The sequence below is a fragment of the Enterobacter sp. B79-1 genome, assembly GCF_057444735.1.
Map to the genome: position 1 here is coordinate 345456 of NZ_JBYAZJ010000002.1, position 56332 is coordinate 401787.

The window sequence follows — 56332 nt, forward strand, 5'->3', positions numbered from 1 at the left end:
CGAAGCGTCCTGACGAGAGAACAGCAGCAGCAGACGGCTACGCACTTCAGGAAGATAATCGTTCAGACGAGAACGGGTAGCTTCGTCTTTCAGGCGCAGCGTAATGCCAACATAAAGCACACGATCCGCATCACCCAGGTTAACGGTGAAGGTGTCCAGCGGGAAGAACACGGGAGCCGGAGGCGGTGGCGCTTCAGCTTTGGCTGCAGCGGCAGTCGGTTCCTGCTGCATACGCCAGTAACTATAGCCCGCGGTAGCGCAGGCGGCGAGCGTGATCAACACCAGCAGCGGGATCCAGATGGAGCGCTTACTTTTTTTGGTGATAGCGGAGTCAGTCATCTGATACGAGCTTCCTGTTTCGGTACAGCTTAATAGGGTGATTATCCCGTGTCCGCCTTATCTCAAAGCGTGGAAAAGACGGGAATAATCACGCTACCTCTGGCGTTTAGGCGAAGATATCCACTGCGCCATTTCCCCGCGCGGCGGATTGCAGGGCGGCAGGGGTCGGCAATAACTCATCACTCTCTTCATTGAACGCACCGTGCTGGCCCGAGCGGGAAGCCTGCTGTTGCTGCTGTGATGAGGATTGCTGCTGTCCGGCGAAGCTCTCGCTGCTGACGCTGCTCTGCGAAAGCTGAATGCCGCTTTCCGCCAGAGAGGTGCGTAAGACCGGCAGAGCAGCCTCCAGCGCCGCGCGCACGTGGCTGTGCGGAGACACCATCTGCAGCTGCGCCTGGTTATCATCCAGTTTAAGCGAGATTTGCACCTGGCCCAGGTCTTCCGGGTGCAGACGCAGTTCAGCGGTCTGCTGGCCTTGCTTCGTGAACAGCGTGATGTGCTGGCTCAGCGTCTGCTGCCATTCGCTGGTGCCGAGCGGCTGGCTCAATACCGGCGCGGTGGCAACGGTTGCAGCAGGCAGTGAGGTCGCGTGGCTGCTGAGGATCGGTGCCAGGGTTGCGGTGGGCGAGGTTGTCGTCGCGCTGCTCGCGATGTCCTGTTTCTCAGCCGCCGCCGCGACCGCAGGCGTCACGGGTACGCTGGCAGGAAGGGCAGCGTCAGCCGTTTGTGCCACAGGCTGAGACGCCGCCTGAGGCTGGTTATTCTCTTTTCCCGGCAGCGCGTTTTTCAGCGTTTGCGGAAGAGCGGAGGTGAGGGACGTCTGAGCGGTAACGCCGTCGACGTGGGTTGCCTGCGTCGTTACCGGCGTTGCCGTCTGCTGGTGCGGCAGCATCGCCATCAGCGCGCTGAGCCCCGCGAGTTCGTCTTCGCTGAGGTCGGTTTTGCTGTCATCTTTTGCGGACGCGTGCGTCAGCGTCTTTAACTCATCACCGTGGGTCGTCGGCATCAGCCCGGACACCAGCGTTTGCAGCGCAGTGGTCTTCGCCGCGTCATCGTCGGCGGTCAGCGTCTCCTGGCGTGAGAGCAGGTCGGCAATTTTCGCCTGCAGGGTGGTCTCGCCTGCGTCCTGTTGCGCTACCCTGGACAGCTTGCTGCCAGCGGCTTTCAAATCAGCCAGGGTCAGCGGCGCATCTTTGCCCTGACCGGTCGCATCGGTCAACGCGCCCGCCAGCAGAGAAAGAAAGTCTTGCGCACCCTCGGCGCCTTTCCCCGTTTGCGTGCCGCCTGACAGGTCGCTGTCGGTCATCAGCAGTTGTTGCAGTGTGATCATTCCGGTTTCCTCATTGATGCGCGCTGGGCAAACTCATCCATTTTTTTCTGATCCAGGCGGTTTTCCGCCAGGGTTGACGCCGCGACCTGTCGGTCCTGTAGCGTTTGCCAGGCCTGCAGCCGCTGTTTTTTCTCGCGCCAGAAGTTGAGCGCGGTATCCACTTTTTCAGTCCACTGGTTAAGCTGCAGGCGGTGTTGTTCAATCGCCTTTTCCAGCGTCTGGATAAACTGCTGATAGTTGATCCAGCGCTGGCTGCCAATGCCCTGCGTCATATCGGTATTCAGGTTGGTGCGATATTCATGCTGATAGTCAATTAACATCTTCAACTGCTCTTCAGCCTGCTGGCACCCGCGTCGCATTGCGCCGAGCTGCAGTGCGGCATCATCAACTTCTTTTTCAGCCAGATCTTTTAGCGTTGATAACGCGCTGTTTTGCGCCATGACCTTCGCCCTCCACCTGTGTTACACCTGCGGGAAAATCAGATCCAGAGCCTGGATTGAGTCTTCCCAGTCGGCGCGTTCAAAAATACCTTGTTGCAAAAACGCCTCCAGCTGCGGCCAGAGCGCAATCGCTTTGTCGAGCATCGGGTCGCTGCCTTTGGCATATGCCCCAACGCTCACCAGATCGCGGTTGCGCTGGAAGCTGGAGAGCAGTTGTTTGAAGTTACGCACGCGGGCGTAGTGCTTCTCGGTTATCAGCGCCGTCATAGCGCGGCTGATGGATGCTTCAATATCAATCGCCGGATAATGCCCCGCTTCGGCCAGACGGCGCGACAGCACAATGTGACCGTCGAGGATCGCACGCGCGGAGTCGGCAATTGGATCCTGCTGGTCATCGCCCTCGGTCAGCACCGTATAGAATGCGGTGATCGAGCCGCCGCCGCTGATGCCGTTCCCCGCGCGTTCGACCAGCGCCGGGAGCTTGGCAAATACCGAAGGCGGATACCCTTTGGTGGCCGGAGGCTCACCGATGGCGAGCGCGATTTCACGCTGCGCCATCGCGTAACGGGTCAGGGAGTCCATGATCAGCAGGACGTGCTGGCCGCGGTCGCGAAAATCTTCGGCGATACGGGTCGCGTAGGCAGCACCCTGCATACGCAGTAAGGGGGATACATCCGCCGGGGCGGCAATAACCACCGAGCGGGCGCGGCCTTCCGCACCCAGAATGTTTTCGATGAAGTCTTTGACTTCGCGCCCACGCTCGCCAATCAGCCCCACGACGATCACATCGGCCTGGGTATAGCGTGCCATCATGCCGAGCAGGACGGATTTCCCCACGCCGGACCCGGCGAACAGGCCCATACGCTGTCCACGTCCCACGGTCAGCAGGGCGTTAATCGGGCGCACGCCGGTGTCCAGCACGTGCTCGATAGGGGTTCGCTGAAGGGGGTTAAAGGGCTGGGTGATCAGCGCGCCGGTTTCTGTGGTGTCCGGGGAGGGCAGTCCGTCGAGCGGTTTACCGCTGCCGTCCAGCACGCGCCCAAGGAGCGCTGGCCCAAGCGGTAACTGCTTGCCGCTTTGCAGACCGTCGCCTGAACTGTTTTTCGCATAGACGCGCGCGCCGGGCAGAATGCCTTCAACTTCTTCGAGCGGCATCAGGAACAGGCGCTGGCCGTTAAATCCGACCACCTCACTTTCGACCTCACGCATTTCCAGTCCGTCCTGACGCTCAATAACGCAGGTGGCACCCAGCGGAAGCTGCAGGCCCGTCGCTTCCAGCACCAGGCCGGTGGCGCGGGTCAGACGGCCATAACGACGAACAGATGGCAGCTGTGCCATCTTCGTTTCAAAGTTATCGAGCGTGTTGAGCCAGCGGGTAAGGCGTGCGGTCATCAGACGACTCCCGGTGCTGCCAGGCGGCACAATTCTTGCCAGCGGGTAGCCACGCTGGCATCCAGATCGCCCTCATCCGCAGAGACTTTGCACCCGCCGTGGTGTAACGAAGGATCGCCCCGCAGCCGCCAGCCGTGCAGGCTGAGCGTTGCACCAAGACTCTCTTCCACGCGCTGGAGATCGTCCGGGTGTACGCGCAGCTGCGGTTTGCCGCTGAACAGCGGCTCCTGCTGGAGCAAACCCTGAATCTGTTTAATCAGCGCCGAGTTATCGACGGTTGGCGTCTGGCCGATCACCTGGCGCGCGGCTTCCAGCGCCATCTGCATCAGGCGCGACGCAATCACGCTGTCGAGCGCGTCCAGCGTATGCTGGAACTCGCTCACCAGCTGCTGCATACGGGCATTGAGGGGCGCCTGCTGCTGACGCGCCTGTTCGATGCCTTGCTCCAGCCCTTTTGCCAGCCCTTCCTGATAACCCTGCTCCTGGCCTTTCTGCCGTCCTTCGTGCAGACCGGCGTTGAAGCCCTGTTCGTGCGCCTGCATTTGCATCTGCGCCAGCATCTGCGCACGCTGCTCTTCTTCGCTCAGCTCGGGCACCGCGGCATCGATATCGCCCTCATCGGACGGGAGTTCGGCCGGGATAAACTCGGAGAGGGGAGGCGCCAGATCGTCGGGCGTCCAGCGCGTCCACGGCAGCTCATTAGACATAGGTGTCGTCTCCGCTGCCAATCACCATCTCGCCGGTTTCGGCCAGTCGACGAACGATAAGCAGGATTGCCTTCTGTTCGTTTTCCACCTGAGACAGACGCACCGGACCACGGTTGGCCAGGTCGTCGCGCAGGATATCGGCTGCACGCTGGGACATGTTGCGCAGGAACTTCTCGCGCAGCGGCTGTTCGGCACCTTTGAGGGCGATAAGCAGCGATTCGGAGTCCACTTCCTGAAGCAGGCGCTGGATGCTGCGATCGTCCACTTCGACCAGGTTTTCGAACAGGAACATCTCGTCGATAATTTTCTGTGCCAGCTCGCCGTCGAACTCGCGCACCGCGGTGATGACCGCTTCTTCCTGCTGCGTTTTCATCAGGTTGATGATCTCGGCCGCCGTTCTCACGCCGCCCATTTTGCTGCGCTTGAGGTTCTGGCCGTCGAGCAGGTTGTTCAACACTTCGGTCAGCTCCGCCAGCGCGGCTGGCTGGACACCGCCAAACGTGGCGATACGCAGCATCACATCGTGACGCAGACGCTCTTCGAACAGCGCCAGAATATCGGCTGCCTGGCCCCGTTTGAGGTGAACCAGAATGGTCGCGATAATCTGCGGGTGCTCGTCGCGAATAAGATCGGCGGCGCTCTGCGGCTCCATAAAGTTGAGCGTTTCGATACCGCTGGCGGTATCGCGGGTTTCCAGAATATCTTCCAGCAGGCTGGCGGCACGCTCTTCGCCCAGCGCCTTGACCAGCACGGAGCGCAGGTATTCGTTGGCGTTGACGTTGAGTGCGGCAAACTGTTCGGCTTCCTGCTCAAATTCCGCCAGCACTTCGGTCAGCTGCTTGTTGGAGATCTGCCGCACGTTGGCCATGGCCGCAGAGAGGATTTGCACCTCTCTTTGCGAGAGGTGTTTGAACACCTCTGCCGCGCGGTCTTCGCCAATGGTCATCAGCAGGATGACGCTTTTATCGGTACCTGTAAGCGTATTACTCATGTTCGTTACCCATCCAGCTGCGGATGACCAGCGCGACGACGCGCGGATCGTTGTCTGACATTTCGCGAATGCGCTGGCTCATGACCTCAGCGCCCATGCGCTGGTTAGCGCGGCGCTGCTGCACCTGCTCGTCTTTGCTGAGGCGCACTTCAACCGCTTCTTCCACTTCCTGGCGATTATTCATCTGTTCCAGTGCGGCTTTCTCGGCTTCAGCACGGCGCTGGAGCTGAGGACGAATGCCCTTACGCCACAGCAGCCAGGCAACAATCAGCACCAGTAACCAGCGGCCTGCGGACATCAGCTGATCGATAAACGACTGCTGTTGCCAGAACGGGAGTTCGCCACCGCTTTCATCAACCGAGTTGAACGGTGAGTTCACCACGTTCAGCGTATCGCCACGTTTTTCGGAGTAGCCCATCGCTTCACGGGTCAGATCTTCAATCTGCTTCATCTGCTCGGCCGTCAGCGGCAGAGGCTTGCCGTCCGGCAGGGTTTTGTAGTTCACCACCACGGCAACAGACAGACGCTGAATATCCCCCACGTTCAGTTTGGTGTGGCGGATAGTACGGTCCACTTCGAAGTTCGTGGTTTCGTTACGGCTGCTGGTACGCGGTCCCGCGTTATTGGCCGTTGAGGTTGTCTGCTGTGCATTCTGCTGGTTGGCCGGAGGCGTTGAAATCGGTGCCGCGTTAGCCGGAGCAGGCTGGTTAGACAGCGCGCCCGGCACGCCGCCAGGGTAGGGGCCGCCCACCTGCTCGTTCGAGTTAATCTGACGAGAACGCATCACCGCCTGAGACGGATCGCCGTTCGGGCTGTATTGCTCTTCCGTTTGTTCTTTATTCGCAAAATCGATCTGCGCGGTAACCTGAGCATGCACGTTGCTGTTACCGACGACCGGGCCCAGGATCGCTTCGATACGGCGCTGAAGACGACCTTCCACATCGGCCGCGTATTTCAGCTGCGCGTCGTTCAGATCGCGACCGGCGCTGTTGTTTTGCGTCAGCAGATGACCGCCCTGATCCACCAGCGTCACGTTGCCCGGCGGTAAGCCTGCAACCGCGCTGGAGACCAGATGCGTGACCGCGCTGATTTGCCCTTCGTCCAGCGCGCGGCCAGGCTCAAGGTTGACGGTGACGGAGGCAGAAGGGGATTTCTGTTCACGAACAAACAAAGAGGGCTTAGGCATGGCAAGGTGCACGCGCGCACTCTTCACCGGGCCTAAGGTTTCAATGGTACGGGCCAGTTCACCTTCCAGCGCGCGCTGGTAGTTCACCTGTTCGCTGAACTGGCTGATACCGAATTTTTCCTGATCCAGCAGTTCGAAACCGACCGCGCCGCCTTTCGGCAGACCCTGCTGTGCCAGGCGCAGGCGAAGCTCGTGCACCTTGTCCGCTGGCACTTCAAGCGCGCCACCGTTATCGGCAAAGCGATAAGGGATGTTCATCTGGGTAAGCTGGGTGACGATGGCACCGCCATCCTGATCGGAAAGGTTACTGTAAAGCGTGCGGTAATCAGGGCTTTTCGCCCACAGGACCATCGCAACAAGGATCGCAATGGCGGCAGCGCCTGCCACGATCAACGGGATTTTAGGGTTCGCGCGAAGGCGGTTCATCCACTCGAGTGATTTATTCTGTGGCGCTGTCGATGCTGTTGCACTCATTGCGCACCTCTTAAATCCTGGTGGTTTACGTTATTCGTGTAGAGAAACAAAACTGACTCCCGGGTCGGCAAACACGACAAAAGTTCCATATTGATGGCCCTGCCATTATTTGATGATTCGTGATTTTCTATGCGTCAAATAACCTGGTTTTTTAACGCTATTTACCGCCATTATCTGATTGACAAGCTGTTAGTCTTGACCGCGTAAAAATCCATCCAGGGGAAAGTCATGGCTATACAGGGCATTGAAGGGGTAATCAGTCAGCTGCAGGCAACGGCAATGACGGCACGTAATCAGAACGTGATGGACGAACCTTCAACCATCAGCTTTGCGGGGCAACTGCACGCCGCGCTTGACCGTATCAGCGACAAGCAGAACGCTGCCCGCACGCAGGCGGAAAAATTTACGCTCGGTGAGCCGGGCGTGGCGCTCAATGATGTGATGGCCGATCTGCAAAAAGCGTCGGTGTCTCTGCAGATGGGCCTCCAGGTGCGTAATAAGCTGGTATCGGCCTATCAGGACGTGATGTCGATGCAGGTGTAAAACCTGCCGATCTTACGCTGGCACCCATACCGCTTTAATGCCACAATATTTTTTTCTTCCCACGCAGGAAAGATGATGAAAAAAATAGCAATTGTGGGTGCGCTTCTGGCGTTAACCGGCTGTGTTCAGGTTGATAATTATCAGGAAGTCATCAAGCACCCTGTGCCGTCGCATCTGGCAGGGTACTGGCAGTCAAAAGGGCCGCAAAGCAAGATGGTGAGCCCGGAGGCGATTGCCACGCTGGTGGTGACGGAAGAGGGCGATACGCTGGATTGCCGTCAATGGCAGCGCGTGGTGGCGGTGCCGGGCAAGATTATGCTGCGTTCGGATGATTACTATAACGTGACCCGCAAGCTGGATATCTATCCGCTGGAGCGTGATGGCGCAACGCTTGAGTATGATGGTATGGAGCTGCAAAAAGTGGATCGTCCAACGGTAGAGTGTGCGAATTACCTGAGTAAAAATCCGCTGGAGAGTAAGCTCCCGTAGCCGTTTTTTGCCGGGTGGCGGCTTCGCCTTACCCGGCCTACAAAACCGCCGCACCGTAGGCCGGGTAAGCGTTAGCGCCACCCGGCATTGTTTCTACAATGCATCCTCTATGACCCACACGCTGACGCTTCCCCCGTTACAGAAGAACGTTCCTTCACCATCCGCCGCCGTGGTCACGGTTTCCTCGCGGTTGCCCAGAAAATCACGCCAGGTTTTATTGCCGTAATTCTCTCCCAGACAAATCACTTTTTCCCCGTCATCACCATTGGAAAGGACCACCACGCAACCCGGCGCGTCGTCGGTCCCGCTGCGGCTGAACGCGATACAGTTAGGATGATCAAAAAACAGCGTCTGAATGCCGTGGGCAAAACGCTGGCGGGCGAGGATCAGTTCATGCAGTTGTTCAATCACGGGCATATCAATATGGTACGTGTTACCGTCTCCGCCCGTATCGTCGTAGCTGGCACCGAAGAGGTCCGGATAGAACACGCTCGGCACGCCGTTTTCGCGCAGCAGAATTAACGCATAGGCGAGCGGTTTAAACCAGGCTTCCACCGGGGCTTCCAGCGCCTGCAGGGGTTGGGTGTCGTGGTTGGCAACCAGCGTGACCGCATGGAACGGATCGGCTTCCACCAGCGTGCCGGTGAAGATCTGGCTCATGTCGTAGTCGCGCCCCTGACGCGACGCCTCGTGAAACTTCATCTGCAGCGGCGCATCGAACAGCATGGTTTTGCCGTCGACCTGATTGATGTAGTTCTGCAGTTTATCCACCTCGTGCGACCAGTATTCCGCGACAACAAACAGCGGCTGCGGCGCAACCTCCTGCACGTGCTCAATCCACTCCTTATAAAACCAGGCCGGAATATGTTTTACGGCATCCAGACGAAAACCGTCACACTGCGTTTGCTCCATCACCCAGCGCGCCCAGTATTTGATCTCCTCGGTCACGGCATGATTGCGAAAATCGATGTTCTCGCCCATCAGGTAGTCGAAATTGCCCATCTCGTCGTCGACCTGATCGTTCCAGCCTTCGCCGGTGTAGTCGTTGACGATTTTGAAGATATTGTCTTCATTGGGGTTTTCAATGTGGTCGATGCCGCTGAAGCATTTGTAATCCCAGATAAACTGCGAATATTTCCCCGCGCGGGCAGGGAAGGTGTAGCGCGTCCAGGCTTCACACTCGATGATTTCATCGTCGATTTGCGTACGGTCTTGTTCATTGACGCGCTGCACGCGGATCGACTCTTTCTCGTCCGCCCCCATTTTGTGGTTGACCACCACATCCAGCAGCACGGCGATCTGGTTGCTTTTGAGCGCGTCGATGGCCTCCAGCAGCTGTGCTTTATCGCCGTATTTGGTGGCGACGCTGCCTTTCTGGTCAAACTCACCGAGATCGAACAGATCGTAAGAGTCATAGCCTACGGAATATCCCCCCGATGCGCCTTTGTACGCCGGAGGTAGCCACACCATGTTAATGCCGATTTCGTTGAGGTTGGGGGCTAAAGCCGTGACTTCTCGCCACAATTCACCGCCAGCGGGGTAATACCAGTGAAAGCATTGCAGTAAGGTTGGATTGCGCATGCACCGTCTCCATGAGGTCGCGAAACTCAAGTATGGAGTACGTTTTGCAGAAATGCCTGGCGAACGAAGCGGGAAACGTTCGTTCGCCAGCTACATGGCTAATTGAGATCGCTATTACTTTGCGGGACCAGGACATGACCGCCCTGGTTGCTGTAGGTGGAAAGAACGGTTTTCTGAATGGAGGATTGACCCACCATTTTAGCCAGTTCATTCATTCTGGACTGCAGCAATGTTTTCACCTGGCTTTCATTGTCGAGGATCACGCGCAGAGTCGGTCGAAGTTGCTCCTGCATTTGTGCAGAGGGTTCCGCTTCCTGCGTAAGACGAGCCAGCGAGTGCACCGCGTTGACATAATCGGTTTCACAAGTAATGAGATCATCCCATAATCCCTGGCGAGCCAGTCGCAACATCAACTGGCTCTGCTCAAGGAGTTGCTGATAAAGGGTATAGAGTTGCGGTGCATTACTCATTAGACGGCGTCCTGCATCAGTTGTGGCGTACCCGCAACCTCCTTCCACCCGTCAGCGATATTGCGCAGCAATGTTTCCACCTCTTCGATGGCGCTGGCGTCGTTATTCACGTTGGCGTGCAGGAGGCGACGTACCATATAGGCATAAAGGGCAATCAGGTTTTGCGTAAGCTCATCGCCGTTATTGTCCACCAGGCCAACCTTTAGCCCGTTTTCAATAATGTTGATGGCTTTCGAGAGTGCCAACCCCTTTGCCGGAATATTGCCGTCTTGCAGGAACAGACGCGCGCGAACCAGCGCGCTGAGGGCTCCATCAAATAGCATGATAACCAGCTGTTGCTGGCTGGCGCTCATCACCGCGCTTTCAACCTCTATTTTTGCGTAGGCTTGCGTGCCTTTTGCGCCGTACATGTTATCCCCCTCGGGTTCGTTTAGCGTTTACTACTTGCTGCTGGACGTATTTTCAAACTGCTGCGTCAGGTAGCTGCTGGTGTTGTTCAGCGAGGTCATCAGTACGTCCAGCTGGGTAAACTGGGCTTTGTACTGTGCCACGCGCGCGTCAATACGCTCGCTCACGGCGTTGTACTGATCGGTAAGCTTGTTCAGCGTTTTACTGACGCCATCTTTGGCTGCCTGGATAATCCCTTTGCTGGAGAGCCAGTCAGTCAGGTTGGTCGCCATGGTGGTGGTGATACCGGTGGTTTTACCGTCACCCACAACCAAATCTTTAACGGCAGACGGGTTGTCCGTCAGCGCTTTTTTCAGCTTGGTGTTATCCAGCTCCAGTTTGCCGGAGCTTGGATCGGTCGTGATACCCAGCGACGACAGTGTTTTGTACGTGGTACCGCCGACGGTGTTGCTCAGCATGGTTTTCAGCTGGGTCTGAATCGTACGCAGCGTGCTGTCACCCAGCAGGGCACCGTTACTGGAGTCCTGGGCATCCGTACCCGCATCAACCGCCGTATATTTGGTCAGTGAAGCAAAGCTGTCCTGCAGGGTGTTGTAAGCATCCACCCAGGCTTTCATTGCCGTTTCGGCTTTAGACGTATCTTTGGTGATCGTCAGCGTCTGGTTACCGGTGGTGACGTCGTTCAGGTTCAGGGTGATATCTTCCAGCGCATCGCTGATGGTGTTGCTGCTGTTTTCGATATCAACGTTGTTGACCTTCAGCTTGGCGTTCTGCGCGGTGACGCTTTCCGTCATGCCGTTGCTGGCGTCGGTGCTGGTGCCGTTGTAACCCATAAAGGTTTGCAGGGCACTGTCGCCGCTCACGCTGATGCTGACCGCGTTATCTGCACCGGTTTCCGTAGAGGTAATAGACAGACGATACTGGCCATTTCCGACGTTAATAATACTGGCGGTCACGCCCGCATCCGCTTTGTTGATGGCATCACGAATGCCGGTCAGCGAGGAGTTTGTCGCGCTGATATCAACGGTCACCGGATCTTTACCGTTGCCCGCGGTAAAGGTAATTTTGCTGTCCGCGGTGGCAATGGCAGTTTTGGTGTCCGCCTGGGTGTTTTTAGTGGTCAGCGTCTGCGCCTGCGCCAGCTGAGAGACGCTAATGGTGTATTTACCCGCAATGGCGCTGCCCGTCGTGGTCGCACTGAATGCCGTGGTACTGCTCGCCGTGCTGGTGGCCGTAAACAGGTCAGCTTTATTCAGCGCGGTGTTGGCGGTCTGAAACGCTTCCAGTGAACTCTTCAACGTGCCGTAAGCGCTAAGCTTGGCGGTATAGGATGTCTGCTGTTTGGAAATCGGCGTCAGCTGCGCTTTTTCGGCCGTGGTGAGACTATCCAGAATGTCTGCTAACTTAAGACCCGAACCAATCCCCAATGATGAAATACTTGCCATATTTATTCCTTAATCTATCGACACGTAGAACGAATAGTGGGGTTATCGGCCTTTATGCGTGAAAGTTTACGGTTAATTTCTTTTTTTTAATGGCGGGAATAACGGTAATAGAGAAGAGTATTTCCGTGGCTAAAAAAATTATCGAGATCCTGAAAAAAAATCTAAAGGTTGTTTTGGACCAGACGATAACACCTTTGACGGCGATGAAGCCGAAGGGTGGAAACCCAAATCTAACCAAACAGATTTGATGAACAACAGGAATCGAAATCATGGCACAAGTCATTAATACCAACAGCCTCTCGCTGATCACTCAGAACAACATCAACAAGAACCAGTCTGCTCTGTCTTCTTCTATTGAGCGTCTGTCTTCCGGTCTGCGTATCAACAGCGCTAAAGATGATGCTGCGGGCCAGGCTATCGCTAACCGCTTCACGTCTAACATCAAAGGTCTGACTCAGGCTGCACGTAACGCTAACGACGGTATCTCTCTGGCACAGACCACTGAAGGCGCGCTGTCTGAAATCAACAATAACCTGCAGCGTGTTCGTGAACTGACCGTTCAGGCAACGACCGGTACTAACTCTGATTCTGACCTGTCTTCAATCCAGGACGAAATTAAATCCCGTCTGTCTGAAATCGACCGCGTATCCGGTCAGACTCAGTTCAACGGCGTGAACGTACTGGCTAAAAACGGTTCTATGGCGATTCAGGTTGGTGCGAACGACGGCCAGACTATCTCCATCGACCTGCAGAAAATTGACTCTTCTACTCTGGGTCTGAGCGGCTTCTCCGTTTCTAACAACGCACTGAAACTGAGCGATTCTATCACTCAGGTTGGCGCGAGCGGTGCACTGAAAGATGTTAACCTGAGCTCTGTTGCCACTGCTCTGGGTGTAGACGCAAGCACGCTGACTCTGCACAACGTTCAGACTTCAGCTGGTGCTGCAACTCCTACTTATGTTGTATCTTCTGGTTCTGACAACTATTCAGTATCCGTAGAAGACGGAACTGGCGTTGTAACGCTGAACACCACCGATATCGGTTATACCGATACGGCGAATGGCGTAACTACTGGTTCCATGACTGGTAAGTACGTTAAAGTTGGCGCTGACGCAGCAGGTGCCCCAGTTGGTTATGTCACTGTTCAGGGCCAGAATTTCAAAGCAGCTGCTGGTGCGCTGGTTAACTCCGGTGATGCTACAGGTACTCAAAACGTTGCTTCTGCAATTGGCGATATTGCTGATAAAGCGAATGCCAACATTTACACTGGCACCTCTTCAGCAGATCCACTGGCTCTGCTGGACAAAGCTATCGCGTCTGTTGATAAATTCCGTTCTTCACTGGGTGCGGTACAGAACCGTCTGAGCTCTGCTGTAACCAACCTGAACAACACCACCACCAACCTGTCTGAAGCGCAGTCCCGTATTCAGGACGCCGACTATGCGACCGAAGTGTCAAATATGTCTAAAGCGCAGATCATCCAGCAGGCCGGTAACTCCGTGCTGTCCAAAGCTAACCAGGTTCCTCAGCAGGTTCTGTCTCTGCTGCAGGGCTAATCGCCTGATAATGCGTAAACCCCGCTTCGGCGGGGTTTTTATTTAGCGCTATTTGCATAACCCCCCAAATAACCCCTCATTTCACCCACTATTCACCCAATTGAAACCCCTGCAGAATCGGATAATCATGCCGATAACTCAATTAACGCAGGGCTGTTTATCGTGAATTCACTCTATACCGCTGATGGTGTAATGGATAAACACTCGCTGTGGCAGCGTTATGTTCCGCTGGTGCGTCACGAAGCATTGCGCCTCCAGGTGCGTTTGCCGGCGAGCGTGGAACTGGACGATCTGCTACAGGCGGGCGGTATCGGGTTATTGAATGCAGTTGACCGATACGACGCTCTGCAAGGAACGGCATTTACGACTTACGCAGTTCAGCGTATTCGTGGGGCGATGCTGGACGAGCTGCGCAGCCGAGACTGGGTGCCGCGCAGTGTTCGCCGCAACGCGCGCGAAGTGGCGCATGCGATGGGGCAGCTGGAACAGGAACTGGGACGCAACGCGACGGAAACCGAAGTGGCTGAGCGTCTTGGGATCGCTGTTGAAGAATATCGTCAGATGTTGCTCGATACCAATAATAGCCAACTCTTCTCTTACGATGAGTGGCGCGAAGAGCATGGCGATAGCATCGAGCTGGTGACGGATGAGCATCAGCAAGAAAACCCGTTACACCATTTAATGGAAGGGAATTTACGCCAGCGCGTGATGGAAGCGATTGAAGCTTTACCAGAGCGCGAACAGCTGGTGTTGACCCTCTATTACCAGGAAGAGCTCAATCTCAAGGAGATTGGCGCGGTACTGGAGGTGGGGGAGTCTCGGGTTAGCCAGCTGCACAGCCAGGCCATCAAGCGCTTACGCACGAAACTGGGTAAGTTATAGGTGATTGATTCACCTGGGAAATGCCGCACAACGTATTGACAACCAGGAGTTATCATGACGGTGCAGCAATCTAAAAGACGGCCTTTAAGCCGCTACCTGAAAGACTTTAAACACAGCCAGACGCATTGCGCCCACTGTAATAAATTACTCGACCGTATCACGCTGGTTCGTCGTGGCGAAATCGTGAACAAAATCGCGATATCCCGCCTCGACACGTTGATGGATGAGGCCGCCTGGCTCGAAGAGCAAAAAGAGTGGGTGGCGCTTTGCCGTTTCTGTGGCGATCTCCACTGCAAAGAGCAAAGCGACTTCTTCGATATTATCGGCTTCAAGCAATTCCTGTTTGAACAAACGGAGATGAGCCACGGCACCGTTCGCGAATATGTGGTTCGCCTGCGTCGCCTTGGGCAACATCTGACCGTCAACAATATTTCTCGCGATCTGCTGAAGACCGGTTATCTGGATGAAAATCTGGAGCCGTGGCTGCCTGCGACCAGCACCAACAACTACCGGATTGCGCTGCGCAAGTATGCACAATACAAGGTACAGATGCCGGGTGTCGTGAAGCAGAAAGCCCTCGCCGGAACAACTTCTGATATATATTAAAAAAGAATAAGATGTAGCGCAGTCGCCTTTGACGTTGCAGGCGATTTCTCTACACTACGTAAAAATTCCACTATATCGGGGTATTTATGAAATTTGCACTTCTGGGTCGTCAGGCGCTGATGGGTGTTATGGCCGTTGCGCTGGTTGCGGGCATGAGCGTGAAAACGTTCGCCGCGGAAAACCTGCTGAATAAAGTAAAAGAGCGTGGCACGCTGCTGGTGGGGCTGGAAGGAACCTATCCTCCGTTCAGCTACCAGGGCGACGACGGTAAATTGACCGGTTTCGAAGTGGAATTTGCGGAAGAACTGGCGAAACACCTTGGCGTGAAAGCGTCCCTGAAACCGACCAAATGGGACGGTATGCTGGCGTCGCTGGATTCAAAACGTATTGATGTGGTGATCAACCAGGTGACCATTTCTGACGAGCGTAAGAAGAAATATGACTTCTCCACGCCGTACACCGTGTCCGGTATTCAGGCGCTGGTGAAGAAAGGTAACGAAGGCGGGATTAAAACGGCTGCGGACCTGAAAGGGAAGAAAGTCGGCGTCGGTCTGGGTACCAACTACGAAGAGTGGCTGCGCCAGAACGTGCAGGGTGTGGATATTCGCACCTATGATGATGACCCGACCAAATACCAGGATCTGCGCGTGGGCCGTATCGACGCCATTCTGGTTGACCGCCTGGCCGCGCTGGATCTGGTGAAGAAAACCAACAATACTCTGGCCGTTGCGGGTGATGCGTTCTCTCGTCAGGAATCAGGTGTGGCCGTTCGTAAAGGTAACGAAGATCTGGTGAAAGCGATCGATTCCGCGATTGCTGACATGCAGAAAGACGGTAGCCTGAAAGCGCTTTCCGAGAAATGGTTCGGCGCTGACGTCACCAAATAAGTCTTTGACCCATAAAAAAAGGCGCTTTTAAAAGCGCCTTTTTTATTTCTTACGCGTCTGCGTGCATAATGAAAAATATCAGATGAATTAGCGTTACCGGAGGAACCATGTCACTGCAGAATTTAACGCGCTTTCCCCGCCTGGAGTTTATCGGCGCGCCCACGCCGCTGGAGTATTTACCCCGATTTTCTGATTATTTAGGGCGCGATATTTTTATCAAGCGCGATGACGTGACGCCGATGGCGATGGGCGGCAATAAGCTGCGCAAGCTGGAGTTTCTGGCGGCAGACGCGCTGCGCGAAGGGGCGGACACGCTGATCACCGCAGGGGCGATTCAGTCTAACCACGTGCGCCAGACGGCGGCGGTGGCGGCAAAACTTGGCCTGCACTGCGTTGCGCTGCTGGAAAACCCGATCGGAACGCACGCAGAAAACTATCTCACTAACGGTAACCGTCTCCTGCTGGATCTGTTTAACGTGCAGGTCGAGATGGTCGATGCCCTGACCGACCCGACCGCGCAGCTCGACGAACTGGCCACGCGTCTTGAAGCGCAGGGTTTTCGTCCATACGTTATTCCTGTCGGCGGGTCGAACGCGCTGGGCGCACTGGGCTATGTAGAAAGCGCGCTGGAAATTGCTCAGCAATGCGAGGGCGCGGTGAATCTCTCTTCTGTCGTTGTCGCCTCCGGTAGCGCCGGAACCCATGCCGGGCTGGCAGTGGGGCTGGAGCAACTGCTGCCGGATGTCGAGCTGATTGGCGTGACGGTCTCCCGCAGCGTTGCGGATCAGAAGCCGAAAGTGGTTACGTTACAGCAGGCGGTGGCAGAACAACTGGAGCTTAAAGCAAAGGCTGACATTCTGCTCTGGGATGACTATTTTGCGCCGGGCTACGGCACGCCAAATGAAGAGGGGATGGAAGCGGTGAAATTGCTGGCACGCCTCGAAGGCATTCTGCTCGATCCGGTCTATACCGGTAAGGCGATGGCGGGGCTGATAGACGGCATTGCACAGAAGCGCTTTAAGGATGAAGGACCGATTTTGTTTGTTCACACTGGCGGCGCGCCTGCGCTGTTTGCCTACCATCCTCATGTCTAAAAATCAGGTCGAAAAATAATAATGCACGAAAGTATTCAACTGGTTATTGATTCACTGCCGTTCCTGCTTAAGGGGGCGGTGTTTACGCTTCAGCTCAGTATCGGAGGGATGTTCTTCGGCCTGGTGCTTGGGTTTGTGCTGGCGTTAATGCGCATGTCGTCCGTCTTGCCGGTACGCTGGCTGGCGCGTTTTTACATCTCTGTATTCCGCGGCACGCCCCTTATCGCCCAGCTCTTTATGATTTACTACGGTTTGCCGCAGTTCGGTATTGAGCTTGACCCCATCCCGGCGGCGATGATCGGTCTGTCGTTAAATACCGCTGCCTACACCTCCGAAACCCTGCGTGCGGCCATCTCCTCCATTGACAAAGGGCAGTGGGAAGCGGCGGCCAGTATCGGGATGACGCCGTGGCAAACCCTGCGTCGGGCGATATTGCCCCAGGCCGCGCGCGTAGCGTTACCGCCGTTGAGCAACAGCTTTATCAGCCTGGTAAAAGATACGTCGCTGGCGGCCACCATTCAGGTGCCGGAGCTGTTCCGTCAGGCGCAGCTGATCACCTCGCGGACGCTGGAAGTGTTCACGATGTATCTGGCGGCCTCGCTGATTTACTGGGTGATGGCGACGGTGCTTTCCGCCCTGCAGAATTATTTTGAAAACCAGCTTAACCGCCAGGAGCGTGATCCGAAATGAGTGCAATCGACGTTAAAAACCTGGTGAAAAAATTCCACGGACAAACGGTGCTCCACGGTATCGATCTGGAAGTGGATCAGGGCGAAGTGGTGGCAATTATCGGACCGAGTGGCTCGGGGAAAACCACGCTGCTGCGCAGTATTAATCTCCTTGAACAGCCTGAAGGCGGAACGATCCGCGTAGGGGACATCACGATTGATACCGGGAAATCCATTAGCCAGCAGAAAGGCTTAATTCGCCGTCTACGTCAGCATGTCGGTTTTGTTTTCCAGAACTTCAACCTTTTCCCGCACCGTACGGTGCTGGAAAATATTATTGAAGGGCCGGTCATCGTGAAGGGGGAGCCAAAAGAAGAGGCCACCACCCGCGCACGGGAGCTGCTGGCGAAGGTTGGGCTGGCAGGTAAGGAAACCAGCTACCCGCGCCGTCTTTCGGGTGGACAGCAGCAGCGTGTGGCCATTGCGCGCGCGCTGGCGATGCGTCCGGATGTGATCCTGTTCGATGAGCCCACCTCCGCGCTCGATCCCGAGCTGGTAGGGGAGGTGCTTAACACCATTCGCCAACTGGCGCAGGAAAAACGGACAATGGTGATTGTGACTCACGAAATGAGCTTTGCGCGTGATGTTGCAGACCGGGCTATTTTTATGGATCAGGGCCGCATTGTTGAGCAAGGGCCAGCGAAAAGCTTGTTTGCGAACCCGCAACAGCCCCGCACCCGCCAGTTCCTCGAAAAATTCCTCATGCAGTAGCATTTTTGCCGTAATTTGCTCCAGATTTTTCGTCTGGGGCAAATTATTCGCCTGTAAACGCATGTTCGTAGTTCTTTTATTCCACGCATCTTCGGATTAACCGTATTAAATCTAAAAATTCAGGAGCATTGGACGATATTTTGTATAAATAAATAAGATTTATGTGATAGGTTATATTCACCATAATAATGATTATCTTTATCAGAGGCTTCATTCGGTAAGTATGAGGGATTCAGACTTTTTCAACTGGCGACGGGATTGCTTCCTCCGGTTTCAGGAAATGTCCTGTGCCGACGAGGTATATCAAGAACTTCAGCGACAAACGCAGGCACTCGAATTTGATTATTTCTCATTGTGCGTTCGTCATCCTGTCCCCTTTACGCGCCCCCGGGTTTCGGTCCAAACCAGTTATCCGCAGGAATGGATGGCGCAATATAAGTCAGAGAATTTTTTCGCCATCGATCCGGTGCTGAAACCAGAGAATTTCATTCAGGGGCATTTACCCTGGACGGATGAATTATTCGCTGATGCTCAGGCACTCTGGGACGGCGCGCGGGACCACGGTTTGCGTACGGGAATTACACAGTGTTTGATGCTGCCTAATCACGCGCTCGGTTTCCTGTCTGTATCGCGTACTAGCGCACAGGCTGACAGGTTAAGCGGCGAAGAAATAGAGTTGCGCCTGCAAATGCTGGTTCAAATGGCCTTAACGTCTCTGCTGCGTTTTGAACATGAGATGGTCATGCCGCCTGAAATGAAATTCAGCAAGCGCGAGCGGGAAATTCTGAAGTGGACTGCGGAAGGAAAGACGTCTGCAGAAATAGCGATTATTCTCTCGATATCTGAGAATACGGTTAATTTCCATCAAAAGAATATGCAGAAGAAATTTAACGCGCCAAACAAGACGCAGATTGCCTGTTATGCGGCGGCGACGGGACTGATCTGAAGAGACAACACGTTCTGCGTGACAGACGAGATAACGGCTGAATGCACCGCATCCAGCCGTTTTTTTTACTGACGGTAAGCTTGTTTAATCTGCTTAACGGTGTTGGCGAATACGGCTGATTCAGCCTGGTCTTCCATCTGCGCGATTTGTTTTTCCATCTTCAGGATCACACGGCCCGCATCAGCCTGACCCATTGCCTGTAACATGAGCGTCAGCAGCGCTTTCAGACAGTTTACTTCCTGTGCCAGTTCTTGGTTATTTTCCGCAGTGGCGAAATCAGGTGAGCTCATTTATTTTCCTCAATATAAAACAGCGCTCGAGCGCGACGATGAAAGTCAAGGCCGCGGAGTATACCACAAGCCGTGACAAAAAAAGCAGTGGTTGTTTTTCGTACTTTTCCGCATTGTGTTTATTTACGTAAACAATACCCACAGGTAATGTCTCCTCTGCGATATTCACCATTTATTGTCATCGCCGGTTCGTTTGCCGTTAATTGTTGTTACAAAAAGTTTAGAACTGTTTTTAAGCCGATGTAGCGTGCCTGTTTTTTGTAACTTTTTGAATACAGATGCTTAAAAATAGATGCAAAAGCCCATGCCGCATGGGTTTTCTTTCCACTTGCTGTACAGGCTAATTTCCAAAAACGAGAGCGTAATCGTATAGCACGTTTTTTAACGTTTTAATCTTGCGAGGAAAACCGTTAATATAAACGCAATAAGTAGTCAGTAGCGTTATCCCTATTCTGGAGACATTTCCTTTGATCAACGTCCTTCTTGTTGATGACCACGAACTGGTGCGCGCAGGGATACGACGCATTCTTGAAGATATTAAGGGTATTAAAGTTGCCGGTGAGGCCTGTTGTGGTGAAGATGCCGTGAAATGGTGTCGCACAAACTCGGCCGACGTGGTGTTGATGGATATGAACATGCCCGGCATTGGTGGGCTTGAAGCAACACGTAAAATCGCCCGTACCTTTGTTGATACCAAAGTCATCATGCTGACCGTACATACCGAAAACCCGCTGCCCGCGAAAGTTATGCAGGCGGGGGCCGCCGGGTATCTGAGTAAAGGCGCCGCACCACAGGAAGTTGTGAATGCGATTCGCTCCGTGTTTGCTGGGCAGCGCTACATCGCCTCAGACATTGCACAACAGATGGCATTGAGCCAGATTGAACCTGAAAAAACGGAATCGCCGTTTGCCAGTTTGTCTGAGCGCGAGTTGCAGATTATGCTGATGATCACCAAAGGTCAGAAAGTGAATGAGATCTCTGAACAGCTGAATCTCAGCCCGAAAACGGTGAACAGCTACCGCTATCGGATGTTCAGTAAACTGAACATTCACGGTGATGTTGAGCTGACTCACCTGGCCATTCGCCATGGTCTGTGTAATGCGGAGTCGTTAATAAGTCAGTGAATGAAGCGTTCGATTCAAAAGCATTTCTAAAAACCGTCACCAGCCAGCCAGGCGTGTATCGCATGTATGACGCTGGCGGTACGGTTATCTATGTGGGTAAGGCGAAAGATCTCAAAAAACGCCTTTCCAGCTATTTCCGCAGCAATCTTGCCTCCCGCAAAACCGAAGCGCTGGTCGCACTCATTCAGAATATCGATGTCACCGTCACGCACACCGAGACGGAAGCGCTGCTGCTGGAACATAACTACATCAAACTGTATCAGCCCCGCTACAACGTGTTGCTGCGTGATGATAAATCCTATCCCTTTATTTTCCTGAGCGGGGATACCCATCCGCGTCTGGCGATGCACAGGGGCGCGAAGCATGCGAAGGGTGAATATTTCGGCCCGTTCCCGAACGGTTATGCCGTGCGAGAAACGCTGGCGCTGCTGCAAAAAATCTTCCCGATCCGCCAGTGTGAAAACAGCGTTTACCGTAACCGCTCGCGTCCGTGCCTGCAGTACCAGATTGGTCGCTGTCTGGGGCCGTGCGTAGCGGGTCTGGTCAGCGAAGAAGAGTATGCCCAGCAGGTGGACTATGTTCGCCTGTTCCTCGCGGGGAAAGACGATCAGGTTCTCACCCAGCTTATCGCGCGAATGGAGAAAGCCAGCGCAGCGCTGGAGTTTGAAGAGGCTGCGCGTATTCGTGACCAAATTCAGGCCGTACGCCGCGTTACCGAAAAGCAGTTTGTCTCCAATACCGGTGACGATCTGGACGTGATTGGCGTGGCCTTTGACAACGGGCTGGCCTGCGTTCACGTTCTGTTCATTCGCCAGGGTAAAGTGCTCGGCAGCCGCAGCTACTTCCCGAAAGTGCCGGGCGGCACGGAGCTGGGTGAAGTGGTCGAGACATTTGTTGGACAGTTCTATCTTCAGGGTAGCCAGATGCGCACGTTACCCTCCGAGATCCTGCTTGATTTCAATCTCGATGATAAAACCCTGCTGGCGGATTCCCTCTCTGAACTGGCCGGGCGTCGGGTGAATGTCCAGACGAAACCGCGCGGGGACCGTGCACGCTATTTGAAGCTGGCGCGCACCAACGCGGCGACGGCGCTGACGACGAAACTGTCCCAGCAGTCGACGGTTAGCCAGCGTTTAACCGCGCTTGCTACACTTCTGAAGCTGCCGGAGGTGAAACGTATGGAGTGTTTTGATATCAGCCATACGATGGGTGAGCAGACCGTGGCCTCCTGCGTGGTGTTTGATGCCAACGGTCCGCTTCGGGCGGAGTATCGCCGCTATAACATCACCGGGATCACGCCGGGGGATGACTATGCCGCGATGAACCAGGTGCTGCGTCGACGCTATGGTAAAGCCATCGAAGAGAGCAAGATCCCGGACGTGATCCTTATCGACGGCGGGAAAGGGCAGCTCGGGCAGGCGAAGGCGGTGTTTGAATCACTCGACGTCGAGTGGGATAAAAACCATCCGCTGCTGTTGGGCGTGGCGAAAGGGGCGGATCGTAAAGCGGGTCTGGAAACGCTTTTCTTTGAGCCGGAAGGTGAGGGCTTTAGCCTGCCGCCGGATTCGCCCGCGCTGCATGTGATCCAGCACATCCGCGATGAATCGCACGATCACGCGATCAGCGGCCACCGTAAAAAACGGGCGAAGGTCAAAAACACCAGCACGCTGGAGACCATCGAAGGCGTTGGACCAAAACGTCGTCAAATGCTGCTGAAGTATATGGGCGGATTGCAAGGATTACTCAATGCCAGCATGGAGGAAATTGCAAAAGTGCCGGGTATTTCGCAAGGGCTGGCAGAAAAGATCTACTACTCGTTGAAACATTGAGGGCTCTGTAGCAACATAGAGCTAAATTTTACTGACAACAAATAGTTACCGCCACTATGCAATATAATATCCCTACGTTGCTCACTCTTTTTCGCGTCGTGCTTATCCCGTTCTTTGTACTGGCGTTTTACCTGCCGGTCGTCTGGGCGCCTTTTGCCTGCGCACTGATTTTCCTGGTCGCTGCGGTAACCGACTGGTTCGACGGTTATCTGGCGCGCCGCTGGAATCAAAGCACTCGCTTTGGCGCGTTCCTCGACCCGGTGGCTGATAAAGTCATGGTGGCGATCGCGATGGTGCTGGTGGCTGAACATTACCACACCTGGTGGGTCACGCTGCCCGCGGCAACCATGATTGGTCGTGAGATCATCATCTCTGCGCTGCGCGAGTGGATGGCGGAGTTGGGTAAACGCAGCAGCGTGGCGGTATCCTGGATTGGTAAGGTCAAAACAACGGCGCAGATGGCGGCGCTGGTCTGGATGCTGTGGCGTCCGAACGCCTGGGTTGAATGGGCGGGGATTGGTCTGCTGTGGGTTGCCGCGGTACTGACGCTGTGGTCAATGCTGCAGTATTTGAACGCGGCGCGCGGAGATTTGCTTGAACAGTGATCGTTTCGACGTAATTTTCAGCAAACGATCCGGGGATGCAAAAAATAACGTTGACTCAAAACGACATATCAGTAGAATGCAACGCATCGAACGGCGGCACAGCTAGCCGGACGATAATGAAATCAAGTGGTTAGAAACAACTTGATGACATGCGGGAATAGCTCAGTTGGTAGAGCACGACCTTGCCAAGGTCGGGGTCGCGAGTTCGAGTCTCGTTTCCCGCTCCAGATTAAAGACATGCGCAACAGCGGGTGTCAGTTTGAAAAGTTTTACGGCGCGTTAGCAAAGCGGTTATGTAGCGGATTGCAAATCCGTCTAGTCCGGTTCGACTCCGGAACGCGCCTCCACTTTCTTCCCTGGCCGGATGGTGGAATCGGTAGACACAAGGGATTTAAAATCCCTCGGCGTTCGCGCTGTGTGGGTTCAAGTCCCACTCCGGCTACCATGGGAAAGCAAAGAATAATCAAAGCAATAAGCAGTGTCGTGAAACCACCGAAAGGTGGTTTTTTTGTACCTGCAATTTACGCTCAAACCCCACCCAGATACGCCTTTCTCACGTCCTGATTCCCCAGCAGCTCCTCGCCGCTGCCGCTCAGCCGGATCTGCCCGTTTACCATCACATACCCGCGATCGGACAGCTTCAGCGCGTGGTGCGCATTCTGCTCAACCAGAAAAATGGTCATCCCGTTGCGTGCCAGCTCGCGCAGCGTCTGGAAAATCTGTTTCACCACGATAGGCGCTAGGCCCAGGCTGGGTTCATCCAGCAGCAGCAGCTTAGGGCGGCTCATTAAGGCCCGCGCAATCGCCAGCATCTGCTGTTCTCCGCCTGACATGGTCATCGCACGCTGTTTACGCCGCTCCTTGAGGCGGGGGAAAAGGTCGAACATGCTTTGCATATCTTCAGATGCAAACTGGTTTCCAATCGGGATGGTGCCCATCAGCAGGTTCTCTTCCACCGTCATATCCGGGAAGATACGCCGTCCTTCGGGCGCCTGGGCGATACCGCCGGACGCGACGTAGTGGGTGGATTTATGGCTGATATCCTCTCCGCAAAACAGGATCTGCCCACACCGGACCCGGGGTTGACCAAAGATAGACATCAATAATGTCGATTTTCCTGCACCGTTAGCGCCAATCAACGCCACGGTTTCGCCTTTGTTAACCTCAAGGGAAACCTGTTTCAGTGCCTGGATCACGCCGTAGAAAACGTCCACCTCCCGAAATTCCAGCATCATTTCGCTCACAGGTTAACCTCGCTCTCGTCGGTGCCCAGGTAGGCGGCAATCACTTTCTCATCGTGCTGGATCTGCTCTGGTTTCCCCCGCGCAATGACGTCTCCGTGGTCGAGCACGATAATGTCGTCCGAAATCTCCATCACCATCCCCATATCATGCTCAATCAGTAATACCGTGATGTCGTGGTGGTCGCGCAGAAAACGGATAATGCTGCTGAGCTTGTGCGTTTCCACCGGGTTCAGGCCTGCGGCAGGTTCATCTAGGCAGATCATCTCCGGACCAGTACACATTGCCCGGGCGATTTCGAGGCGTCGCTGTTGACCGTAAGACATTTCCCCCGCGAGGCGATTGGCGCAGTCCACCAGGTCCACCACTTCCAGCCAGTAAAATGAACGATCGAGGGCATCACTTTCCGCCCGACGATAGGCGGGGGTGTTGAGCACACCGGCGAGGAGATTGCGGTTTACACGCATATGCTGCGCAACCAGCAGGTTTTCGACGACCGACATCTCGCGAAACAGGCGGATATTCTGGAACGTGCGCGCAAGTCCCGCGCGGTTTACCAGGTGTGTTCCACCGAACATTTTGTAGAAAAGACGCGACCCTAACCGGGCTGGGTTAATCCAGTCACCGGGCTGGAATTTTTGACCAAGAACCTGAATCACATTGGTGGTTTTACTGCGGGTGTTGAATAAGATATTTCCGCCGGACGCCCTGTAGAAGCCCGTCAGGCAGTTAAACACGGTTGTTTTCCCCGCGCCGTTAGGCCCGATGAGGGCGGTAATCGACCCGCGTTGTACATCAAGGTTGACGTCATTTAACGCTTTAATCCCACCAAAGTGCATCATCAGGTGCTCAACGCGTAATATGGTTCCGTTCATGGCGCGACCCCCTTACGCACGGCATAGCCGCTGCGGTTAATGCGGATCAAACCGCGCGGACGCCAGATCATCATGACCACCATCAGCACGCCAAACAGCAGCACGCGATACTCGGCAAAACTGCGCAGCAGTTCCGGCGTGACGGTCAGGACAAAGGCGGCCAGCACAACGCCCAGCGTTGAACCCATCCCGCCCAGCACCACGATGGCCAGAATCAGTGCAGATTCAAAAAAGGTAAAGGAGGTGGGATTAACGAACCCCTGGTAGGTGGCGAAGAAAACCCCCGCAATCCCGGCCGTTGATGCGCCCAGCGTAAAAGCAGAAAGCTTCACCAGCACGTGATTAAGGCCCATTGAGCGGCAGGCAATTTCATCTTCTCGTAATGCCTCCCACGCCCGACCAATCGGCATTCGCGTCAGGCGGTGCTTGATGTAGAGCACCATCAGCACCACCAAAAACAGCACGGCGTAAATAAAGATAAACTTCATGTTCGGGTTATAGGTCAGATGGAAAAACTCGTGGAAGGGCACGCCGCCTTCTTTGGCGCGTCGGCCAAACTCCAGACCAAAAAAGGTGGGGGCAGGGGCTGAAACGCCATTTGGGCCGCCAGTGAAGGTCAGCCAGTTATTGAGCACCAGGCGGATAATCTCGCCAAACCCGAGCGTCACGATTGCCAGATAATCCCCATGCATGCGAAGCACCGGGAAGCCAAGCAGCGCACCGGCGGCGGCGGCCATCAGCGCCGCCAGCGGCAGCATGCTCCAGAACCCTAACCCCAGATACTGATACCCCAGCGCGAGGCCATATGCGCCAATCGCGTAAAAGGCGACATACCCCAGATCCAACAGCCCCGCAAGGCCAACCACAATATTCAGCCCGAGGCCGAGCAGAACATAGATCAGCCCCAGAATGGCAACGGTCAGCACGTATTTGGTCGCCACAAACGGAAAGCAGATCGCAAGCGTAATAACCAGCGGAATAATCCAACGCATGCGGCTTTTATATCCGGGAGGGCGGACATACACCCCCGCGCTGTCCGCTTCAAACCTCGCCTGGAAACGCGCACCGGGGGCGGTCTGCAGGAAGATGCTCAGCAAAAAGCGGCCCAGCATGACGATGGCAATAATCCACGCCAGCCGTTGTCCGGCAAAGTTAAAGCTGTAACCGTCGAGAACCACGCCAGCGATAGGGCCAAAGATAATCAAAGCAACCAGCCCGGAAAATACGGCATCCAGAATGCAGCGTTTAAGGGAGAAACCGGCAGATGTCATCGTCTTCACCCTCACACCTTCGCCACGACAGGGCGGCCCAGCAGGCCCTGAGGACGGAAAATCAGGATCAATACCAGCAGCCCAAACGAGAACACGTCTTTATAATCCGAGTTCACCATCCCGGAGAATTGCGCTTCCGCCACTCCCAGAATCAACCCGCCGAGCATGGCGCCCGGCAGAGAGCCGATGCCGCCCAGCACCGCCGCCGTAAAGGCTTTTATGCCGATGACAAAGCCCACGTAGAAATCAAAGGTGCCATAGTTCATGGTAATCAATACGCCCGCCAGCCCGGCCATCGCCGCGCCGATCACAAAGACCAGCGAAATGATCCTGTCGGTATTGATCCCCAGAATGGAGGCCATTTTGCGATCCTGCTGCACCGCACGACACATCCGCCCCAGCCGGGTATGGCTGATTATCCAGGTGAGCAGCAGCATGCCCGCGAACGAGGCGATCAGAATAAAGATTTTGGTGTAGGTGATCTGGACGAAACCTTCTCCCAGATGCACGCGAAGTACGCCGTCCAGCATGGTTGGCACGCCTTGCTGGCGGGGGCCCTGGCTCAGCTGGGCGTAGTTTTGCAAAATCAGCGACATCCCGATGGCAGAGATCAGCGGTGCCAGTCGGGTGGAGTTTCGCAGGGGTTTATAGGCGATGCGCTCAATAGTCCAGCCATACACGCCCGTCACCACGATGGTGAACGCCAGCGTGCCCAGAATCAGCAGGGGAAACGACTCAAGACCGAAGAATGACAGCAGGGCCAGCCCGATGGCACAGAGATAGGCCGAGATCATATACACTTCGCCATGGGCGAAGTTGATCATGCCAATGATGCCGTACACCATGGTGTAGCCGATGGCAATTAAGCCGTAGACGGAGCCCAGCGTTAATCCGTTGATTAACTGTTGCAGGAAGAATGTACTCATCATCGCGCGCTCTTTTTATAGGCCGCACGACGCGTGCAGCCCGATGTGTATTCCGCGTCGGCAGGCGAACCTGCCGACGTTGAGCGTGACTCCGTCCCGTTACTGCACTTCCTTATATTTTCCCTTGTCGTCCCACTGATAAACCACGTAGTCAGACACTTTCAGATCGCCTTTGCTGTCCCAGGCTTTTTTGCCCATCACCGTGTCGACGGCGTTCGCTTTCAGCCACTCGCTGGCTTTGGCGGAGTCTTTGCCTCCGGTGGCCTTGAAGGCGGCGGCAATGGCCTGGATGGAGGCATAGGAGTAAAGGGTGTACCCTTCTGGTTCGAATTTACCGGCGCGGAATTTATCAATCACCGCTTTACCGTCCGGGATCAGTCGCGGATCTTTACCAAAGGTCATGTAGATACCGTTGGTGTACTGCGGGCCACCCGCGGCGGTGACCATCTCTTCATTGACGATACAGTCCCCTGAGAAGAATTTCGCCTGTACGCCCTGTTCACGCATCTGGCGCACCAGCGGACCCGCTTCAGGGTGGCAGCCCCCGAAGAACACCACGTCCGGTTTTTGCGCGCCAATTTTCGTTACCAGCGCGTTAAAGTCTTTTTCCCCACGTGATAAGCCTTCATACATCACATCCTTCACGCCGCGTTTGGCAAGCGCCGCTTTGGTGGCGTCCGCTAACCCCTGACCGTAGGTGTCTTTATCGTGAATGATCACCACACGTTTGGCATTCAGCTTATCGATGATGAAGTCGCTGGCGACTTGCCCCTGCTGATCGTCCCGCCCGCACATGCGGAACATATCGCTCATGCCGCGCTCGGTAATGAGGGGGTTAGTCGAACCGGGGGTGATGGCAATAATGCCCGCATCGCTATACACCTCGGAGGCGGGCATGGTGGAAGAGGAGCAGAAATGGCCGACAACCGCATTGACTTTGTCCTGGTCGACTAAACGGTTAGCGACGGCAACAGCCTGTTTAGGCTCGCAGGCATCATCTCCCTGAACCAGCTTAATTTTCTCACCGTTGATCCCTCCCGCGGCGTTAATGTCTTCTGCGGCCTGCGTTGCGCCATGCCAGTACTGATCGCCATAGGTGGCATTTGGGCCTGTAAACGGCCCGGCCACGCCAATCACAATATCGGCCTGGGCGGAAAATGCCGTCACCAGACAACCGGCTAACACAAGAGAAAGGGGACTTCTGATAAATTTCAGCGACATTATTGTGTTCCTTAGCAAAGAGGTTTTTGCACCACGGCGTCAACCCAAACGCCCTACGGCGCAGCCAATCTATAAATAAGATCGAGAACAACATGCACTAAACGAACAAAATCCAGGCCACATCCTGCTTAATACGGCGAGGTTTCCATGCGCAGTTTGCGCGCAGAACATTAAGCAAAATCGTTGCCAGAATGGTTAACCCATTGACCGGGTTGCGACATAGTTGAGTATAGAGCGCCGATTTACGCTGCCTTGCGGGACGCACTGAAATTACAGCGGAGATCACATCTCGTTAACAACAAAGCCCATAAGTTGTGCAAGGGTCACGATTTGCACGTTTTTGCAGCAATAAATACCTCAACTTCAGCCAGGAAAGGCGTACGATATGTGTTAGGATCGTTTCCTTTTTTATCAGGAGTGTCAGCAATGACTGAAGGCCCATTAAATGAAAGCGAAATGGAGTGGCTGGAAGAGACGTTAATGTCTTACGGTCATGACGATGCGTCCGTGATTGACGTATCCGAACTGGACGGCATGCTTACCGCAGTGCTTTCCGGCCCAAGGGTGGTTGAACCCGATGCCTGGCTGGTAGCGGTCTGGGGCGGCGAGAAGTACATTCCGCGCTGGAAAAACGATCGTGAAATGAACCGTTTTATCGATCTCTGCTTTAAGCATATGAACGACATTGCTGAGCGCCTGAGCGAGTATCCGGATCAGTTCGAGCCCATGTTTGGTTTTAACGACGTTGATGGCCAAAGCTACACCGTGGTTGAAGAGTGGTGCTATGGCTACATGCGCGGCGTGGCGCTGACCGACTGGTCGTCACTGCCTGACGAACTGAAAGCCGATCTGGATGTGATTGCTCTGCACGGGACGGAAGAGGGCAGCGAAAAGCTGGATGAACTGACCGAAGAAGAGTATACCGCCAGCATCGAGAGCATCCAGCCCGCAGCGCTGCGTTTATACAACTACTGGGTTGCTAACCCGCAGCAGCAGGAAACACAAAAACCGATTGTTAACGGCACGAAGGTCGGGCGTAACGATCCTTGCCCGTGCGGCAGCGGGAAGAAGTTCAAGGGTTGTTGTTTGCATTAATAAAGAAAGGGGCTAATCGTAGCCCCTTTTTTATTACCCCACTTCCGGCAGCATTCCCGCTGCTATGAGGAATTGCACCAGAATAATCACCACGCCACAGGCAAACACGATGCACAGCAGCGGTTTACCCCCTGCCACGCGATAACCTTGCTGAGGATGCTGCTGACGGCTCTTCCATGCCAGCAGGGAAGGCAACAGCAGCGCGAGGACGGATAACGCCACACCCGCATAGCCCAGCGCCATCACAAAGCCACGCGGGTAAAACAGCGCAAAGGCCAGTGGCGGCAGGAAGGTAATTGCACCCGTTTGCAAGCGTCCGGCAACGGTATTGCGGCGCTGGAACAGATCGGCCAGATAATCAAACAGGCCGAGCGCCACGCCCAAAAACGACGTCGCCAGCGCCAGGTCAGCGAACAAATGTACCGCCAGTTCGACGTGTGGAGAGGTCACCACCTCACGCAGCGCCATCAGGAAACCATTCAGGCCGGAATGCGCAGCCATTAAACCGATAAAGGTTGAGGAGTCAATGCTGCCCAGCGTGACCAGTTGCCAGAAGATGTAGGCGACCAGCGGAATCGCGCTGCCGATGATAAAAATGCGGCGCAGCTTGCGGGTATCGCCATTCATATAGCTGACGATACTCGGCACGCTGCCGTGAAAACCGAACGAGGTGAAAATCACCGGGATCGCGGAAAGCGCCAGCCCTTTTTCCAGCGGCAGCGTCAGCAGGTTAATCTTGTGAACGTGCGGCGCAAGCAGAACCAGCATCACAACCAGGAAAATAATCTTGGCGCTGAACAGAAAGCGGTTAAACAGATCGACAAGCGATGTGCCAATACACACCACGCCGCCGCCGATGAGCGCGAAGAAGACCGCGCCTGTGCCTGGCGTAATGTGTGTACCAAACCCGTCATTGACGCTGGACGCGATCAGCTCTCCGGCTCCGCTAATGTAGGCAGCCGTCAGGGCGTACATCAGGAACATCATGCTAAAGCCTGTAACCCACTGGCCATAACGTCCCAGGTAGCGTGCAGCCAACGAACCTAAACCCGTGTCTGCAGGGACGTGCTGATAAACCTCCAGTAACAGCAGAGCGGTGTAACACATCAACGCCCAGAGTGTGGCGAGAAGCAATAACGTTACGCCAAACCCGACGCCTGCGGCCGCCAACGGCATGGCCAGCATTCCTGCGCCAATCGTCGTTCCTGCGACGATGAAAATACTTCCCAGAGCTCTGTTTTTCACGCTTTCCTCTACAACGATTCTTAATCGCGACCTAATCTGCGGCGCAGAGTAAGGGAAAATTGTGAACTCGTCAAATCACCGTTACAACGTGTGTAATTTTAAGTTTACGCTTTGGCCAGGGGCAAGTATCTGTTGAACGGTGAGGCGAAGGGGGGAGGTAATAAACAGAGGGGGACATTAAAACGGTGCTGAGCGTTCAGCACCGTGTGGGAATTAATTCTGCGTATCGAGTGTCGCCAGTTCTTTATCAATAAAGTAAAGACCTTCACCTGATTTACCGGCCAGAGACAATTTATCCAGCACGGATTTAAACAGTTTTTCTTCTTCGTGTTGCTCAGCAACGTACCATTGCAGGAAATTAAAGGTCGGATAATCCTGGCTGGTCATTGCAGCGTGAACCAGTTCATTAATTTTCTGGGTGATCAGCTGTTCGTGCTCGTAAGTGGCGCGGAACAGTTCATCAAGAGAACCGTATTCCGCAACCGGAGAGGCAACCGTATCAATGCGCGGCAGGCTGCCCGTATCCGTCAGATAATCGAAGAGACGCTGCATATGCGTCATCTCTTCCTGTGCGTGACGACGCAGAAACGCGGCGGCACCTTCAAAGCTGTGATAGCTGCACCAGGCGCTCATCTGCTGGTAAAGAAGGGATGAATAAAGCTCAAGGTTCATTTGAGCATTGAGCTTGTCGATCATTTCAGTTTTCAGCATGGTGGCGCTCCGGTTTATTATTTCTGGTTCACAATGAGCGACACTATAATTTGTTATTTAATTATTTGCAAAACGTAAAATAAATATTTGTTTATTTAAAAATACGAATGGGAATAACACGCATTGGCACGTTTTATATTTATTAATGAGAATTGTTTGTGTTCTTAATTAAAAAACTGCCAGCGCTGCTGGCAGACGGCATTAATACCATGGATTCGTGACGTTAGGATTCACGGCGTAACCCATGCATTTATACTGAATGGTCACGCTCTCGTTCAGGCACAGCGATCCGCTAATCAGGGTACAGGTTTTGACAGGCTGACCATAGGCGGAGGCGGTGGCATATCCCATCCCCTGACAGGCTTTCACTGCGGTGCCGTTATTTACATACGCATCGGAATGGGCGTTTTGCAGCATGGCCTGGCCGTAGTCGAGGCGGACAACCCCGTTGGGGGCGTCAAGGTGACTGACCTCCGCCTGACGGTTAACGTTGCATCCCGCGAGAAGCAGGATCGTTCCGGCGATGATTACTCTTTTCATGGTTCACTCTGCGTGAAGAGGGAAATACGCTATTTTAGCGTCCACCGTTCCAGTCAATGCCTCGAATAGCCCGAAGATCAACCCTTTCTCTTCGCAACGAACCGCAACAGGTCACGAAACTGTGAGCGCAATTGCGTTTTTTAAAACGCATTTTCACTTAATTTGAAAGAGTGTTTGTTTGATAGTAAGGTTAAGGGGATAAGGTATCCACAGCGGGCTTGTCCGCCACACATTCAGGAGAGACACGATGAAAATTGCGCTGATGATGGAAAACAGCCAGGCAGCTAAAAATCCCATCATCCTTAATGAGCTAAAAGCCGTTGCCGATGAAAAAGGCTTCCCGGTCTATAACGTCGGAATGAGCGACGAGAACGACCACCATCTTACCTATATCCATCTGGGCATTATGGCGAGCATTCTGCTGAATTCCAGAGCCGTGGATTTTGTCGTGACCGGCTGCGGTACCGGCCAGGGGGCGCTGATGTCGCTGAATATCCATCCGGGCGTGATTTGCGGCTATTGCATCGATCCTGCTGACGCCTTCCTGTTTGCGCAGATCAACAACGGTAACGCGCTGTCCCTGCCATTTGCCAAAGGCTTTGGCTGGGGCGCTGAATTGAACGTGCGCTTCATCTTTGAGAAAGCCTTCACGGGCCGTAACGGCGAGGGGTATCCGCCAGAGCGTAAAGAGCCTCAGGTGCGTAACGCGGGGATCCTGAATCAGGTGAAAGCGGCGGTGGTAAAAGAAAATTACCTCGATACCCTGCGCGCCATCGATCCTGAACTGGTGAAAACCGCCGTATCCGGTCAACGCTTCCAGCAGTGTTTCTTTGAAAACTGCCAGGATAAAGAGATCGAAGCCTTCGTGCGGGGGATTGTTGGCTAACAGCGTGTGATTGCACCCATAATTTTCCTGGCGTATCAAAATTTTTTATAAAAATTTACTGGAATTTATATGGACGTAACCTGTGGATTTTGCGGCTTTTTTCGTAACATTGTTGTAGCACTGGTGGATTTGTTGGTGTGATGTTCGTCACAAAATGATTGATTTTTGTGATGGTGGTCATATTATAAGCGCATTGACAATAACACCTGCATAACACGTTACTGGAGCAACATAATGAAACTGCGCAAAATCCTGAAAAGCATGTGGGCTAACTACTGCACGACTTTCAAAGACGTCCCACCGGGTGCGATGTTCTGATAAAAAAACCTGCTTCGGCAGGTTTTTTTATGCCTGCGAGCGACGAGAAAGAGATGAAAGGGCGCGCGGTTTGCTACTATGGCGGCCTTTAACTAAGGAGAAACCCCATGTCACAAAACCTGAGCGCCGATCAGGAACTGGTCTCTGACGTCGTTGCCTGTCAGCTGGTTATTAAGCAAATCCTTGATGTGATTGACGTTATCGCGCCTGTCGAAGTGCGTGAAAAAATGTCGACCCAGCTGAAAAACATCGATTTTACCAGCCATCCGGCGGCAGCCGATCCGGTTACGCTTCGCGCTATTCAGAAAGCCATCGCACTGATTGAGCTGCGATTCACCCCGCAGGGCGAGTCTCACTAAGCCGTGAAACGGGCGACCCTGTCAGTCGCCCGAGATACTGTCAGAAGAAGGTCTGGACCAGCAGGTAGCTCGCCGCACAGGCGCAGCTCACGCCGATCAGCCCCGGCAGGATGAAGCTGTGGTTGATGATAAATTTGCCGATGCGGGTGGTGCCTGAACGGTCAAAGCCGATGCAGGCCAGATCGCTGGGGTAGGTCGGTAAGACAAAGTAGCCGTAGGAGGCCGGGAAGAAGGCGATCAGCATTTTCGGATCGATGCCCAGCATTAACCCCATCGGGGCAACCGCAGTTAACGCCGCCGCCTGGCTGTTCACCAGTTTAGAAACCAGAAACAGTACAATGGCATAGGTCCATGGGTGGCTTTTCACGACCCCTTCCAGCGCCATTTTCAGTTCATCCAGATGCGCCTGGAAAAAGGTATCGCTCATCCACGCCACGCCAAACACCGAGAAGATCGCAACCATTCCCGCTTTAAACACCGCACCGTTCGAGATGGCAGAGGCATTCACCTTGCAGGCCATTAGCATGACAGCACCGGCAATCAGCATCATCATCTGAATGACCAGGTTCATCGAAAGCGCCGCCATTTTGCCTTTTACCTCAAAAGCAGGGCGCAATTCAGGCAGGGCACCGAGCAGAACCACGATGGCAATCCCGGTGAAGAAGATCCAGGTGGACCAGTAGGCCTGTTTCGGGAAGCGCTGATTCATGAGCGTTTCCGTGCCGCCATAGATAAATTCCCGCTGTTTCGGATCTTTCAGCTTTTCCTGAAACTCTACGTCATCCGCTAACTCTTTGCCGCGACGTAAACTCCACAGGGCCGCAATCGCCACCCCAAACAGCGAGGCAGGAACGGATACGGCGAGGATCTCCAGGATCCCCCACGCGTGACCAATCCCGTGCTGCGCGCCGAGAATCGACACCAGCGACACAACCGCGACCGATACAGGCGAGGCGGTGATGGCCATTTGCGAAGCCACGGAGGCTACCGCCATGGGGCGTTCCGGGCGGATCCCTTTTTTCAGCGCAATATCGGCAATGATGGGGAACATGGTGTAAACCACGTGGCCCGTGCCGCACAGAAAGGTCAGCATCCAGGTGGTGAAGGGGGCGAGGAGCGTGATGTGCTGCGGATGTTTGCGCAACAGACGCTCGGCGAACTGCATCATCACGTTCAGACCACCGGCAGTCTGCAGGGTGGCCGCACAGCCAATCACCGCGAGAATGGTCAGCATCACGTCAACCGGCGGTTTGCCGGGTTGAAGCCCAAAAATGAAGCTCAGAATAAACAGGCCAATACCGCTGATTAGCCCCAGTCCCATCCCGCCAAAGCGGGTCCCGACCAGCAGACAGGCAATAACAACAATAAACTCAATGGTGATCATGATGCTCCCTCGTCAAACATTATGTAATTAAATAAATCATTACACGATGTGTGGTTATTCATTGGGAGCAAGATCTGATTTGTTAAATCTCAGGCAAAGCAGGAGGTTGTGGGAGGAACCTGCCCCGGTCAGGAGCAGGTCAGTCGCGCTCAGTGGCGCTGCACGGTTACAATGTCGAGCAGATGACGGTCAGTCTGCTCCGGGCATAAACCGGCATGCTTCGCATTGCGGAGTTCGTCCGCAAGCGTTTTGAGCAGCGTACCGTCCTGCTGCTGCTCTTTGTCCATATCGCGCAGGAATTTCAGAGTAATGCTGTCGTGCTGCGCTTTGGCTTCATCAGCCAGTTTGCTGAGTGTGCTGCAGCGCTGTTCATACTCTTCAAGCGTTTTCTGGAACAATTCTTCCAGCGAAGAGTAGTTATCGTCGATCGTGTCCAGGGCTTTTACGATAGGGTTCGCCCCTGCAGCTTTCAGAAAGTTAAAGACGCGCATCATATGCGTGACGTTACTTTGCGCCTGAGTACGAAAGAACGTGGCTGAACCAGTAAGACTGTTTTCGGAGCACCACGCGCTCAAATGCAGGTGCAAATTGGAGGCGTAGAACTCCAGGTTCATTTGGGCATTCAGTTTTTGCATCATCGTTTGGGTAGTCATACTCATATCCTTATTGACTGTGGGACGTGATGTCCGCAGCTAAACCTGACCCGGCAGGTAGATAAAATCACATGGCAGAAAGCAATTCTGCATTGACGGAAATTGACCGAATATTCACATCCTGTGTTCGATATAAATAAGCATACCCTTGTCTCCGGATTAAGAAAACTCTTAATCATCCCGTATTTACCATACATTACAAATTTTAATATAGTACAGAATCTCAAACAGATGGATATAAATTAACACATCAATAACTGGTTGATTTTTAAGTGGTTTTATATATTTATTGCTCTGGGATCACAGCGTTAAATAGTGTGGTAACAGAATATTCTGCGAATAGAACAAATATGCATGATTAATTCAAAATATATTCTATGGGCGTAAAGTTGCGCTAAATCAATTTTTGCAAAAATGACGGTAATGTGATCGCCGTGCAGGATTGTTCCTGATGACTCTGTGAAAATGAAACAGTGTTTTAATATATTCCATTCACTGAGGTTAACATGGCGAACGTTGCGGTGCTGCTGGCACCTGGTTTTGAGGAAGCAGAAGCAATTATTACGATTGATATTCTGCGTCGGTTGAATATTGAGGTGGAAACCCTGGCTTGCGCAGAATCTCGGGCGGTGGTGAGCTACCACAACATCCCGATGGTGGCAGACTGTACGTTATCCGAACGTCTGAACACGCTTTACGATGCGGTGGTTTTACCCGGAGGGCCGCAGGGAAGCGTCAATCTGGCCGCAAGCCGGGAAGTCATCCGTTTTGTGTCCACACATGATGAAAGTGGAAAATTGATTTGTCCCCTCTGTTCTGCCGCAGCGCGCGTGCTGGGCGGTAATGGGTTACTCAAAGGACGCCGTTACGTCTGCTCGGGAGATTTATGGGAAACCGTAACGGACGGTGAATACGTGGATGCACCGGTCGTCGAGGATAAAAACCTGATCAGCGGTAAAGGTCTGGGCCACGCGTTTGACTTTGCGCTGACCCTTTCTGCTCGCCTGTTGGGTGACGAAGCGCCTGTCCGCGATCACGCGGATCACATCTATTACGCCTGGTAATTTCCCCGCCGGACGTGATGGCGTCCGGCTGTCAGGGACTTCTTGGCTAATCTTATGGATTATTCTGCTTAACCCCATTTTAATTGTCTGACAATTCCTGCCGTTTTTATGTCATTTTCCGCTGAATTTATGTACGCAATTACTGTAATTCTGCGGTGTGATGCCGCTCTCTTATGGATGATTAATTTCCCGCTAAAACTATCACCAGCACTAACGCTTATGACGAGGTAAGCGCTAATGTCTTGTTTTAAGTCCGATTAAATAAGAAGCACGCAAATATTCCCTACAGAAAAGATTGCTAAAGCTGGAGTTTACCATGCACAAATTTACTAAAGCGCTGGCGGCCATCGGCCTGGCTGCCGTTATGTCACAATCCGCTATCGCTGAAAATTTAAAACTCGGTTTTTTGGTTAAACAACCTGAAGAACCCTGGTTCCAGACCGAGTGGAAATTCGCCGATAAAGCCGGAAAAGATTTAGGTTTTGAAGTGATTAAAATCGCCGTGCCGGACGGTGAAAAAACCCTGAACGCCATCGACAGCCTGGCGGCCAGCGGTGCGAAAGGGTTTGTTATCTGTACCCCTGATCCGAAACTGGGTTCAGCGATTGCCGCCAAAGCACGTGGCTATGACATGAAGGTCATTGCGGTTGATGACCAGTTCGTGAACGCCAAGGGTAAGCCGATGGACAGCGTCCCGCTGGTGATGATGGCGGCGACCAAAATCGGCGAACGTCAGGGCCAGGAACTCTATAAAGAGATGCAAAAACGCGGCTGGGATGTAAAAGAGACCGGCGTGATGGCGATTACCGCTGACGAGCTGGACACGGCGCGTCGTCGTACTACCGGTTCCATGGACGCCCTGAAAGCGGCCGGTTTCCCGGAAAAGCAGATCTACAAAGTACCAACCAAATCTAACGACATCCCGGGCGCGTTCGACGCGGCTAACTCTATGCTGGTCCAGCATCCGGAAGTCAAACACTGGCTGGTGGTCGGCATGAACGACAACACCGTGCTGGGCGGCGTGCGCGCAACCGAAGGCCAGGGCTTCAAGGCGCCTGACGTTATCGGCATCGGCATCAACGGCGTGGACGCGGTCAGCGAACTGTCCAAAGCGCAGGCGACCGGCTTCTACGGCTCGCTGCTGCCAAGCCCGGATGTTCACGGCTACAAATCCAGCGAAATGCTCTACAACTGGGTGACCAAAGGGGCTGAACCGCCGAAATTCACCGAAGTGACCGACGTGGTGCTGATCACCCGCGACAACTTCAAAGAGGAGCTGGCGAAAAAAGGACTGGGCGGTAAGTAATACGTTGTGATTGTGCCCCTCATTTTTCTGAGGGGCCAGACGTACACACTACAGGAATCACGGAGTCGTTATGCAACAGTCTGATCCCTATCTCTCTTTTCGCGGCATCGGGAAAACCTTCCCCGGTGTTAACGCGCTGACCGATATCAGCTTCGACTGCCATGCCGGTCAGGTCCATGCGCTGATGGGGGAGAACGGCGCGGGAAAATCCACGCTGTTGAAAATTCTCAGCGGTAACTACACCCCCACAACCGGCACGCTGGCGATACGCGGCGAAGAGGTGGCGTTTGCCGATACGACGGCGGCTCTCAATGCCGGGGTCGCCATCATCTATCAGGAACTGCACCTCATTCCTGAAATGACCGTGGCAGAGAACATCTATTTAGGTCAGCTTCCGCACAAAAGCGGCGTGGTAAATCGTTCGCTACTCAATTACGAAGCGGGGCTGCAGCTTAAACACCTTGGGCTGGATGTTGATCCGCAAACGCCCCTGAAATATCTCTCCATCGGCCAGTGGCAGATGGTTGAAATTGCCAAGGCGCTGGCGCGTAACGCCAAGATTATCGCCTTTGATGAACCGACCAGTTCGCTCTCCGCCCGTGAAATTGAAAATCTGTTCCGCGTGATCCGCGAGCTGCGCAAAGAAGGCCGCATTATTCTGTACGTTTCGCACCGTATGGAGGAGATCTTTGCCTTAAGCGATGCCATCACCGTGTTTAAGGACGGTCGTTACGTGCGGACGTTCACGGACATGGCACAGGTTAACCATGACCAGCTGGTTCAGGCGATGGTCGGACGCGAGCTGGGCGATATTTACCACTGGCAGCCGCGCGAGTACGGCCCGGAGCGTCTGCGTCTGGATAACGTTAAAGCGCCCGGCGTACGCACGCCGATTTCTCTTTCGGTGCGCAGCGGTGAAATCGTCGGACTGTTTGGCCTTGTCGGGGCAGGGCGCAGCGAACTGATGAAAGGGTTGTTTGGCGGCACGCGGATCACACAGGGGCAGGTCTCGATTGACGGTCAAAAAATCGATATCCAGAAGCCCGCTCACGCGATCAATGCGGGCATGATGCTCTGCCCGGAAGATCGCAAAGCGGAGGGGATCATTCCGGTCCACTCGGTGCGCGACAACATCAATATCTCTGCAAGACGCAAATACATCCGCGCGGGGTGCCTGATCAATGACGGCTGGGAAGCGAGCAACGCCGACCACCATATCCGCTCGCTGAACATCAAAACGCCGGGTGCGGAGCAGCTGATCATGAACCTCTCCGGCGGTAATCAGCAAAAAGCCATTCTGGGCCGCTGGCTGTCGGAAGATATGAAGGTCATTTTGCTGGATGAGCCGACGCGCGGTATCGACGTGGGGGCAAAACACGAAATCTATAACGTGATTTATGAACTGGCAAAACGCGGCGTGGCGGTGCTGTTCGCCTCCAGCGATCTGCCTGAGGTGCTTGGCGTTGCCGACCGCATCGTCGTGATGCGTGAAGGTGAAATTGCCGGTGAGTTGCTGCATGAACAGGCGAATGAACAACAGGCGTTGAGTCTCGCCATGCCTAAAGTTAGCCAGGCTGTCGCCTGAGTAAGGAGTCAATGATGTCCTCTGTAACCACATCCGGAGCGCCGAAGTCGGCTTTCAGTTTTGGCCGCATCTGGGACCAGTACGGTATGCTGGTGGTCTTTGCCGCGCTGTTCCTCGCCTGCGCGATTTTTGTACCGAACTTTGCCACCTTCATTAATATGAAGGGGCTGGGGCTGGCAATCTCCATGTCCGGCATGGTGGCCTGCGGCATGCTGTTCTGCCTGGCGTCGGGCGATTTTGACCTGTCGGTGGCCTCGGTAATCGCCTGTGCAGGCGTGACCACGGCAGTCGTCATCAACATGACCGAGAGCCTGTGGATTGGCGTCTTTGCAGGGTTAATGCTCGGCGTGCTGAGCGGCCTGGTGAACGGGTTTGTGATTGCCCGCCTGAAGATTAACGCCCTGATCACGACGCTTGCGACCATGCAAATTGTGCGCGGTCTGGCCTACATCATCTCCGACGGGAAAGCCGTGGGGATCGAAGACGAGCGCTTCTTTACCCTGGGCTATGCCAACTGGCTGGGTCTGCCTGCGCCAATCTGGCTGACGGTCGCCTGCCTGATCCTGTTTGGCTTCCTGCTTAACCGCACCACGTTTGGCCGTAACACGCTGGCGATTGGCGGGAATGAAGAGGCGGCGCGCCTGGCGGGGGTGCCGGTGGTGCGCACCAAGATCATTATCTTTGTACTCTCCGGGCTGGTCTCCGCAGCAGCAGGGATCATTCTGGCGTCGCGCATGACCAGCGGCCAGCCGATGACCTCCATTGGTTACGAGCTGATCGTCATCTCAGCCTGCGTTTTAGGGGGCGTTTCCCTGAAAGGCGGCATCGGAAAAATCTCATATGTGGTGGCCGGTATCCTGATTTTGGGGACGGTGGAGAACGCCATGAACCTGTTGAATATTTCGCCATTCTCGCAGTACGTGGTGCGTGGTCTGATCCTGCTCGCAGCCGTGATTTTCGACCGTTACAAGCAAAAAGCGAAGCGTACCGTTTAACGCCTTTCCGCGCTTTTTATTGCTCAACTAATAACCATAGTTGACCCCTTAACCGCCCCGCCAGTTTTACTGACGGGGCGGTTGTCAAATGGCGAGCACCGTCACACTGTCTATACTTACATGGCTGTTTACTCACTGTAAGGAGGAAAAGGGTGGCTGACTTGTTAACCGCACCGCCTGTACTGCCCGGAAAATTTGCTTTCTTTTTTGACCTCGACGGAACACTCGCCGGGATAAAGCCGCATCCAGATGAGGTCGTTGTACCGGATACGGTGTTAGAGAATTTGCAGCAGCTCTCGCGGATGAACGAGGGAGCACTGGCATTGATTTCAGGGCGCTCAATGGCCGAGCTGGACGTGCTCGCCAGTCCATATCACTTTCCGCTGGCCGGTGTACACGGAGCGGAGCGCCGCGATATCCATGATCAACAGCATATTGTCTCACTCCCCGATGCCTTAATTCAGTCGCTGCATACTCATCTCTCTTCTGCTCTGGAGGCGCTGCCGGGTACCGAGCTGGAAGCCAAAGGTATGGCCTTTGCTCTGCACTATCGTCAGGCACCGCATCATGAAGCGGCAGTCTTTGCCATCGCCCGCGGCGTGGCCGATGCGCACCCGGAGCTCGCGTTACAGCCGGGGAAGTGCGTCATTGAGATTAAACCTGAAGGGATCAACAAAGGCGCTGCTATTGCGGCGTTTATGGCCGAGCCGCCTTTTCAGGGGCGTAAGCCAGTATTTTTGGGGGATGACCTGACCGATGAGGCCGGGTTTATGGTGGTCAATAAGGCCGGCGGGATGTCTGTCAAAGTCGGGCCTGGAGAAACCTGTGCCGGATGGCGGCTGGAAAGCGTCGCCAGCGTCTGGCAGTGGATATCTGACGTCGCTAACCAGCAACAACAACAAATAGCGCAACACAACGGGAGAAATCTATATGGGTCGCTTAATCGTCGTCTCTAATCGCATTGCACCGCCGGATGATAAAAAAGCCAGCGCGGGTGGCCTGGCGGTGGGGGTATTAGGTGCCCTAAAAGCCGCCGGAGGACTCTGGTTTGGCTGGAGTGGGGAAATCAGTAACGAAGACAAGCCGCTTAAGAAAGTCTCGCGCGGCAACATTACGTGGGCCTCTTTCGCCCTGAACGAACAGGACTATAACGAATATTATTCCGAGTTCTCTAATGCCGTACTGTGGCCTGCCTTCCACTACCGCCTGGATCTGGTCAAATTCCAGCGTGAGTCATATGAAGGCTATATGCGCGTCAATGCGCTGCTGGCCGATAAACTGCTGCCATTAATTAAAGAAGACGATATTTTATGGATCCACGATTATCATCTTCTGCCCTTTGCCAGAGAGTTGAGAAGACGCGGCGTCAACAACCGTATCGGCTTCTTCCTGCATATACCCTTCCCGACGCCGGAGATCTTCACGGCGCTTCCGCAGCACGACGAGATCCTGGAAGCACTGTCCGATTACGATCTCCTGGGTTTCCAGACTGAAAATGACAGGCTGGCTTTCCTCGACAGCGTGTCGGGTAAAACGCGGCTGGTTACGCATGGCGGAAAATCGCACGCGGCCTGGGGGAAAAACTTCCATACGGAGGTTTATCCTATCGGCATCGAGCCGGAAGAAATTGCCGAACAAGCGTCTGGCCCGTTGCCGCCAAAACTGGCACAGCTTAAAAATGAGCTTAAAAACGTTAAGAATATCTTTTCAGTAGAGCGCCTCGATTACTCCAAAGGCTTACCGGAGCGCTTCCTGGCGTATGAGACGTTACTGGAGAAATATCCGCAGCATCACGGCAAAATTCGCTATACGCAGATAGCGCCGACGTCGCGCGGCGAGGTGCAGGCTTATCAGGATATTCGTCACCAGCTGGAGACCGAAGCAGGGCGCATCAACGGCCGCTACGGACAGCTGGGCTGGACACCCCTTTTCTATCTGAATCAACACTTTGAGCGCAAGATCCTGATGAAGGTCTTCCGCTATGCGGACGTCGGGCTGGTGACGCCCCTGCGTGACGGGATGAATCTGGTGGCAAAGGAGTATGTCGCAGCACAAGATCCTGCGGACCCTGGGGTACTGGTGCTGTCTCAATTTGCCGGTGCGGCGAATGAGCTTACTTCAGCACTCATCGTTAACCCTTACGATCGCGATGACGTCGCGAACGCCCTACACCGCGCCTTAACCATGCCGCTGGCGGAGCGTATATCTCGCCATGCGGAGATGATGGAGACCATCCGTAAAAATGACATTAACCACTGGCAGGCTCGTTTTATAGACGATCTGCGTGAAATTGAACCGCAGAGCCATGAGGGACAGCTGCAAAAAAAGATCGCGACTTTCCCTAAACTGGCGTGATATTCCTCGGGGGCTTTATGAGCCCCCGAGAGGGACTAACAACACATCGACCTGGCTTGAGGCGACAATCGATTTCGCCGAACATGCCGCGCGCGAAAAAAAGCTTTGGTTATGATTACCGCAGATCACCAAATCAATATTCTGTTTTTGGCACAAGCTAAGAATATGTTCGTTTAATTCCCCGGTGGCAATAATGGTCTGGTGAACCGGATATTGCGCCTTTTCTACCAGTTCTCGCAGAAACTGCTGTGTTTCTTCCTGCAAAACCTCACGAATATCCTCGAGCATGGGGGCTGCCAGTTGATTGTACATTTCGGGTTCGGCTGTCAGTGTGATCAGGCTGATGCGAGCATTGGTGGGCCTGGCGATAGAAACGGCACGGGCGACGAGTTGATGACTTTCCGGCGAAACCGCAACAGAAACAAGAAGATGGGTGTAACTCATCACGCACTCCTTTGATGTCTGAACAACAAGGTTTCTTCAGCTTTACCGCGATTTCAAGACTTCCGCAAGGGGGGAATAAGGCATTAGTGTGAAGCTTATCATAATTATTCATTAATTATTCTTATAAGAAGAATAATTGCAAAGTGTGTCCAAATGAAAAAAATTAACAACTTAACGTAAATCACACTTTTTTTAGTCAGTCGCGTTAAATCGTTTTAACCTGTTATAAACACAATTTGAATGATCACGCAGTGAAATAAATTTTATGCACTTTTTTCATAACTATATGTTTTTACTAAGTAATGGAAGTGTGACTGCCAGATGTACGCGATGTGAATGATTGGCGTAGTCAATATAAGCAGAAAAAGCAATTGCTATGCCGTATCTGTTCATACGCATGCATGAGTATTCGCTCTTCAAGAATATAAAACAGTCTCGTTTGGTGAAATTTTGACCAAATTACAAGTCATACTGATGGATTTATGGAGAATATTCACTTAAATTGTGTGACGTAGATCACATTTTTTTTAAATTTGAGGATGGCTGCATTGTATGTGTCAAAACTGACGAGTAGAGTTTGCGTCGAATTAGGAAAAATCTTAGTTATTTGTAAGAAATGATAAAACGATATGAGGCGCAGCTGCGTTTCAGCTGTTGTACGTTTTGCTGAATACAAACCTAAATTCAACTATGCATTTAGCCTTTTCTTTTTTATACCGGGTGATTTCCCGGCGACATCACGGGGTGCGGTCTTTCCGCATAAAAATAATAGTTGGTTATTCGGGATGGGAACAATGCATACATCCGAGTTGCTAAAACATATCTATGACATCAATTTGTCATATTTACTGCTCGCGCAGCGTTTGATTAGTCAGGACAAAGCGTCCGCGATGTTTCGTCTGGGTATTAACGAAGAGATGGCAACCATGTTGGGGGGATTAACACTCCCGCAAATGGTCAAGCTGGCAGAAACGAATCAACTCGTTTGCCAGTTCCGCTTTGATAATCCGCAGACAATCACGCGTCTGACCCAGGAATCCCGCGTTGACGATCTTCAACAGGTCCATACCGGTATTCTTCTCTCCACACGATTGCTCAGCGAAATCAGCCAGCCTGATGACGTTGCCCGTAAGAAAAGGGCATAAAAATGAGCGAGAAAAGCATTGTTCAGGAAGCGCGTGATATACAGCTGGCAATGGAGCTGATTACGCTGGGTGCTCGTTTACAAATGCTGGAAAGCGAGACTCAGCTGAGCCGTGGTCGTCTCATCAAACTGTATAAAGAATTACGTGGTAGTCCACCGCCTAAAGGAATGCTGCCGTTCTCAACGGACTGGTTTATGACCTGGGAACAGAATATCCATGCATCGATGTTCTGTAACGCCTGGCAGTACCTTCTGAAAACCGGTTTGTGTAGCGGCGTCGATGCCGTGATCAAAGCGTATAAACTTTACCTTGAACAATGCCCTCAGCAGGAAGATGGACCCCTGCTGGCACTGACCCGCGCATGGACGCTGGTGCGTTTTGTTGAAAGCGGAATGCTTGAACTGTCTCGCTGCAACTGCTGCGATGGCAATTTTATTACCCATGCTCATCAGCCTGCTGGCAGCTTCGCCTGTAGTTTATGCCAGCCTCCATCCCGCGCCGTAAAAAGACGTAAACTTTCCCGGGATGCTGCCGATATTATTCCACAACTGCTGGATGAACAGATCGAACAAGCTGTTTAACCCGAACGTGTGGGCAAGATTCCAGCAGCGGTAAGCAATTACCGCTGCTTTTTTTTACCCCGCATTCCGGTAACGCTGTCGAAATGAACGTCCTGCCTTAGTCACTAGCGGAAGGATGATGTCGTGCTTATCTTATTAGGTTACCTGGTAGTTCTCGGTACAGTTTTCGGCGGTTACATGATGACCGGCGGGCACCTTGGAGCACTCTATCAACCGGCTGAACTTATTATCATCGGCGGTGCAGGGGTAGGGGCTTTTATCGTTGGTAACAACGGTAAATCGATCAAGGGCACGCTGAAAGCGATTCCGTTGCTGTTCCGTCGCTCGAAATACACCAAAAGCATGTATATGGATCTGCTGGCGCTGCTCTATCGCCTGATGGCGAAGTCACGTCAGCAGGGCATGTTCTCGCTGGAGCGTGACATCGAAAACCCGAAAGAGAGCGAAATCTTCGCCAGCTATCCACGTATCCTGGCTGACGCGATGATGCTGGATTTTATCGTCGATTACCTGCGCCTGATCATCAGCGGCAACATGAACACCTTCGAAATTGAAGCGCTGATGGACGAAGAGATCGAAACCCACGAAAGCGAATCTGAAGTGCCAGCCAACAGCCTGGCGCTGGTGGGCGACTCGCTTCCGGCGTTTGGTATCGTTGCGGCGGTGATGGGGGTGGTTCACGCGCTGGCCTCGGCGGATCGTCCGGCGGCAGAGTTAGGTGCGCTGATTGCCCACGCGATGGTCGGGACTTTCCTCGGTATCTTGCTGGCGTACGGTTTTATCTCCCCGCTGGCGAGCGTTCTGCGTCAAAAGAGCGCGGAAACCACCAAAATGATGCAGTGCGTGAAGATCACGCTGCTCTCCAACCTCAACGGTTACGCACCACCGATCGCCGTCGAATTTGGCCGTAAAACGCTGTACTCCAGCGAGCGTCCGTCGTTTATCGAGCTTGAAGAACACGTGCGTGCGGTGAAAAACCCAAACCAACAGACGACAACTGAGGACGCATGAAAAACCAGTCCCATCCGATCGTCATCGTAAAAAAGCGCAAGCATAAGGGGCACGGACACGGTTCCCACGGCTCGTGGAAAATTGCTTACGCCGACTTTATGACTGCCATGATGGCGTTCTTTCTGGTGATGTGGCTGATCTCCATCTCCAGCCCGAAAGAGCTGATCCAGATTGCGGAATATTTCAGAACGCCGCTGGCAACGGCAGTGACCGGTGGGCCGCGCATTTCGAACAGCGAGAGCCCCATTCCTGGCGGTGGCGACGATTACACCCAGCAGAAGGGTGAAGTGAAAAAAGAGCCAAACATCGACGATCTGAAAAGACGAATGGAACAGGCGCGCCTGAAGAAACTGCGTGGCGATCTCGATCAGCTGATTGAGGCGGACCCGAAACTGCGCGCGTTGCGCCCGCACCTGAAGATCGATCTGGTGCAGGAAGGTCTGCGCATCCAGATTATCGACAGCCAGAATCGCCCAATGTTTAAAACCGGCAGTGCGGAAGTCGAACCGTACATGCGCGATATTTTACGCGCCATTGCCCCGGTCCTGAACGGCATTCCTAACCGAATCAGCCTGTCAGGCCACACGGATGATTTCCCGTACGCCAGCGGTGAGAAGGGATACAGCAACTGGGAGCTTTCTGCCGATCGTGCCAACGCCTCGCGTCGCGAGCTGGTGGCGGGTGGGCTTGATGATGGCAAGGTTCTGCGCGTGGTCGGCATGGCAGCAACCATGCGCGTCACCGACCGCGGGCCGGACGACGCCATCAACCGTCGTATCAGTCTTTTAGTGCTGAACCAGCAGGCGGAGCAGGCCATCCTGCATGAAAACGCCGAAAGTCAGAATGAGTCACTGGACGATTTAAAACAGCCTGGGGCCGTTCCTTCGGCTGCCGTTCCAACATCGCCACCAGCCAATCCGAGGTGATAGCGTGAGCATGGATATTAGCGATTTTTACCAGACATTTTTTGATGAAGCCGATGAACTGTTGGCCGATATGGAGCAACACCTGCTGGACCTGGTGCCTGAAGCACCGGATTCAGAGCAGCTCAATGCCATTTTCCGTGCAGCGCATTCTATTAAAGGTGGTGCAGGGACCTTTGGATTTACCATTTTGCAGGAAACGACCCATTTAATGGAAAACCTGCTGGATGAAGCACGACGCGGTGAGATGCAGCTCAATACCGACATTATCAACCTGTTTTTGGAAACCAAAGATATTATGCAGGAACAGCTCGACGCCTATAAAAGTTCGGCAGAGCCTGATGCCGCCAGCTTTGAATATATCTGCAACGCGCTGCGCCAGCTGGCGCTGGAAGCAAAAGGTGACGTGGTCGCTGCCGTACCGGCGGCGAAGCTGAGCGTTGTTGATGCCATGGCCGCACAGGATGCGGCGCCCGTTGCCGACCGCCCGGCGAAACTGCGCGTGGTGTTATCCCGTCTTAAAGAGAGCGAAGTCAACCTTCTCGAAGAAGAACTGGGCAACCTGGCGACATTGAGCAACGTGGTGAAAGGTAAAGACAGCCTCGCCGCGACGCTGGATGACGGTATCAGTCAGGACGATATTGTGGCGGTGCTGTGCTTTGTTATCGAAGCCGACCAAATTGCCTTTGAAACTGAAGCCGCGGCAGTCGATGCCCCTGTCGCAGTGGAAGAGGTCGCACAAGCGGCTGCGCCTGCCGTCGTACCGGCCGCGCCTGCATTAAAAGCCGTGCCGAAAGATACGGCTGCACCTGCTCGGGGTGAAAAACCGGCCGCGCGCTCCAGCGAATCCACCAGCATCCGCGTGGCGGTTGAGAAGGTTGATCAGCTGATTAACCTCGTCGGTGAGCTGGTGATCACCCAGTCAATGCTGGCACAGCGTTCTAACGAACTGGACCCGGTAACCCACGGCGATCTCATTACCAGCATGGGTCAGTTACAACGTAACGCCCGCGATCTGCAGGAATCGGTGATGTCCATCCGTATGATGCCGATGGAATATGTCTTCAGCCGCTTCCCGCGTCTGGTGCGCGACCTGGCCAGCAAGCTCAATAAGCAGATCGAACTGACGCTGATGGGCAGCTCCACCGAGCTGGACAAAAGCCTGATTGAACGCATCATTGACCCGTTAACGCACCTGGTGCGTAACAGCCTCGACCACGGCATTGAGTTGCCGGAAAACCGCGTGGCGGCGGGGAAATCCCCTGTCGGAAACCTGATTCTTTCCGCGGAACATCAGGGCGGAAACATCTGCATCGAAGTGACCGATGACGGCGCGGGCCTGAACCGCGAGCGTATTCTCGCGAAGGCGATTTCGCAGGGCATGGCGGTTAACGAAAACATGACCGACGAAGAAGTGGGCATGCTGATCTTCGCGCCGGGCTTCTCAACCGCCGAGCAGGTGACTGACGTGTCCGGGCGCGGCGTGGGCATGGACGTGGTGAAACGTAACATCCAGGAGATGGGCGGCCACGTTGAGATCCAGTCTAAACAGGGCTCTGGTACCACCATTCGCATCCTGCTGCCGCTGACGCTGGCGATCCTTGACGGCATGTCAGTCAAAGTGGCGGACGAAGTCTTCATTCTGCCGCTGAACGCGGTGATGGAATCCCTGCAGCCACGTGAGGAAGATCTGCATCCGCTGGCGGGCGGCGAGCGCGTGCTGGAAGTGCGCGGCGAGTATCTCCCGCTGGTTGAACTGTGGAAAGTGTTCGAAGTGGACGGCGCGAAAACCGAAGCCACGCAGGGCATCGTGGTGATCCTGCAAAGTGCCGGTCGCCGCTACGCGCTGCTGGTCGATCAGCTGATTGGTCAGCACCAGGTGGTGGTGAAGAACCTCGAAAGCAACTACCGCAAAGTGCCGGGGATTTCTGCTGCGACCATTCTGGGCGATGGCAGCGTGGCGCTGATCGTCGATGTGTCGGCGCTTCAGGGATTAAATCGTGAACAACGTGTGGCGTACACAGCCGCCTGATTAAGTAGAAGGTAAAAACATGACCGGTATGAGTAATGTAACGAAGCTGGCGGGCGAGCCATCAGGGCAGGAATTCCTGGTATTCACTTTGGGCGATGAGGAGTACGGCATCGATATCCTGAAAGTGCAGGAAATTCGTGGTTACGATCAGGTTACCCGCATCGCTAACACGCCTGCGTTTATCAAAGGCGTGACCAACCTGCGCGGCGTGATCGTGCCTATCGTCGATCTGCGCGTGAAGTTCAGCCAGGGCGACGTGGAGTATAACGACAACACCGTGGTGATCGTCCTCAACCTGGGGCAGCGCGTGGTGGGTATCGTGGTTGATGGCGTCTCTGACGTGCTCTCCCTGACCTCTGACCAAATCCGTCCTGCGCCGGAATTTGCGGTCACGCTGTCGACCGAATACCTGACCGGTCTGGGCGCGCTCGGCGAGCGTATGCTGATTCTGGTGAACATTGAGAAGCTGCTGAACAGCGACGAGATGGCGCTGCTGGATATCGCCGCGAGTCATGTAGCATAAAACAAAGCCGGGTGGCGCTGACGCTTACCCGGCCTACGTGTTCGAGCTATTTGTAGGCCGGGTAAGGCGAAGCCGCCACCCGGCTTTTTCATACCGTTACGCTTCCTGCTTTACCAGCTCAGCTTCAGCTTCCGCTTCCCGCGCACCTTCATTCTGCGACAGCATCGCGGTCGCAATACCATTCCCCAGCACGTTAATCGCCGAACGTCCCATATCCAGGAAGTGGTCGATGCCCATCAACAGCAGAATACCGGCCACCGGAATATTAAAGCTCGGAATGGTTGCTGCCAGCACCACCAGCGACGAGCGCGGTACGCCCGCAATGCCTTTTGACGCCAGCATCAGAGTCAGCATCAGAACCGTCACTTCCGAGAAGCTCAGGTGAATGTTGTATGCCTGGGCGATAAACATCGAGGCGAAAGAGCAGTACACCATCGAGCCCACCAGGTTAAAGGAGTAACCAATCGGCAGGACGAAAGAGGCAATACTGCGCGAGCAGCCAAAACGCTCCAGCTGTTCCAGCGTTTTAGGGTAGGCGGCTTCAGAGCTGCTGGTGGTAAAGGCCACCAGGACCGGATCTTTAAGCATGCTGACCAGGCGAAACACCTCTTTTTTCAGCACCATGTAACCCACGGCCAGCAGCACCATGCAGGTCAGCAGGATCGCCACATAGTAGCCGCCGATAAAGGAGGCGTAGTTCAGCAGAATGCCCAGACCCTGCGTGGCGATGACGGAGGAGATCGCCGCGAAAATGGCCAGCGGCGCAACGTACATCACGTAACCCGTGACCTTCAGCATGATATGGGAAACCACATCCAGCGCGGCCACCAGCGGCGCGTTGAATTTCTGCCCCAGCGATGCGCCAGCAATGCCGAAGAACATTGAGAACACCACAATCTGCAGGATCTCATTGTTCGACATCGCCCCTGCGATACTGGTCGGAATGGTGTGCGACAGGAAGGCTTTCAGCGTCATGCCGCTGACGGCCAGGCCGGTATCCACAGCTTCTGTCGGCACCGTCAGGTTCAGACCGCTTCCTGGATGCTCGAGGGTGACGATAAACAGCCCCACCAGAATAGAGAGCACGGATGAGCTGATAAACCACACCATCGCTTTGCCGCCTACGCGGCCAATGGTGGAGGTTTCGCCCAGCTTCATAATGCCCACGGTCAGCGTGCTGAAGACCAGAGGCGCAATCACCATTTTGATCAGACGGAGGAAAATATCGGTCAGAAGGGTAATATTATCCGACCAGGCTTTGATGGCATCCGCAGATGCATATTCATGAATTGCTGCCCCTGAAAGAATACCCGCCAGCATGAATATCACGATGAAGAGTGTGAGTTTGTTTGCACTTGCCACGAAAAAAGACCCTCTATGCGCTTCAGATGTAGCCCGCGTCGATACATATAAATTTTTTATTACGAAACGGGAAATTATTCGGCCCATAAATTGACGCAAAGCGTAGGGGGATACAACTCCTTTTTAAGTTTTATTAAATTTGTTGTGAATGCCCTGACGATATATTGTGATTAAGATCACACTTTAATGGATATATTCTCTCCTGATAAAACTAAATCGCCGCCTGAAAACATTTAACTCTCTGTTATTTATAAAGATAGGGAGTCAATAAGACATATGGCTTATGTGTAATGGGGAAGGTGGTCGAAGCGATATCCGTAAACTAAATTCTCAATAACCCCCCTCAGAGGAACCTTAAGCGGGGCTAACATCTTGAACAGCAAAAATAAAATGTGGCAAGGGAACGGCGACGTCTTCTGGAGAGTGGTAAATGAAAAGAAAACGCCTTTTGATCTGCGCAGGCTCGTTACTGGCTGCGACAATGGCCCCTCAGGCTTTGGCCGTGACCAGCAGCGGCACCATCGGCGCGACGCTGACGCTGACAAACGGGTGTCTGATAAACGGATCGCCCGCGCAAAGTGGCATTAACTTCGGTACGCTCGATTTCGGGACCCATCCTGCCACGTTTTCTACCCTGACCACGCAGCTCTCCGGTGCCAGCGGCGGAAACACCTTCACCATTCAGTGCACGACCGCCAGCTATACGGTGGCGATCGTCGGCAACACCAACTCCACGGCCCCCGGCACCGTTGTCGGCACGCCAGGCACCCCTGCGCGCTATCTGGTTAACACCGCCAATACGGCACAGGGCGTGGCTTACAGCCTGTACAGCGACAGCGGGTTTAATACCGTGATTGCCAATAACGCCGCGTTGCCCATCGCCTCTACGGCCGGAGGGGTAGACAGTTACACCCTCTACGGGCGTATTACCGGCGGCGGCAACAGCGTGACGGTCGTACCGGGGACCTACACCGACACGATTAACGTCAGCGTCACCTACTAGTCCTCTACCGCCATGAAGGCAACGTTGACAAGTCTGCGCAAACGCGCAGAGGGACGCGTGCACCCTTTTTTCACGCTGATGGTTGTATTGCTCATGATGCCGACGGCGGATGCGGTGACGTCTCAGTCCTTTAAGGTCAGCGCCACGATTGTACCCGGATGTGCGGTGGCTACCGGTAGCGGCGGGCTTTTCGGCACGCTGGACTTTGGCAGTCATAACGGCGTCGAGAGCGCGCCGGTCAGCACCAGCTTTGTGCCAAACGGGGCGTTGTCCATCGCCTGTACGCCGGGCGTGGCGCTGAGCATGAGCATTAACGGCGGTCAAAATTATTCATCCGTTCGTCGGATGAAGCGGTCCGGTGGAACAGAACTGGTGCCATACCGGCTCTACAGCAGCAGCTCGCTGGCCGCCAACAGCGAAATTGGTGTTAACCAGGCGATACCGGTGACCTATACCAACAGCAACAACATCGCGCTGCCGCTTTTCGGCGTGGCGCTACTGACCGGGTTTAGCCCGGCAGGAACCTATACCGATCAGCTCACCGTGACCTTGTCATGGTAATAAAGGGAGAGTATTGATGAAGCCATTTTTCAGACCTGTTTGTCTGGCGGGCGCGTTGAGCCTGACGGTGGCAACCGTGCAGGCGCAGGCGGCGGCCACCATCCTGCTGTGGCCGATCGATCCGTGGCTGGCTGCGGACGCCAACGCCACGGAGCTGTGGATCCAGAATCAGGGAAACAGCGCCACGACGATGCAGGTCCGCATCGTGCGCTGGAAACAGGAGGATGGACACGAGCGTTATACCGCGCAGCAGGATGTGGTTGCCAGCCCGCCCATCGTCACGATTGGTACAGGCAGCAAGCAGCTTATTCGCCTTATCAAACAGGCTTCCGTTCCCGCAGGTATCGAACAGGCTTACCGCATCATCGTGGATGAAATTCCCCAGCCAGATGCCAAAGCCGAACCCGCTATCGGCCTCAAATTGCAGATGCGCTACTCCATCCCTCTGTTTGTGTATGGCCAGGGGGTTCCGACTATAAAAGAGGGCGCGCACCACGCGCTGGCGGAGACCCAAAATCTGAGCTGGCGGGTGACGCAGGCGGGTGGACAGCCTGCGCTGGAGGTTCGAAACCGGGGTGATGTTCATGTCAGACTGAGCCAGGTGGCGCTGGAGCAGGGAGGGCAGAAACGCACGGTCGCGGAGGGATTACTGGGTTACGTCCTCCCGGGCAGCACCCGCAGCTGGCCAGTACCCGCTGGCGTTCGTCAGCCGGAGCGGATGAGCGCGCAGATTAATGCCAGGGACGAACAATGGCAGTCGACGCCCGTAAACTGAAGCCAGCGATGATGATCCTGCTTTGCGTCAGTTCCGCGACCCTGGCCGAGCCCGGCGACGACAGTTTGCCGCCGCCTCCTCAGGCACAGGCGATAAATGATGAAGCGGTCTTCCAGCTCGCCCTCGTGCTCAACCACTACGATACCGGTCTGGTCGTGCCGGTGACGCAGCGTAAAGGCGCTTTCTTTATTTCCAGCGCCGACCTGCTGCGCGCGGGGCTGCCCCCGGCGCATGTTCCTGCCGGAGAGGTGAATCTCTCCTCGCTTGATCAGGTTCGGGTGGAATACGACAGCGCCGCGCAGCGCCTGCTGCTGACCGTTCCCCGCGCCTGGGTGACGGCCCGCGTGACCCCTTTCAGCGCGCAAACGGCGCAGGCCAAACCGCACTACGGGCGCGGGGCGCTGCTCAATTACGATCTCTACACCAACCACACGGAACATATCGGCGGCCAGGCGTCGCTCTGGCATGAGTTCCGCTACTTCAACGAGAACGGCTCCTTTTCCTCCACCGGCTACGCCCGGGAAAACTTCACCGGTAACGACGGCCAGCAGGAAGGGTATGTTCGCTATGACACCACCCTGCTGTTGACGAATGAAGATGACGCGATGAGCTGGAGCGTCGGGGATGTGATCAGCGATGCCCTGAGCTGGAGCTCCAGCGTGCGGATGGGTGGGGTAAGCGTCGGGCGGGATTTCTCCCTGCGTCCCGATCTCGTGACATGGCCGCTGCCCGAGTTCGCGGGGGAAGCCGCAGTACCCACCTCGGTCGATCTCTTTATCAACGGCTATCGCTCCGGCTCAACCCAGCTTCAGCCTGGCCCCTTCACCCTGACCAATCTGCCCTATATCAACGGCGCCGGGGATGCGGTGCTGGTCACGACGGATGCGCTGGGGCGACAGGTGAGCACCACGCTCCCGTTCTACGTCACCAGCGACTTGCTTAAACAAGGGCTGAGCGACGGTGCCGTGACCCTGGGCAGCCTGCGGCGTAATTACGGTATCAAGAATTTTGACTACGGTTCGGCAGCAGGCAGCGGCTCGTATCGCTACGGGATGACGGACTGGCTGACGCTGGAGGGGCACGCGGAAGGGGCGCAGGAGCTGGCGCTGGGCGGGGCGGGGACGGTGATAAAACTCGGCCAGTTTGGCGTGGTGAATACCTCTTACTCGCAAAGCCGCATGCGCGGTGACGAGGGCGGGCAAATCAACTGGGGTTACCAGTACAGCACCAGCGAGTTTAGCGTCGCCACCCAGCACACGCGTCGCGACCGCGGCTTTGGCAACCTCGCCCTTTATGACCAGCCGACGGTCTATGACGAAAACGATAAGCCCATCGCCAGCTTCAGCCGCAATACGGACCAGTATTCTCTCACCTTCAATCTGGGACAATATGGCAACATCGGCGCGGCCTGGATCGGCGTGGAGAGTTTTGACGGTCAAAAAACCGAGCTGCTTAATCTCTCCTGGAGCCGCAACCTGTGGGGCGCGAGCAGTATTTACCTCGCCGGCAGCCGGGATCAACAGCGCGGAGACTGGACCGTTGCGCTGTCGCTACAGGTGCCGCTAGGGGAGCGCGACAGCGCTGCCGTCACCGTTGAGAACACCCCGGACGCAGGCAGTACTCAGCGCATTAACTACAACCACGCCATGCCTTCTGACGGTGGGTTCAGCTGGAATATGGCCTGGGCCAACCAGTCAAGAGCCAGTGATTATCAACAGGGCACGCTGGGCTGGCGCAACAACAACGTTGAACTGCAGGGCGGCGCCTATGGCGAACGGGACATGATGACCTGGTGGGGCGAGGCGATGGGTTCCGTTGTGCTGATGGACGGCGAGCTGTTTGCGGCGAACAAAATCAACGATGCGTTTGTGGTGATCAGTACCGACGGGCACCCGGATGTGCCCGTCAGCTATGAAAACCAGCCCGTCGGTAAAACCAATAACAACGGCTACCTGCTGGTGAGCGGGGTGTCGGCGTATTACCCGGCAAGCTACCGGATTGATACCCTGAATCTGCCCGCGGATACCCGGCTGAAAGAGACCGAACGGCGGATCGCCATTCGCCGTCACAGCGGCTATCTGGTCGATTTCCCGATGGAGCAGGAGCGGGTGGCCAGCGTTATTCTGCATGATGCGCACGGGCAGGCGTTGCCCGTGGGAAGCCAGGTCCGACGCGTCTCGCGCAGCAACGCGGTGGTGGGGTATGACGGCATCGCCTGGCTGGAAAATCTCAGCGATGTGAATCCGCTCGAGGTGATCGCACCAGACGGAAAACGCTGCAAGGCCACGCTGACTGTGGGAGCTAATCCGGAGCACAAGCTGCAAACCTACGGTCCACTGGTGTGCCGGGAGGGGCCATGACGCGCCTGCTGCTGTGGATGCTGCTGCTGTTTTCCGGCGGCGGCTGGGCGGCGTGTACCGTCAGTACGGTCAATGCATCGTTTGGCAGCGTCACCTCGTTCGCGCTCAGCGGAACCGGAGAGGTGGAAACCACCGGCACGCTGGTGGTGGCGTGTGACGCCGTGCTCAATGTACTGACCAACGACTCGGTGACCCTGAACTACACCTCGGCATCGGTTTCGGGCAACAGCCGCGCCACCATGAAGCGCACGGATAATGCGGCCATCGCGGACGTGATTCCTACCCGGCTGTGCGGATTATCCGGTTGCGCGAGCAGTAGCGAGGTGCAGATAAGTAATTCGTATACCTGGAGCGGGAACACACTGCTGGGGCTGCTCGGGTCAAAACGGTACAACATACCACTCTATTTTCGCACCGTTCCCGGACAAAACGTGACTGCCGGGCCTTACCAGGTGCTGCTGACCTTCAGCATCAGCTACAACGTCTGCGCCGTCGGTCTTGGAAGCCTGTGTACATCTCCCCAGTCGGG

The 56332-nt window shown here is 54.6% G+C and carries 59 protein-coding genes and 3 tRNA genes (2 of these 62 only partly in view); 37 read left to right on the forward strand and 25 right to left on the reverse strand.

Annotation, left to right across the window (positions count from 1 at the left end; genetic code table 11):
• From fliL to fliF, 7 genes are all read right to left on the reverse strand, one after another.
• Positions 1-339, reverse strand: partial view of a flagellar basal body-associated protein FliL gene (fliL, locus tag AC2T6E_RS09410; RefSeq protein ID WP_010432366.1) — the 5' portion only. It extends 132 nt beyond the left edge of the window; 339 of the gene's 471 nt are visible here — the first part of the coding sequence; its start codon is at positions 337-339; the stop codon falls past the left edge of the window.
• A 106-nt stretch (positions 340-445) separates the two neighbouring features.
• Entirely contained in the window at positions 446-1669 is a 1224-nt protein-coding gene (fliK, locus tag AC2T6E_RS09415) for a flagellar hook length control protein FliK (protein ID WP_486691463.1), read from the reverse strand.
• A complete protein-coding gene (gene fliJ / locus AC2T6E_RS09420) occupies positions 1666-2109 on the reverse strand; it encodes a flagellar export protein FliJ (RefSeq protein WP_010432373.1) in 444 nt (147 codons plus the stop codon). Before fliJ ends, fliK begins: the two co-directional genes overlap by 4 nt.
• A gap of 21 nt (positions 2110-2130) precedes the next feature.
• The gene (gene fliI, locus AC2T6E_RS09425) at positions 2131-3501 is read right to left on the reverse strand and encodes a flagellar protein export ATPase FliI (RefSeq protein WP_010432376.1); all 1371 of its coding nucleotides are present in this window, start codon (positions 3499-3501) and stop codon (positions 2131-2133) included.
• On the reverse strand, positions 3501-4208 hold the full coding sequence (fliH, locus tag AC2T6E_RS09430; RefSeq protein WP_486691466.1) for a flagellar assembly protein FliH: 708 nt from the start codon (positions 4206-4208) through the stop codon (positions 3501-3503). The genes fliI and fliH overlap by 1 nt, the downstream gene beginning before the upstream one ends.
• Complete coding sequence (gene fliG, locus AC2T6E_RS09435; RefSeq protein WP_089599455.1) at positions 4201-5199, reverse strand: flagellar motor switch protein FliG; 999 nt, start codon at positions 5197-5199, stop codon at positions 4201-4203. Before fliG ends, fliH begins: the two co-directional genes overlap by 8 nt.
• Complete coding sequence (gene fliF, locus AC2T6E_RS09440; protein WP_214593831.1) at positions 5192-6859, reverse strand: flagellar basal-body MS-ring/collar protein FliF; 1668 nt, start codon at positions 6857-6859, stop codon at positions 5192-5194. The genes fliG and fliF overlap by 8 nt, the downstream gene beginning before the upstream one ends.
• Positions 6860-7087: 228 nt before the next feature.
• Here fliF and fliE point away from each other — a divergent pair, with 228 nt between their 5' ends.
• A complete protein-coding gene (fliE, locus tag AC2T6E_RS09445; protein WP_010432385.1) occupies positions 7088-7402 on the forward strand; it encodes a flagellar hook-basal body complex protein FliE in 315 nt (104 codons plus the stop codon).
• 75 nt (positions 7403-7477) lie between these two features.
• On the forward strand, positions 7478-7891 hold the full coding sequence (gene yedD, locus AC2T6E_RS09450) for a lipoprotein YedD (protein WP_010432387.1): 414 nt from the start codon (positions 7478-7480) through the stop codon (positions 7889-7891).
• A gap of 93 nt (positions 7892-7984) precedes the next feature.
• Here the strand turns inward: yedD and amyA are convergent, their stop codons facing one another.
• From amyA to fliD, 4 genes are all read right to left on the reverse strand, one after another.
• Positions 7985-9472, reverse strand: coding sequence for an alpha-amylase (amyA, locus tag AC2T6E_RS09455; RefSeq protein ID WP_108417551.1), 1488 nt, complete (start codon positions 9470-9472; stop codon positions 7985-7987).
• A gap of 98 nt (positions 9473-9570) precedes the next feature.
• Complete coding sequence (gene fliT / locus AC2T6E_RS09460) at positions 9571-9942, reverse strand: flagella biosynthesis regulatory protein FliT (RefSeq protein WP_042717934.1); 372 nt, start codon at positions 9940-9942, stop codon at positions 9571-9573.
• Positions 9942-10352, reverse strand: coding sequence for a flagellar export chaperone FliS (gene fliS / locus AC2T6E_RS09465; protein ID WP_010432394.1), 411 nt, complete (start codon positions 10350-10352; stop codon positions 9942-9944). The genes fliT and fliS overlap by 1 nt, the downstream gene beginning before the upstream one ends.
• A 30-nt stretch (positions 10353-10382) precedes the next feature.
• Positions 10383-11795 (reverse strand): flagellar filament capping protein FliD, encoded by a 1413-nt coding sequence (gene fliD, locus AC2T6E_RS09470; RefSeq protein WP_148399934.1) that lies wholly within the window; start codon positions 11793-11795, stop codon positions 10383-10385.
• A gap of 269 nt (positions 11796-12064) precedes the next feature.
• On the opposite strand from fliD, the gene AC2T6E_RS09475 reads away from it, so the two are divergent.
• The 8 genes from AC2T6E_RS09475 (at position 12065) to sdiA (ending at position 19205) form a co-directional block, all read left to right on the forward strand.
• Positions 12065-13351: a FliC/FljB family flagellin gene (locus AC2T6E_RS09475; RefSeq protein WP_148399933.1), complete on the forward strand. Its 1287-nt coding sequence runs from the start codon at positions 12065-12067 to the stop codon at positions 13349-13351.
• 162 nt (positions 13352-13513) lie between these two features.
• Entirely contained in the window at positions 13514-14233 is a 720-nt protein-coding gene (locus AC2T6E_RS09480; protein WP_042714098.1) for an RNA polymerase sigma factor FliA, read from the forward strand.
• 54 nt (positions 14234-14287) lie between these two features.
• The gene (fliZ, locus tag AC2T6E_RS09485; RefSeq protein ID WP_042714100.1) at positions 14288-14839 is read left to right on the forward strand and encodes a flagella biosynthesis regulatory protein FliZ; all 552 of its coding nucleotides are present in this window, start codon (positions 14288-14290) and stop codon (positions 14837-14839) included.
• 86 nt (positions 14840-14925) lie between these two features.
• Complete coding sequence (tcyJ, locus tag AC2T6E_RS09490) at positions 14926-15726, forward strand: cystine ABC transporter substrate-binding protein (protein ID WP_120157968.1); 801 nt, start codon at positions 14926-14928, stop codon at positions 15724-15726.
• Between the two features lie 107 nt (positions 15727-15833).
• Entirely contained in the window at positions 15834-16820 is a 987-nt protein-coding gene (gene dcyD / locus AC2T6E_RS09495; RefSeq protein ID WP_447854178.1) for a D-cysteine desulfhydrase, read from the forward strand.
• 21 nt (positions 16821-16841) lie between these two features.
• Positions 16842-17510, forward strand: coding sequence for a cystine ABC transporter permease (gene tcyL, locus AC2T6E_RS09500; RefSeq protein WP_042714105.1), 669 nt, complete (start codon positions 16842-16844; stop codon positions 17508-17510).
• Complete coding sequence (gene tcyN / locus AC2T6E_RS09505) at positions 17507-18259, forward strand: L-cystine ABC transporter ATP-binding protein TcyN (RefSeq protein WP_457949927.1); 753 nt, start codon at positions 17507-17509, stop codon at positions 18257-18259. Before tcyL ends, tcyN begins: the two co-directional genes overlap by 4 nt.
• A gap of 223 nt (positions 18260-18482) precedes the next feature.
• Entirely contained in the window at positions 18483-19205 is a 723-nt protein-coding gene (sdiA, locus tag AC2T6E_RS09510; RefSeq protein WP_486691475.1) for a quorum-sensing transcriptional regulator SdiA, read from the forward strand.
• Between the two features lie 65 nt (positions 19206-19270).
• Here the strand turns inward: sdiA and AC2T6E_RS09515 are convergent, their stop codons facing one another.
• Complete coding sequence (locus AC2T6E_RS09515; RefSeq protein ID WP_010432421.1) at positions 19271-19495, reverse strand: DUF2594 family protein; 225 nt, start codon at positions 19493-19495, stop codon at positions 19271-19273.
• Positions 19482-19667, reverse strand: a complete 186-nt coding sequence (locus tag AC2T6E_RS09520) for a hypothetical protein (RefSeq protein ID WP_486691478.1) — start codon at positions 19665-19667, stop codon at positions 19482-19484. The genes AC2T6E_RS09515 and AC2T6E_RS09520 overlap by 14 nt, the downstream gene beginning before the upstream one ends.
• Before the next feature lie 295 nt (positions 19668-19962).
• Here AC2T6E_RS09520 and uvrY point away from each other — a divergent pair, with 295 nt between their 5' ends.
• The 6 genes from uvrY to AC2T6E_RS09550 all read left to right on the forward strand — a co-directional run bounded on the left by uvrY (position 19963) and on the right by AC2T6E_RS09550 (position 23498).
• Entirely contained in the window at positions 19963-20619 is a 657-nt protein-coding gene (gene uvrY, locus AC2T6E_RS09525) for a UvrY/SirA/GacA family response regulator transcription factor (RefSeq protein ID WP_042714108.1), read from the forward strand.
• Complete coding sequence (uvrC, locus tag AC2T6E_RS09530) at positions 20616-22448, forward strand: excinuclease ABC subunit UvrC (RefSeq protein ID WP_010432427.1); 1833 nt, start codon at positions 20616-20618, stop codon at positions 22446-22448. The genes uvrY and uvrC overlap by 4 nt, the downstream gene beginning before the upstream one ends.
• Before the next feature lie 56 nt (positions 22449-22504).
• A complete protein-coding gene (gene pgsA / locus AC2T6E_RS09535; RefSeq protein WP_046888002.1) occupies positions 22505-23053 on the forward strand; it encodes a CDP-diacylglycerol--glycerol-3-phosphate 3-phosphatidyltransferase in 549 nt (182 codons plus the stop codon).
• 151 nt (positions 23054-23204) lie between these two features.
• Positions 23205-23280, forward strand: a tRNA-Gly gene (locus AC2T6E_RS09540).
• Between the two features lie 46 nt (positions 23281-23326).
• A tRNA-Cys gene (locus AC2T6E_RS09545) sits at positions 23327-23400 on the forward strand.
• Positions 23401-23411: 11 nt separating this feature from the next.
• A tRNA-Leu gene (locus AC2T6E_RS09550) sits at positions 23412-23498 on the forward strand.
• A gap of 82 nt (positions 23499-23580) precedes the next feature.
• Here the strand turns inward: AC2T6E_RS09550 and AC2T6E_RS09555 are convergent.
• From AC2T6E_RS09555 to AC2T6E_RS09575, 5 genes are all read right to left on the reverse strand, one after another.
• Entirely contained in the window at positions 23581-24297 is a 717-nt protein-coding gene (locus tag AC2T6E_RS09555; protein ID WP_126816288.1) for an ABC transporter ATP-binding protein, read from the reverse strand.
• The gene (locus AC2T6E_RS09560; RefSeq protein WP_486691481.1) at positions 24294-25169 is read right to left on the reverse strand and encodes an ATP-binding cassette domain-containing protein; all 876 of its coding nucleotides are present in this window, start codon (positions 25167-25169) and stop codon (positions 24294-24296) included. The genes AC2T6E_RS09555 and AC2T6E_RS09560 overlap by 4 nt, the downstream gene beginning before the upstream one ends.
• The gene (livM, locus tag AC2T6E_RS09565) at positions 25166-26440 is read right to left on the reverse strand and encodes a high-affinity branched-chain amino acid ABC transporter permease LivM (RefSeq protein ID WP_126816352.1); all 1275 of its coding nucleotides are present in this window, start codon (positions 26438-26440) and stop codon (positions 25166-25168) included. The genes AC2T6E_RS09560 and livM overlap by 4 nt, the downstream gene beginning before the upstream one ends.
• 11 nt (positions 26441-26451) lie before the next feature.
• Positions 26452-27366, reverse strand: coding sequence for an ABC transporter permease subunit (locus AC2T6E_RS09570; protein ID WP_089598431.1), 915 nt, complete (start codon positions 27364-27366; stop codon positions 26452-26454).
• Positions 27367-27465: 99 nt separating this feature from the next.
• On the reverse strand, positions 27466-28587 hold the full coding sequence (locus AC2T6E_RS09575) for a branched-chain amino acid ABC transporter substrate-binding protein (RefSeq protein WP_330752684.1): 1122 nt from the start codon (positions 28585-28587) through the stop codon (positions 27466-27468).
• A 426-nt stretch (positions 28588-29013) separates the two neighbouring features.
• On the opposite strand from AC2T6E_RS09575, the gene AC2T6E_RS09580 reads away from it, so the two are divergent.
• The gene (locus AC2T6E_RS09580) at positions 29014-29682 is read left to right on the forward strand and encodes a YecA/YgfB family protein (protein WP_486691484.1); all 669 of its coding nucleotides are present in this window, start codon (positions 29014-29016) and stop codon (positions 29680-29682) included.
• Between the two features lie 33 nt (positions 29683-29715).
• On the opposite strand, the gene tyrP is transcribed toward AC2T6E_RS09580, so the two are convergent.
• From tyrP to yecR, 3 genes are all read right to left on the reverse strand, one after another.
• Entirely contained in the window at positions 29716-30927 is a 1212-nt protein-coding gene (tyrP, locus tag AC2T6E_RS09585; RefSeq protein WP_089598426.1) for a tyrosine transporter TyrP, read from the reverse strand.
• A 213-nt stretch (positions 30928-31140) separates the two neighbouring features.
• The gene (ftnA, locus tag AC2T6E_RS09590) at positions 31141-31638 is read right to left on the reverse strand and encodes a non-heme ferritin (protein ID WP_010432452.1); all 498 of its coding nucleotides are present in this window, start codon (positions 31636-31638) and stop codon (positions 31141-31143) included.
• 201 nt (positions 31639-31839) lie between these two features.
• Positions 31840-32178, reverse strand: coding sequence for a YecR family lipoprotein (gene yecR, locus AC2T6E_RS09595; protein ID WP_010432455.1), 339 nt, complete (start codon positions 32176-32178; stop codon positions 31840-31842).
• 247 nt (positions 32179-32425) lie between these two features.
• Between yecR and AC2T6E_RS09600 the strand changes: the two genes are divergently transcribed.
• The 3 genes from AC2T6E_RS09600 (at position 32426) to AC2T6E_RS09610 (ending at position 33741) form a co-directional block, all read left to right on the forward strand.
• Positions 32426-33064 (forward strand): RpiB/LacA/LacB family sugar-phosphate isomerase, encoded by a 639-nt coding sequence (locus AC2T6E_RS09600; protein ID WP_089598429.1) that lies wholly within the window; start codon positions 32426-32428, stop codon positions 33062-33064.
• Positions 33065-33298: 234 nt separating this feature from the next.
• Positions 33299-33382, forward strand: coding sequence for a stress response protein AzuC (gene azuC, locus AC2T6E_RS09605; protein WP_003859682.1), 84 nt, complete (start codon positions 33299-33301; stop codon positions 33380-33382).
• A gap of 107 nt (positions 33383-33489) precedes the next feature.
• A complete protein-coding gene (locus AC2T6E_RS09610) occupies positions 33490-33741 on the forward strand; it encodes a DUF2766 family protein (protein WP_006176098.1) in 252 nt (83 codons plus the stop codon).
• 40 nt (positions 33742-33781) lie between these two features.
• On the opposite strand, the gene AC2T6E_RS09615 is transcribed toward AC2T6E_RS09610, so the two are convergent.
• The gene (locus tag AC2T6E_RS09615; RefSeq protein WP_126816292.1) at positions 33782-35125 is read right to left on the reverse strand and encodes an anaerobic C4-dicarboxylate transporter; all 1344 of its coding nucleotides are present in this window, start codon (positions 35123-35125) and stop codon (positions 33782-33784) included.
• Between the two features lie 149 nt (positions 35126-35274).
• Complete coding sequence (locus AC2T6E_RS09620; RefSeq protein ID WP_108417562.1) at positions 35275-35778, reverse strand: non-heme ferritin-like protein; 504 nt, start codon at positions 35776-35778, stop codon at positions 35275-35277.
• 506 nt (positions 35779-36284) lie between these two features.
• Between AC2T6E_RS09620 and AC2T6E_RS09625 the strand changes: the two genes are divergently transcribed.
• The 6 genes from AC2T6E_RS09625 to otsA all read left to right on the forward strand — a co-directional run bounded on the left by AC2T6E_RS09625 (position 36285) and on the right by otsA (position 43083).
• Positions 36285-36842, forward strand: coding sequence for a DJ-1 family glyoxalase III (locus AC2T6E_RS09625; protein ID WP_108417563.1), 558 nt, complete (start codon positions 36285-36287; stop codon positions 36840-36842).
• 316 nt (positions 36843-37158) lie between these two features.
• The gene (gene araF, locus AC2T6E_RS09630) at positions 37159-38148 is read left to right on the forward strand and encodes an arabinose ABC transporter substrate-binding protein AraF (protein ID WP_049006600.1); all 990 of its coding nucleotides are present in this window, start codon (positions 37159-37161) and stop codon (positions 38146-38148) included.
• Positions 38149-38218: 70 nt separating this feature from the next.
• Positions 38219-39733 (forward strand): L-arabinose ABC transporter ATP-binding protein AraG, encoded by a 1515-nt coding sequence (gene araG, locus AC2T6E_RS09635; protein ID WP_010432479.1) that lies wholly within the window; start codon positions 38219-38221, stop codon positions 39731-39733.
• A gap of 14 nt (positions 39734-39747) precedes the next feature.
• Positions 39748-40728: an arabinose ABC transporter permease AraH gene (araH, locus tag AC2T6E_RS09640; RefSeq protein WP_010432481.1), complete on the forward strand. Its 981-nt coding sequence runs from the start codon at positions 39748-39750 to the stop codon at positions 40726-40728.
• Positions 40729-40880: 152 nt separating this feature from the next.
• The gene (gene otsB / locus AC2T6E_RS09645) at positions 40881-41684 is read left to right on the forward strand and encodes a trehalose-phosphatase (protein ID WP_108417565.1); all 804 of its coding nucleotides are present in this window, start codon (positions 40881-40883) and stop codon (positions 41682-41684) included.
• Entirely contained in the window at positions 41659-43083 is a 1425-nt protein-coding gene (otsA, locus tag AC2T6E_RS09650; RefSeq protein WP_486691491.1) for an alpha,alpha-trehalose-phosphate synthase, read from the forward strand. The genes otsB and otsA overlap by 26 nt, the downstream gene beginning before the upstream one ends.
• Positions 43084-43098: 15 nt before the next feature.
• On the opposite strand, the gene uspC is transcribed toward otsA, so the two are convergent.
• A complete protein-coding gene (gene uspC, locus AC2T6E_RS09655; protein ID WP_010432484.1) occupies positions 43099-43527 on the reverse strand; it encodes a universal stress protein UspC in 429 nt (142 codons plus the stop codon).
• A gap of 794 nt (positions 43528-44321) precedes the next feature.
• On the opposite strand from uspC, the gene flhD reads away from it, so the two are divergent.
• From flhD to cheW, 6 genes are all read left to right on the forward strand, one after another.
• Positions 44322-44672, forward strand: coding sequence for a flagellar transcriptional regulator FlhD (gene flhD, locus AC2T6E_RS09660; protein ID WP_010432485.1), 351 nt, complete (start codon positions 44322-44324; stop codon positions 44670-44672).
• Positions 44669-45253 (forward strand): flagellar transcriptional regulator FlhC, encoded by a 585-nt coding sequence (gene flhC / locus AC2T6E_RS09665; protein ID WP_172411157.1) that lies wholly within the window; start codon positions 44669-44671, stop codon positions 45251-45253. Before flhD ends, flhC begins: the two co-directional genes overlap by 4 nt.
• A 123-nt stretch (positions 45254-45376) precedes the next feature.
• Positions 45377-46264 carry a flagellar motor stator protein MotA gene (gene motA, locus AC2T6E_RS09670; RefSeq protein ID WP_008500417.1) on the forward strand — a complete coding sequence of 296 codons (888 nt, stop codon included), beginning with the start codon at positions 45377-45379 and terminating at the stop codon, positions 46262-46264.
• Complete coding sequence (gene motB, locus AC2T6E_RS09675; RefSeq protein ID WP_126545465.1) at positions 46261-47190, forward strand: flagellar motor protein MotB; 930 nt, start codon at positions 46261-46263, stop codon at positions 47188-47190. Before motA ends, motB begins: the two co-directional genes overlap by 4 nt.
• Before the next feature lie 4 nt (positions 47191-47194).
• A complete protein-coding gene (gene cheA, locus AC2T6E_RS09680; RefSeq protein WP_260662211.1) occupies positions 47195-49219 on the forward strand; it encodes a chemotaxis protein CheA in 2025 nt (674 codons plus the stop codon).
• Positions 49220-49238: 19 nt separating this feature from the next.
• Positions 49239-49742 (forward strand): chemotaxis protein CheW, encoded by a 504-nt coding sequence (gene cheW, locus AC2T6E_RS09685; RefSeq protein ID WP_010432502.1) that lies wholly within the window; start codon positions 49239-49241, stop codon positions 49740-49742.
• Between the two features lie 96 nt (positions 49743-49838).
• Here cheW and AC2T6E_RS09690 read toward each other — a convergent pair whose 3' ends face one another.
• Entirely contained in the window at positions 49839-51104 is a 1266-nt protein-coding gene (locus AC2T6E_RS09690) for a dicarboxylate/amino acid:cation symporter (protein ID WP_042716086.1), read from the reverse strand.
• Between the two features lie 430 nt (positions 51105-51534).
• On the opposite strand from AC2T6E_RS09690, the gene AC2T6E_RS09695 reads away from it, so the two are divergent.
• The 5 genes from AC2T6E_RS09695 to AC2T6E_RS09715 form a co-directional block, all read left to right on the forward strand.
• Positions 51535-52107, forward strand: coding sequence for a Csu type fimbrial protein (locus AC2T6E_RS09695; protein ID WP_108417567.1), 573 nt, complete (start codon positions 51535-51537; stop codon positions 52105-52107).
• A gap of 78 nt (positions 52108-52185) precedes the next feature.
• Positions 52186-52668 (forward strand): Csu type fimbrial protein, encoded by a 483-nt coding sequence (locus AC2T6E_RS09700; RefSeq protein ID WP_423240768.1) that lies wholly within the window; start codon positions 52186-52188, stop codon positions 52666-52668.
• Between the two features lie 16 nt (positions 52669-52684).
• Positions 52685-53443: a fimbrial biogenesis chaperone gene (locus AC2T6E_RS09705; protein WP_214593838.1), complete on the forward strand. Its 759-nt coding sequence runs from the start codon at positions 52685-52687 to the stop codon at positions 53441-53443.
• A complete protein-coding gene (locus AC2T6E_RS09710) occupies positions 53419-55803 on the forward strand; it encodes a fimbria/pilus outer membrane usher protein (protein ID WP_470296508.1) in 2385 nt (794 codons plus the stop codon). The genes AC2T6E_RS09705 and AC2T6E_RS09710 overlap by 25 nt, the downstream gene beginning before the upstream one ends.
• Positions 55800-56332, forward strand: the 5' portion of a protein-coding gene (locus AC2T6E_RS09715) for a Csu type fimbrial protein (protein ID WP_312959592.1). 430 nt of this gene lie beyond the right edge of the window; only the first 533 of its 963 coding nucleotides appear in the window; it begins with the start codon at positions 55800-55802; its stop codon lies off the right edge, out of view. Before AC2T6E_RS09710 ends, AC2T6E_RS09715 begins: the two co-directional genes overlap by 4 nt.

Excerpts from the sequence above, each read along its gene's own strand:
- tcyJ (WP_120157968.1), top strand. The coding sequence starts at position 14,926 with ATGAAATTTGCACTTCTGGGTCGTCAGGCGCTGATGGGTGTTATGGCC.
- tcyN (WP_457949927.1), top strand. The coding sequence starts at position 17,507 with ATGAGTGCAATCGACGTTAAAAACCTGGTGAAAAAATTCCACGGACAA.
- cheW (WP_010432502.1), top strand. The coding sequence starts at position 49,239 with ATGACCGGTATGAGTAATGTAACGAAGCTGGCGGGCGAGCCATCAGGG.
- AC2T6E_RS09580 (WP_486691484.1), top strand. The coding sequence starts at position 29,014 with ATGACTGAAGGCCCATTAAATGAAAGCGAAATGGAGTGGCTGGAAGAG.
- fliS (WP_010432394.1), bottom strand. The coding sequence starts at position 10,352 with ATGTACGGCGCAAAAGGCACGCAAGCCTACGCAAAAATAGAGGTTGAA.
- fliZ (WP_042714100.1), top strand. The coding sequence starts at position 14,288 with ATGACGGTGCAGCAATCTAAAAGACGGCCTTTAAGCCGCTACCTGAAA.
- AC2T6E_RS09705 (WP_214593838.1), top strand. The coding sequence starts at position 52,685 with ATGAAGCCATTTTTCAGACCTGTTTGTCTGGCGGGCGCGTTGAGCCTG.
- fliF (WP_214593831.1), bottom strand. The coding sequence starts at position 6,859 with ATGAGTGCAACAGCATCGACAGCGCCACAGAATAAATCACTCGAGTGG.
- AC2T6E_RS09515 (WP_010432421.1), bottom strand. The coding sequence starts at position 19,495 with ATGAGCTCACCTGATTTCGCCACTGCGGAAAATAACCAAGAACTGGCA.
- ftnA (WP_010432452.1), bottom strand. The coding sequence starts at position 31,638 with ATGCTGAAAACTGAAATGATCGACAAGCTCAATGCTCAAATGAACCTT.
- fliI (WP_010432376.1), bottom strand. The coding sequence starts at position 3,501 with ATGACCGCACGCCTTACCCGCTGGCTCAACACGCTCGATAACTTTGAA.
- yedD (WP_010432387.1), top strand. The coding sequence starts at position 7,478 with ATGAAAAAAATAGCAATTGTGGGTGCGCTTCTGGCGTTAACCGGCTGT.
- araG (WP_010432479.1), top strand. The coding sequence starts at position 38,219 with ATGCAACAGTCTGATCCCTATCTCTCTTTTCGCGGCATCGGGAAAACC.
- fliH (WP_486691466.1), bottom strand. The coding sequence starts at position 4,208 with ATGTCTAATGAGCTGCCGTGGACGCGCTGGACGCCCGACGATCTGGCG.
- uspC (WP_010432484.1), bottom strand. The coding sequence starts at position 43,527 with ATGAGTTACACCCATCTTCTTGTTTCTGTTGCGGTTTCGCCGGAAAGT.
- araF (WP_049006600.1), top strand. The coding sequence starts at position 37,159 with ATGCACAAATTTACTAAAGCGCTGGCGGCCATCGGCCTGGCTGCCGTT.
- fliD (WP_148399934.1), bottom strand. The coding sequence starts at position 11,795 with ATGGCAAGTATTTCATCATTGGGGATTGGTTCGGGTCTTAAGTTAGCA.
- AC2T6E_RS09600 (WP_089598429.1), top strand. The coding sequence starts at position 32,426 with ATGAAAATTGCGCTGATGATGGAAAACAGCCAGGCAGCTAAAAATCCC.
- AC2T6E_RS09560 (WP_486691481.1), bottom strand. The coding sequence starts at position 25,169 with ATGAACGGAACCATATTACGCGTTGAGCACCTGATGATGCACTTTGGT.
- yecR (WP_010432455.1), bottom strand. The coding sequence starts at position 32,178 with ATGAAAAGAGTAATCATCGCCGGAACGATCCTGCTTCTCGCGGGATGC.
- azuC (WP_003859682.1), top strand. The coding sequence starts at position 33,299 with ATGAAACTGCGCAAAATCCTGAAAAGCATGTGGGCTAACTACTGCACG.
- flhD (WP_010432485.1), top strand. The coding sequence starts at position 44,322 with ATGCATACATCCGAGTTGCTAAAACATATCTATGACATCAATTTGTCA.
- AC2T6E_RS09625 (WP_108417563.1), top strand. The coding sequence starts at position 36,285 with ATGGCGAACGTTGCGGTGCTGCTGGCACCTGGTTTTGAGGAAGCAGAA.
- AC2T6E_RS09700 (WP_423240768.1), top strand. The coding sequence starts at position 52,186 with ATGGTTGTATTGCTCATGATGCCGACGGCGGATGCGGTGACGTCTCAG.
- AC2T6E_RS09710 (WP_470296508.1), top strand. The coding sequence starts at position 53,419 with ATGGCAGTCGACGCCCGTAAACTGAAGCCAGCGATGATGATCCTGCTT.
- fliK (WP_486691463.1), bottom strand. The coding sequence starts at position 1,669 with ATGATCACACTGCAACAACTGCTGATGACCGACAGCGACCTGTCAGGC.
- amyA (WP_108417551.1), bottom strand. The coding sequence starts at position 9,472 with ATGCGCAATCCAACCTTACTGCAATGCTTTCACTGGTATTACCCCGCT.
- fliG (WP_089599455.1), bottom strand. The coding sequence starts at position 5,199 with ATGAGTAATACGCTTACAGGTACCGATAAAAGCGTCATCCTGCTGATG.
- fliJ (WP_010432373.1), bottom strand. The coding sequence starts at position 2,109 with ATGGCGCAAAACAGCGCGTTATCAACGCTAAAAGATCTGGCTGAAAAA.
- AC2T6E_RS09695 (WP_108417567.1), top strand. The coding sequence starts at position 51,535 with ATGAAAAGAAAACGCCTTTTGATCTGCGCAGGCTCGTTACTGGCTGCG.
- fliT (WP_042717934.1), bottom strand. The coding sequence starts at position 9,942 with ATGAGTAATGCACCGCAACTCTATACCCTTTATCAGCAACTCCTTGAG.
- livM (WP_126816352.1), bottom strand. The coding sequence starts at position 26,440 with ATGACATCTGCCGGTTTCTCCCTTAAACGCTGCATTCTGGATGCCGTA.
- fliE (WP_010432385.1), top strand. The coding sequence starts at position 7,088 with ATGGCTATACAGGGCATTGAAGGGGTAATCAGTCAGCTGCAGGCAACG.
- AC2T6E_RS09615 (WP_126816292.1), bottom strand. The coding sequence starts at position 35,125 with ATGATCACCATTGAGTTTATTGTTGTTATTGCCTGTCTGCTGGTCGGG.
- AC2T6E_RS09570 (WP_089598431.1), bottom strand. The coding sequence starts at position 27,366 with ATGAGTACATTCTTCCTGCAACAGTTAATCAACGGATTAACGCTGGGC.
- sdiA (WP_486691475.1), top strand. The coding sequence starts at position 18,483 with ATGAGGGATTCAGACTTTTTCAACTGGCGACGGGATTGCTTCCTCCGG.
- araH (WP_010432481.1), top strand. The coding sequence starts at position 39,748 with ATGTCCTCTGTAACCACATCCGGAGCGCCGAAGTCGGCTTTCAGTTTT.
- AC2T6E_RS09610 (WP_006176098.1), top strand. The coding sequence starts at position 33,490 with ATGTCACAAAACCTGAGCGCCGATCAGGAACTGGTCTCTGACGTCGTT.
- tcyL (WP_042714105.1), top strand. The coding sequence starts at position 16,842 with ATGCACGAAAGTATTCAACTGGTTATTGATTCACTGCCGTTCCTGCTT.
- otsA (WP_486691491.1), top strand. The coding sequence starts at position 41,659 with ATGGGTCGCTTAATCGTCGTCTCTAATCGCATTGCACCGCCGGATGAT.
- motB (WP_126545465.1), top strand. The coding sequence starts at position 46,261 with ATGAAAAACCAGTCCCATCCGATCGTCATCGTAAAAAAGCGCAAGCAT.
- AC2T6E_RS09475 (WP_148399933.1), top strand. The coding sequence starts at position 12,065 with ATGGCACAAGTCATTAATACCAACAGCCTCTCGCTGATCACTCAGAAC.
- pgsA (WP_046888002.1), top strand. The coding sequence starts at position 22,505 with ATGCAATATAATATCCCTACGTTGCTCACTCTTTTTCGCGTCGTGCTT.
- AC2T6E_RS09620 (WP_108417562.1), bottom strand. The coding sequence starts at position 35,778 with ATGACTACCCAAACGATGATGCAAAAACTGAATGCCCAAATGAACCTG.
- dcyD (WP_447854178.1), top strand. The coding sequence starts at position 15,834 with ATGTCACTGCAGAATTTAACGCGCTTTCCCCGCCTGGAGTTTATCGGC.
- AC2T6E_RS09520 (WP_486691478.1), bottom strand. The coding sequence starts at position 19,667 with ATGGTGAATATCGCAGAGGAGACATTACCTGTGGGTATTGTTTACGTA.
- AC2T6E_RS09575 (WP_330752684.1), bottom strand. The coding sequence starts at position 28,587 with ATGTCGCTGAAATTTATCAGAAGTCCCCTTTCTCTTGTGTTAGCCGGT.